The organism is Agromyces neolithicus, from assembly GCF_039529735.1.
Classification (GTDB): domain Bacteria; phylum Actinomycetota; class Actinomycetes; order Actinomycetales; family Microbacteriaceae; genus Agromyces; species Agromyces neolithicus.
Genome location: NZ_BAAANJ010000021.1, coordinates 1 through 55,823 on the forward strand (window position 1 = coordinate 1; position 55,823 = coordinate 55,823).

56 protein-coding genes and 1 tRNA gene (1 of these 57 running past the window's edge) are annotated in these 55,823 nt (G+C 69.1%); 22 read left to right on the top strand and 35 right to left on the bottom strand.

The annotated features are described in order from the left end of the window. Positions 1-145: 145 nt before the first annotated feature. From ABD164_RS16915 to ABD164_RS16935, 5 genes are all read right to left on the bottom strand, one after another. Positions 146-568, bottom strand: coding sequence for a type II toxin-antitoxin system VapC family toxin (locus ABD164_RS16915; RefSeq protein WP_344297687.1), 423 nt, complete (start codon positions 566-568; stop codon positions 146-148). Next, on the bottom strand, positions 565-789 hold the full coding sequence (locus ABD164_RS16920) for a FitA-like ribbon-helix-helix domain-containing protein (RefSeq protein ID WP_344297688.1): 225 nt from the start codon (positions 787-789) through the stop codon (positions 565-567). Before ABD164_RS16920 ends, ABD164_RS16915 begins: the two co-directional genes overlap by 4 nt. Before the next feature lie 134 nt (positions 790-923). Beyond that, entirely contained in the window at positions 924-1,997 is a 1,074-nt protein-coding gene (ychF, locus tag ABD164_RS16925) for a redox-regulated ATPase YchF (RefSeq protein ID WP_344297689.1), read from the bottom strand. Positions 1,998-2,029: 32 nt separating this feature from the next. Next, positions 2,030-2,479 carry a nitroreductase family deazaflavin-dependent oxidoreductase gene (locus ABD164_RS16930; RefSeq protein ID WP_344297691.1) on the bottom strand — a complete coding sequence of 150 codons (450 nt, stop codon included), beginning with the start codon at positions 2,477-2,479 and terminating at the stop codon, positions 2,030-2,032. Between the two features lie 64 nt (positions 2,480-2,543). Then, complete coding sequence (locus tag ABD164_RS16935; protein ID WP_344297693.1) at positions 2,544-3,335, bottom strand: class I SAM-dependent methyltransferase; 792 nt, start codon at positions 3,333-3,335, stop codon at positions 2,544-2,546. Positions 3,336-3,488: 153 nt separating this feature from the next. On the opposite strand from ABD164_RS16935, the gene ABD164_RS16940 reads away from it, so the two are divergent. Together ABD164_RS16940 and ABD164_RS16945 are read left to right on the top strand one after the other, a co-directional pair. Further along, positions 3,489-4,106, top strand: coding sequence for a 3'-5' exonuclease (locus ABD164_RS16940; protein ID WP_344297695.1), 618 nt, complete (start codon positions 3,489-3,491; stop codon positions 4,104-4,106). Positions 4,107-4,172: 66 nt separating this feature from the next. Further along, positions 4,173-5,588 (top strand): DNA recombination protein RmuC, encoded by a 1,416-nt coding sequence (locus ABD164_RS16945; RefSeq protein WP_344297697.1) that lies wholly within the window; start codon positions 4,173-4,175, stop codon positions 5,586-5,588. A 57-nt stretch (positions 5,589-5,645) separates the two neighbouring features. Here ABD164_RS16945 and ABD164_RS16950 read toward each other — a convergent pair whose 3' ends face one another. The 3 genes from ABD164_RS16950 to glpX form a co-directional block, all read right to left on the bottom strand. Next, entirely contained in the window at positions 5,646-6,041 is a 396-nt protein-coding gene (locus tag ABD164_RS16950; protein WP_344297698.1) for a VOC family protein, read from the bottom strand. Positions 6,042-6,129: 88 nt separating this feature from the next. Beyond that, a complete protein-coding gene (locus ABD164_RS16955) occupies positions 6,130-7,515 on the bottom strand; it encodes an MFS transporter (RefSeq protein ID WP_344297700.1) in 1,386 nt (461 codons plus the stop codon). 46 nt (positions 7,516-7,561) lie between these two features. Then, complete coding sequence (gene glpX, locus ABD164_RS16960) at positions 7,562-8,563, bottom strand: class II fructose-bisphosphatase (RefSeq protein ID WP_344297702.1); 1,002 nt, start codon at positions 8,561-8,563, stop codon at positions 7,562-7,564. Positions 8,564-8,805: 242 nt separating this feature from the next. On the opposite strand from glpX, the gene fbaA reads away from it, so the two are divergent. Further along, positions 8,806-9,948, top strand: a complete 1,143-nt coding sequence (gene fbaA / locus ABD164_RS16965; RefSeq protein WP_344297704.1) for a class II fructose-bisphosphate aldolase — start codon at positions 8,806-8,808, stop codon at positions 9,946-9,948. Between the two features lie 8 nt (positions 9,949-9,956). Further along, positions 9,957-10,559 carry a DUF6264 family protein gene (locus ABD164_RS16970; protein WP_344297706.1) on the top strand — a complete coding sequence of 201 codons (603 nt, stop codon included), beginning with the start codon at positions 9,957-9,959 and terminating at the stop codon, positions 10,557-10,559. On the opposite strand, the gene ABD164_RS16975 is transcribed toward ABD164_RS16970, so the two are convergent. From ABD164_RS16975 to ABD164_RS16990, 4 genes are all read right to left on the bottom strand, one after another. Beyond that, on the bottom strand, positions 10,546-12,669 hold the full coding sequence (locus tag ABD164_RS16975; RefSeq protein WP_344297708.1) for an ABC transporter ATP-binding protein: 2,124 nt from the start codon (positions 12,667-12,669) through the stop codon (positions 10,546-10,548). The two genes, ABD164_RS16970 and ABD164_RS16975, sit on opposite strands and share 14 nt — an antisense overlap. Continuing rightward, entirely contained in the window at positions 12,666-14,399 is a 1,734-nt protein-coding gene (locus ABD164_RS16980) for an ABC transporter ATP-binding protein (RefSeq protein ID WP_344297710.1), read from the bottom strand. Before ABD164_RS16980 ends, ABD164_RS16975 begins: the two co-directional genes overlap by 4 nt. Continuing rightward, positions 14,393-15,010 (bottom strand): TetR/AcrR family transcriptional regulator, encoded by a 618-nt coding sequence (locus ABD164_RS16985; protein WP_344297711.1) that lies wholly within the window; start codon positions 15,008-15,010, stop codon positions 14,393-14,395. Before ABD164_RS16985 ends, ABD164_RS16980 begins: the two co-directional genes overlap by 7 nt. A gap of 71 nt (positions 15,011-15,081) precedes the next feature. Further along, the gene (locus ABD164_RS16990; protein WP_344297905.1) at positions 15,082-16,122 is read right to left on the bottom strand and encodes a 4-hydroxy-3-methylbut-2-enyl diphosphate reductase; all 1,041 of its coding nucleotides are present in this window, start codon (positions 16,120-16,122) and stop codon (positions 15,082-15,084) included. Positions 16,123-16,185: 63 nt separating this feature from the next. Between ABD164_RS16990 and xseA the strand changes: the two genes are divergently transcribed. From xseA to ABD164_RS17015, 5 genes are all read left to right on the top strand, one after another. Further along, complete coding sequence (gene xseA / locus ABD164_RS16995) at positions 16,186-17,445, top strand: exodeoxyribonuclease VII large subunit (protein WP_425545963.1); 1,260 nt, start codon at positions 16,186-16,188, stop codon at positions 17,443-17,445. A gap of 10 nt (positions 17,446-17,455) precedes the next feature. Beyond that, a complete protein-coding gene (locus ABD164_RS17000) occupies positions 17,456-17,695 on the top strand; it encodes an exodeoxyribonuclease VII small subunit (protein ID WP_344297715.1) in 240 nt (79 codons plus the stop codon). Continuing rightward, positions 17,695-18,336 (top strand): DUF4245 domain-containing protein, encoded by a 642-nt coding sequence (locus tag ABD164_RS17005; RefSeq protein ID WP_344297717.1) that lies wholly within the window; start codon positions 17,695-17,697, stop codon positions 18,334-18,336. Before ABD164_RS17000 ends, ABD164_RS17005 begins: the two co-directional genes overlap by 1 nt. Before the next feature lie 17 nt (positions 18,337-18,353). Then, on the top strand, positions 18,354-19,004 hold the full coding sequence (locus ABD164_RS17010; RefSeq protein WP_344297907.1) for a carbonic anhydrase: 651 nt from the start codon (positions 18,354-18,356) through the stop codon (positions 19,002-19,004). Between the two features lie 72 nt (positions 19,005-19,076). Then, positions 19,077-20,486: a class II fumarate hydratase gene (locus ABD164_RS17015; RefSeq protein ID WP_344297909.1), complete on the top strand. Its 1,410-nt coding sequence runs from the start codon at positions 19,077-19,079 to the stop codon at positions 20,484-20,486. 151 nt (positions 20,487-20,637) lie between these two features. Here ABD164_RS17015 and ABD164_RS17020 read toward each other — a convergent pair whose 3' ends face one another. Continuing rightward, positions 20,638-21,264: a MerR family transcriptional regulator gene (locus tag ABD164_RS17020; protein ID WP_344297719.1), complete on the bottom strand. Its 627-nt coding sequence runs from the start codon at positions 21,262-21,264 to the stop codon at positions 20,638-20,640. An 83-nt stretch (positions 21,265-21,347) separates the two neighbouring features. Between ABD164_RS17020 and ABD164_RS17025 the strand changes: the two genes are divergently transcribed. Beyond that, positions 21,348-22,724: a hypothetical protein gene (locus tag ABD164_RS17025; RefSeq protein WP_344297721.1), complete on the top strand. Its 1,377-nt coding sequence runs from the start codon at positions 21,348-21,350 to the stop codon at positions 22,722-22,724. Between the two features lie 109 nt (positions 22,725-22,833). On the opposite strand, the gene phoH2 is transcribed toward ABD164_RS17025, so the two are convergent. The 3 genes from phoH2 to ABD164_RS17040 all read right to left on the bottom strand — a co-directional run bounded on the left by phoH2 (position 22,834) and on the right by ABD164_RS17040 (position 26,413). Next, positions 22,834-24,237, bottom strand: coding sequence for an RNA 5'-3' helicase PhoH2 (gene phoH2, locus ABD164_RS17030; protein WP_344297723.1), 1,404 nt, complete (start codon positions 24,235-24,237; stop codon positions 22,834-22,836). 219 nt (positions 24,238-24,456) lie between these two features. Then, positions 24,457-25,578 carry an aminotransferase class V-fold PLP-dependent enzyme gene (locus ABD164_RS17035; RefSeq protein ID WP_344297725.1) on the bottom strand — a complete coding sequence of 374 codons (1,122 nt, stop codon included), beginning with the start codon at positions 25,576-25,578 and terminating at the stop codon, positions 24,457-24,459. A gap of 49 nt (positions 25,579-25,627) precedes the next feature. Continuing rightward, positions 25,628-26,413, bottom strand: coding sequence for an isoprenyl transferase (locus tag ABD164_RS17040; RefSeq protein ID WP_344297727.1), 786 nt, complete (start codon positions 26,411-26,413; stop codon positions 25,628-25,630). 73 nt (positions 26,414-26,486) lie between these two features. On the opposite strand from ABD164_RS17040, the gene trhA reads away from it, so the two are divergent. Next, positions 26,487-27,290 carry a PAQR family membrane homeostasis protein TrhA gene (gene trhA, locus ABD164_RS17045; protein WP_425545964.1) on the top strand — a complete coding sequence of 268 codons (804 nt, stop codon included), beginning with the start codon at positions 26,487-26,489 and terminating at the stop codon, positions 27,288-27,290. 46 nt (positions 27,291-27,336) lie between these two features. On the opposite strand, the gene ABD164_RS17050 is transcribed toward trhA, so the two are convergent. After that, positions 27,337-27,669: a hypothetical protein gene (locus ABD164_RS17050; RefSeq protein WP_344297729.1), complete on the bottom strand. Its 333-nt coding sequence runs from the start codon at positions 27,667-27,669 to the stop codon at positions 27,337-27,339. 86 nt (positions 27,670-27,755) lie between these two features. Between ABD164_RS17050 and ABD164_RS17055 the strand changes: the two genes are divergently transcribed. Together ABD164_RS17055 and greA are read left to right on the top strand one after the other, a co-directional pair. Continuing rightward, on the top strand, positions 27,756-28,166 hold the full coding sequence (locus ABD164_RS17055) for a DUF4307 domain-containing protein (protein ID WP_344297731.1): 411 nt from the start codon (positions 27,756-27,758) through the stop codon (positions 28,164-28,166). Between the two features lie 116 nt (positions 28,167-28,282). Further along, the gene (gene greA, locus ABD164_RS17060; RefSeq protein ID WP_344297733.1) at positions 28,283-28,774 is read left to right on the top strand and encodes a transcription elongation factor GreA; all 492 of its coding nucleotides are present in this window, start codon (positions 28,283-28,285) and stop codon (positions 28,772-28,774) included. A gap of 81 nt (positions 28,775-28,855) precedes the next feature. Here greA and ilvA read toward each other — a convergent pair whose 3' ends face one another. Both ilvA and ABD164_RS17070 read right to left on the bottom strand, forming a co-directional pair. Continuing rightward, complete coding sequence (gene ilvA / locus ABD164_RS17065) at positions 28,856-30,103, bottom strand: threonine ammonia-lyase (RefSeq protein ID WP_344297735.1); 1,248 nt, start codon at positions 30,101-30,103, stop codon at positions 28,856-28,858. After that, positions 30,100-31,341, bottom strand: coding sequence for an AI-2E family transporter (locus ABD164_RS17070; protein WP_344297737.1), 1,242 nt, complete (start codon positions 31,339-31,341; stop codon positions 30,100-30,102). The genes ilvA and ABD164_RS17070 overlap by 4 nt, the downstream gene beginning before the upstream one ends. Before the next feature lie 69 nt (positions 31,342-31,410). Here ABD164_RS17070 and ABD164_RS17075 point away from each other — a divergent pair, with 69 nt between their 5' ends. After that, positions 31,411-32,616, top strand: a complete 1,206-nt coding sequence (locus ABD164_RS17075) for a winged helix-turn-helix domain-containing protein (protein ID WP_344297739.1) — start codon at positions 31,411-31,413, stop codon at positions 32,614-32,616. Positions 32,617-32,629: 13 nt separating this feature from the next. On the opposite strand, the gene ABD164_RS17080 is transcribed toward ABD164_RS17075, so the two are convergent. Beyond that, positions 32,630-33,505 (bottom strand): M48 family metalloprotease, encoded by an 876-nt coding sequence (locus ABD164_RS17080; RefSeq protein ID WP_344297741.1) that lies wholly within the window; start codon positions 33,503-33,505, stop codon positions 32,630-32,632. A 79-nt stretch (positions 33,506-33,584) separates the two neighbouring features. Beyond that, entirely contained in the window at positions 33,585-34,151 is a 567-nt protein-coding gene (locus ABD164_RS17085; protein WP_232499863.1) for a LemA family protein, read from the bottom strand. A 144-nt stretch (positions 34,152-34,295) separates the two neighbouring features. On the opposite strand from ABD164_RS17085, the gene ABD164_RS17090 reads away from it, so the two are divergent. The 3 genes from ABD164_RS17090 to ABD164_RS17100 are packed head-to-tail and all read left to right on the top strand — an operon-like array spanning position 34,296 to position 36,527. Then, positions 34,296-34,970, top strand: coding sequence for a TetR/AcrR family transcriptional regulator (locus ABD164_RS17090; RefSeq protein WP_344297743.1), 675 nt, complete (start codon positions 34,296-34,298; stop codon positions 34,968-34,970). After that, on the top strand, positions 34,960-35,796 hold the full coding sequence (locus tag ABD164_RS17095; protein WP_344297745.1) for an ABC transporter ATP-binding protein: 837 nt from the start codon (positions 34,960-34,962) through the stop codon (positions 35,794-35,796). Before ABD164_RS17090 ends, ABD164_RS17095 begins: the two co-directional genes overlap by 11 nt. After that, the gene (locus tag ABD164_RS17100) at positions 35,793-36,527 is read left to right on the top strand and encodes an ABC transporter permease (protein WP_344297746.1); all 735 of its coding nucleotides are present in this window, start codon (positions 35,793-35,795) and stop codon (positions 36,525-36,527) included. Before ABD164_RS17095 ends, ABD164_RS17100 begins: the two co-directional genes overlap by 4 nt. A gap of 106 nt (positions 36,528-36,633) precedes the next feature. On the opposite strand, the gene ABD164_RS17105 is transcribed toward ABD164_RS17100, so the two are convergent. From ABD164_RS17105 to ABD164_RS17120, 4 genes are read right to left on the bottom strand one after another with little or no spacing between them, the layout of a single operon-like run. Then, positions 36,634-37,998, bottom strand: coding sequence for a D-arabinono-1,4-lactone oxidase (locus ABD164_RS17105; RefSeq protein ID WP_344297748.1), 1,365 nt, complete (start codon positions 37,996-37,998; stop codon positions 36,634-36,636). Then, positions 37,995-39,242 (bottom strand): alanine racemase, encoded by a 1,248-nt coding sequence (locus tag ABD164_RS17110; RefSeq protein WP_344297750.1) that lies wholly within the window; start codon positions 39,240-39,242, stop codon positions 37,995-37,997. The genes ABD164_RS17105 and ABD164_RS17110 overlap by 4 nt, the downstream gene beginning before the upstream one ends. Beyond that, positions 39,242-40,516 carry an MFS transporter gene (locus ABD164_RS17115; protein ID WP_344297752.1) on the bottom strand — a complete coding sequence of 425 codons (1,275 nt, stop codon included), beginning with the start codon at positions 40,514-40,516 and terminating at the stop codon, positions 39,242-39,244. The genes ABD164_RS17110 and ABD164_RS17115 overlap by 1 nt, the downstream gene beginning before the upstream one ends. Beyond that, the gene (locus tag ABD164_RS17120) at positions 40,513-41,109 is read right to left on the bottom strand and encodes a TetR/AcrR family transcriptional regulator (RefSeq protein WP_344297754.1); all 597 of its coding nucleotides are present in this window, start codon (positions 41,107-41,109) and stop codon (positions 40,513-40,515) included. The genes ABD164_RS17115 and ABD164_RS17120 overlap by 4 nt, the downstream gene beginning before the upstream one ends. Before the next feature lie 86 nt (positions 41,110-41,195). Here ABD164_RS17120 and ABD164_RS17125 point away from each other — a divergent pair, with 86 nt between their 5' ends. Beyond that, complete coding sequence (locus tag ABD164_RS17125; RefSeq protein WP_344297756.1) at positions 41,196-42,122, top strand: Ppx/GppA phosphatase family protein; 927 nt, start codon at positions 41,196-41,198, stop codon at positions 42,120-42,122. Between the two features lie 22 nt (positions 42,123-42,144). Here ABD164_RS17125 and ABD164_RS17130 read toward each other — a convergent pair. The 5 genes from ABD164_RS17130 to ABD164_RS17150 all read right to left on the bottom strand — a co-directional run bounded on the left by ABD164_RS17130 (position 42,145) and on the right by ABD164_RS17150 (position 45,996). After that, positions 42,145-42,218 (bottom strand) — tRNA-Leu (locus tag ABD164_RS17130). 34 nt (positions 42,219-42,252) lie between these two features. Beyond that, complete coding sequence (locus ABD164_RS17135; RefSeq protein WP_344297758.1) at positions 42,253-43,743, bottom strand: NAD(P)/FAD-dependent oxidoreductase; 1,491 nt, start codon at positions 43,741-43,743, stop codon at positions 42,253-42,255. 35 nt (positions 43,744-43,778) lie between these two features. Next, a complete protein-coding gene (locus tag ABD164_RS17140) occupies positions 43,779-45,059 on the bottom strand; it encodes a S8 family serine peptidase (protein WP_344297760.1) in 1,281 nt (426 codons plus the stop codon). Next, the gene (locus tag ABD164_RS17145; protein ID WP_344297762.1) at positions 45,056-45,619 is read right to left on the bottom strand and encodes a DUF501 domain-containing protein; all 564 of its coding nucleotides are present in this window, start codon (positions 45,617-45,619) and stop codon (positions 45,056-45,058) included. Before ABD164_RS17145 ends, ABD164_RS17140 begins: the two co-directional genes overlap by 4 nt. Beyond that, the gene (locus ABD164_RS17150; RefSeq protein WP_344297764.1) at positions 45,619-45,996 is read right to left on the bottom strand and encodes an FtsB family cell division protein; all 378 of its coding nucleotides are present in this window, start codon (positions 45,994-45,996) and stop codon (positions 45,619-45,621) included. Before ABD164_RS17150 ends, ABD164_RS17145 begins: the two co-directional genes overlap by 1 nt. On the opposite strand from ABD164_RS17150, the gene ABD164_RS17155 reads away from it, so the two are divergent. Next, on the top strand, positions 45,995-46,219 hold the full coding sequence (locus ABD164_RS17155) for a hypothetical protein (protein WP_344297765.1): 225 nt from the start codon (positions 45,995-45,997) through the stop codon (positions 46,217-46,219). The two genes, ABD164_RS17150 and ABD164_RS17155, sit on opposite strands and share 2 nt — an antisense overlap. 157 nt (positions 46,220-46,376) lie before the next feature. Here the strand turns inward: ABD164_RS17155 and eno are convergent, their stop codons facing one another. Both eno and hisS read right to left on the bottom strand, forming a co-directional pair. Beyond that, positions 46,377-47,657: a phosphopyruvate hydratase gene (gene eno, locus ABD164_RS17160; protein ID WP_344297767.1), complete on the bottom strand. Its 1,281-nt coding sequence runs from the start codon at positions 47,655-47,657 to the stop codon at positions 46,377-46,379. A 238-nt stretch (positions 47,658-47,895) separates the two neighbouring features. After that, entirely contained in the window at positions 47,896-49,164 is a 1,269-nt protein-coding gene (gene hisS / locus ABD164_RS17165) for a histidine--tRNA ligase (protein ID WP_344297769.1), read from the bottom strand. A 124-nt stretch (positions 49,165-49,288) separates the two neighbouring features. On the opposite strand from hisS, the gene ABD164_RS17170 reads away from it, so the two are divergent. Further along, positions 49,289-50,209: an ABC transporter ATP-binding protein gene (locus ABD164_RS17170; RefSeq protein ID WP_344297771.1), complete on the top strand. Its 921-nt coding sequence runs from the start codon at positions 49,289-49,291 to the stop codon at positions 50,207-50,209. Beyond that, positions 50,206-51,288, top strand: a complete 1,083-nt coding sequence (locus ABD164_RS17175; RefSeq protein ID WP_344297773.1) for an ABC transporter permease — start codon at positions 50,206-50,208, stop codon at positions 51,286-51,288. Before ABD164_RS17170 ends, ABD164_RS17175 begins: the two co-directional genes overlap by 4 nt. Before the next feature lie 31 nt (positions 51,289-51,319). On the opposite strand, the gene ABD164_RS17180 is transcribed toward ABD164_RS17175, so the two are convergent. Both ABD164_RS17180 and ABD164_RS17185 read right to left on the bottom strand, forming a co-directional pair. Beyond that, positions 51,320-51,853: a ferritin gene (locus ABD164_RS17180; RefSeq protein WP_344297775.1), complete on the bottom strand. Its 534-nt coding sequence runs from the start codon at positions 51,851-51,853 to the stop codon at positions 51,320-51,322. Then, positions 51,850-52,569 carry a nucleoside triphosphate pyrophosphohydrolase gene (locus tag ABD164_RS17185; RefSeq protein ID WP_344297777.1) on the bottom strand — a complete coding sequence of 240 codons (720 nt, stop codon included), beginning with the start codon at positions 52,567-52,569 and terminating at the stop codon, positions 51,850-51,852. Before ABD164_RS17185 ends, ABD164_RS17180 begins: the two co-directional genes overlap by 4 nt. 149 nt (positions 52,570-52,718) lie before the next feature. Between ABD164_RS17185 and ABD164_RS17190 the strand changes: the two genes are divergently transcribed. Continuing rightward, entirely contained in the window at positions 52,719-53,918 is a 1,200-nt protein-coding gene (locus tag ABD164_RS17190) for a Na+/H+ antiporter NhaA (protein WP_344297779.1), read from the top strand. A 47-nt stretch (positions 53,919-53,965) separates the two neighbouring features. Here ABD164_RS17190 and mfd read toward each other — a convergent pair whose 3' ends face one another. Further along, positions 53,966-55,823, bottom strand: partial view of a transcription-repair coupling factor gene (mfd, locus tag ABD164_RS17195; protein WP_344297781.1) — the end only. The gene runs 1,880 nt beyond the window's last position; the window shows 1,858 of its 3,738 coding nt (coding positions 1,881-3,738); the start codon falls outside the window, past its right edge; the stop codon is at positions 53,966-53,968.

Sequence of the window (55,823 nt, forward strand, 5' to 3'; positions counted from 1 at the left end):
GCACTATCCACGCCGCGAGATTAACAGGATCCGACGCAGATTAATAGACCTAACCAAGTACTACTAGACGTTGAACTGGAACGCCCCCACGTCGCCACGTTGGAGCCGGCGGCCCTGCCGGACCAGCAGGGTCATCGCCGCCACGCTACGTCTGATCAGCTGAGAATGGATTGACCAGTTCGATACCGAGCCCCTCGAAATCGGTGATGTTCCGCGTCGCGAGTCGTGCGCCGGCGACGTCGCAGATGGCCGCGATCATGCCGTCCTCGACGCTCAGCGGACGCCCTGCTGTGCGTCGCGCCTCCTGGAAACGGGCATGCGCGCGGGCTGCACGATCGTCGTAGGGCAGCACGATCCCCCTGTGGGATTCGATGACCCGTTCGATCGCGGTCACGAGCCCGTCCCGCCGACGACCAGGGGCGAGTCGGGCCGCACCGTCGAGGAGTTCACCGAGGCTGATCGCGGTGATTGCAGAGGGTTCATCGAGGCGTTGCAGCCACTTCATCACGTTGGCGTCGGGCGATACTCGCATCGGCTCAGACAGCACATTCGTGTCGAGTACGATCACAGGTCGAACGGCCGCGGCGCACTACGGGTCGGCTCGGGGAGCTCGATTCCTCGATATTCCACCGCTATGTCCAGCCAATCGCGCACGAAGTCGGCGCGGCCCACCACAGTGGTAAGAATGGCGCGCGCTTCCGCCTCCATCGACTGCCCATGGGCCGCCGCGCGCTCGCGAAGTCGCTGCTGCACCGTGTCATCGAGATTTCGAACGGTCAGTGTGCCCATCGAAGCTCCTCCTGTTGCTAGCAATGCTAGCATTCCAGCCCCGGCGATCGCACTACGGCTCGCCCGGCCTTGACCCGGGGCCCGACCAGCCGAGTCCTTGTCTTCTCCTGAGGGCGACTCCTCGACGGTTTGGCCTAGACGTTGAAGCGGAACTCGACCACGTCGCCGTCCTGCATGACGTAGTCCTTGCCCTCCATGCGGGCCTTGCCCTTGGCGCGCGCTTCGGCGACCGACCCGGTCGCGACGAGGTCGTCGAATGAGATGACCTCTGCCTTGATGAAGCCACGCTCGAAGTCGGTGTGGATCACGCCGGCGGCCTGCGGGGCCTTCCAGCCCTTGTGGATCGTCCAGGCGCGCGACTCCTTGGGGCCGGCGGTGAGGTACGTCTGCAGGCCGAGCGTGTCGAAGCCGACGCGGGCGAGCTGGTCGAGGCCAGACTCGTCTTGACCGGTCGACGCGAGCAGCTCTGCGGCATCGGCGGGGTCGAGGTCGATGAGTTCCGACTCGATCTTCGCGTCGAGGAACACGGCCTCGGCAGGCGCGACGAGCGCCGCAAGATCGGCCTTGCGAGCGGCATCCGTCAGCACCGCCTCATCGACGTTGAACACGTAGATGAACGGTTTCGCGGTCAGCAGTCCCAGTTCCCTGATCGGTTCGAGATCGACGGATGCCGCAGACAGGGGTGTTCCCTTCTGCAGGGCCTCCTGCGCCTCAGTGGCGGCCGCGAGCACCGTTGGGTCGAGCTTCTTGCCCTTGACCTCTTTCTCGAACCGCGGGACGGCGCGTTCGAGGGTCTCGAGGTCGGCGAGGATCAGCTCGGTGTTGATGGTCTCCATGTCGGCCTTGGGGTCGATGGTGCCCTCGACATGCACCACGTCGGAGTCGTCGAAGCCACGCACGACCTGCGCGATGGCGTCGGCCTCGCGGATGTTCGCGAGGAACTTGTTGCCGAGCCCCTCGCCCTCGGAGGCGCCCTTCACGATGCCGGCGATGTCGACGAACGAGACGGCTGCGGGCAGGATGCGCTCGGAGCCGAAGATGCCCGCGAGCGTCTCGAGGCGCGGATCGGGCAGGTTCACCACGCCGATGTTCGGTTCGATCGTCGCGAACGGGTAGTTCGCCGCGAGCACCTGGTTCTTGGTGAGTGCGTTGAACAGGGTGGACTTGCCGACGTTGGGCAGGCCGACGATGCCGATAGTGAGAGCCACGAGGGTCTATCGTACCGGCACGCCGATGTGGTTCAGGCGGGCTCGAGCCGCAGTCGCACCATCGGGATGTAGGGGTCGGCCTCGCCGGTGGCATCCCTGATCGCTTGATCCAGCATCTTCCACGCGGCGGGATGTCTCGCCGCGTACCGCCCGAGCAACCGACGGCTCTCGTCTTCGCCGAGCAGCTCTGCACGCGCACGCCGCCGCTGGATCGCGCCGACGCTGACGATGCAGCGCGGATCGGCTTCGAGGTTGCGGTACCACTGGGCGTGCCGCCCGAACCCCGACGCGATCACCACGGTGTCTCGATCCTCGCGGTCGGCGACCTCGAGGACGACCTGCCGCCACTTCTTCGAGGATCGACCGAGGTGCTCGAGCATGAGCAGGCGCCCGCCGAAGACGAACCCGAATCCCGCCCGGTAGATCCCGATGGGCAACCGCACGATCCATCGCGTCTTGAGCATGCGGGCTGCGAGATCCATGCGCTCACAGTACCGCCCGGCGTGAGGGCGGTGTCAGATCACCGAAACACGACGGCGATGCCGGTTATCCGATCAGCCGGGTGCGGTAGCAGTGCGTGAGGTAGGGCACTTCGAGCTCGTCGGCGCCGGCGAGGTCGGGATGGGTCTCGAGCAGGGTCTCGAGGGCCGCGAGCATGGCATGCTGCTCGGCCTCGGTCGCGGTGATGAAATACGAGCGCGAGCGCACGAGATCGAGGAACCGCTGTCGCGACATCCGCTCGACCCATTCGACCGTGTGCTCTTCGATGGCGCCGAACGGCGGCCCGACCGTCACGTACGTCTCGAACGTCGCGCTCGCGTCGTGACGCTCGTGCATGATCTCGCCTGCCTGGCGTAGCCAGTCGGCACGGATGTCGCGGCTGTTCCACACGAGCCCGAGCACGCCACCCGGTCGCAGCACGCGGGCGATCTCGGGGATCGCGCGCGCGGGGATGAACCAGTGCCAGGCCTGGCCGGCGACCACGGCATCGACCGAGCGGTCTTCGATCGGGATGTCCTCGGCAGTGCCGAGGATGCGCGGCACGCCGGGCACCGCGATCTCGAGTTCCTCGAGCATCTCGTCGACGGGGTCGACGGCGATGACATCGCGGTCGAGTTCGACGAGTGCCTCGGTGAGCTTGCCGGTGCCTGCGCCCAGGTCGAGCACGCGCACCGCATCGCCGATGACCCACTCGATCGCCGCAGTCGGGTAGCCGGGGCGCGAGCGGTGGTACACCGATGCCGCCGCGCCGAAGGATCGCGCTGACCTGACCGTCGCCGGGTCGCCCGGGTCGGCCACGAGTCCGCCGCGTGTCGCCTCGGATCGCTCATCGCCCATGAGGTGCCCTCCCGTCGCCGCCGGTGCCATTCCACGCCCTGCGTGCGGCATCCGTCAACCTTCTTCGCCTGATCGTCGGTCGAGGAGCGACGCGTCTTGAGACCCGCCGCTGCGCAAGCGAGCCGTGTCCGCCCGCCGTGCGACGATACGTGCGTGCCAGTGGACTTCACCGCGATCGACTTCGAAACCGCCAACTCCTCTGGCGCCTCCGCCTGCTCGGTGGGGCTCGTCAAGGTGCGCGACGGCCGGGTCGTCGACCGCGTGCACTGGTACATCCGGCCGCCGTTCCCGCACGACGAGTTCTCGCAGTGGAACGTGCGCATCCACGGCATCACGCCGGCGATGGTGGCCGATGCCCCGGGCTGGGGCACTCGCGTCGCAGGGCTGCGCGAGTTCGCGGGCGACGACGTGCTGGTCGCGCACAACGCCGGGTTCGACATGGGCGTCATCGTGAAGTCGTCCGAGGCGCTGGGCCTCGCCGTGCCCGACTACCGCTCGCTGTGCAGCCTGCAGGTCGCCCGGCGCACCTACCACCTCGACTCGTACCGGCTGCCCGTTGCGGCGATGGCCGCCGGCTTCGAGGGCTTCTCGCACCACGACGCGCTCGCCGACGCCGAGGCCTGCGCGGCGATCATCGTGCACGCGGCCGCGCGCCACGAGGTCGGCGACATCGAGCAACTTGCGCACATCACGCGAGTGCGACTCGGCGCGATCGGTTCGGTCGCCGTGCGCGATGACCGCGCCACGCACGGCCCGATGGCCCTGCAGTAGCCGCCGAGACCCGCCTCGCCGACGCCTCGGCACGGCGATGTCGGCGGGCGCTGCGACACTCGATGCATGGAAGTTCTGCTGCTCGTCATCGGCCTCGTCGCCGGCATCGCCCTCGGCGCGCTCGGCGCGTGGTTCCTCGGCCAGCGTCGTGCAGTATCGAGTGCCGACCTGGCGACCGAAGACCCCGCGCTCGTCGAGGCACGGCACCAGGCCGAGCTCGCAGGAGTGCATGCGGCCAGCGCCGCCGAGCAGGCTCGCATCCGCGCCGAAGAGCAGCAGGTGCAGGCACGGCTGCGCGCCGAACTTGCCGCGTTCGAGGCGACCGCCGATGGGCTCCGCGAGCAGATCGAGGCCGCCCGGGCACAATATCGAGAGATCATCGAACGCCAGCGTGTCGAGCAACATGAGCGCGAGGCCCGCGAAGCCGCCGACAGCAAGGTGCTGCAGGCCCTCGCACCCGTGAAGCAGTCGCTCACCGACATGCAGGCCAAGGTCACGGCGCTCGAGACGCAACGTCACCAGCAGCACGGCGAGCTCAGCCAGCAGCTCAAGATCGCCGCCGAGAACGAGGAGCGGCTGCGCTCGACGGCGGAGTCCCTGGCGTCGGCACTGCGCTCCAACAGCACACGCGGCGTGTGGGGCGAGACCCAGCTTCGCAGCGTCGTCGAGGCTGCGGGCCTCCTCGAACGCGTCGACTTCGATACCCAGCACTCCGTCACGACCGACGCCGGCGCCGGCCGACCCGACATGGTCATCCACCTTCCCGGCGGCAAGCACATCGCCGTCGACGCCAAGGTGCCGTTCAACGCGTACCTCGAGGCGAGCCAGATCCCGGCGACCGCATCCGGCACAGACGGCGCGCAGCGCGAGCGCCTCATGAAGGGCCACGTGAAGGCGGTCCGCGACCACATCATCGCGCTCGGCGGCAAGACCTATTGGGAGGGCCTCGGAGCCTCTCCCGAGATGGTCATCGCATTCATTCCGAGCGAGTCGCTCATCTCGAGCGCGCTCGAAGCCGACCCGTCGCTGCTCGAGTTCGCCTTCGCGAAGCGCGTCGCGCTCGCTTCGCCCGTCACGCTGTGGTCGGTGCTGAAGACCGTCGCGTTCAGCTGGCAGCAAGACGTGCTCACCAAAGAGGCGAAGACCCTGTTCGACCTCAGCCGTGAGCTCTACGCGCGCCTCTCGACCACGGCAGGCCAGATCGAGAAGCTCGGTCGCACGATCGAACGCACCGTGAAGGACTACAACACCTTCGTCGGCTCCCTCGAGTCGCGCGTGCTGCCGACCGCCCGCAAGCTCAAGGCGCTCGACGAGACCAAGGTGCTCGCGACCCTCGAGGGCATCGAAGAAAGTCCCCGCGAACTCACTGCATACGAGTTCACGACCGCGACCGCAGAAAATCCGCCGGTCGAGATCGAGGCACTCATCGAGCACGACGACCTCATCGCAGACATCGATCCCGAGATCCGCTCATCGCTCTGAGCACGGCACCGCCGCCTGCGGGCTCGCGACATCTGCGCCCCGCAGGCGGCGCAGCCGTCACATGCCGATGACGCTCAGCACGTTTCCGGCAGGATCGCGGAACCACGCGATATCGGGTCCCTGACCGCTCTGGCCACCGCGAGCGACGCCCCGTTCATCGGTGCCATAGTCGTCGGGTGCCTCGTAGATCTTCGTCACGATGCCTGCTTCGTTGAGCTCGTCAACCGCATGGTCGATGTTCTCGACGACGAGGTTCAGCATCGTGTACGCGGCAGGCACGTGGTCGGGCTTCGGATAGATGAACACCGCCTGCCCCGACGGCAACGACAGCTGCAGGGCGCCGGCCATCGGTTCGTCGCTCACCGCAAGCCCGAGCTTCGTGCCGTAGAACTCCCGAGCAGCCGTGATGTCGTCGACACTGAACCCCGAGAATGCGTCTCGAATGGTGACCATGTGGATCCTCCTTCATCCCGCCAAGACTCCCACTCGCGTCGGTTCGCGTCGAGAGTTCGACTGCACACCGGTCGAGGCGGGCACGCATTCAACCCGGTTCTGGCTCGGCGCGACCCGACCGCTCGGCACGCGGGTGAGGTTCGTCGACCGGCAGCTCGAATCCCGCCGCAGCCTCGGCGCCGGTCACGATCGTCGCGTCGGCGTGCGCGTCGTCGAGCGGATGCGCGAGCTCGTCTTCGCCGAGGCGTGCCAGCGCGAGCGTCGCGATCGCGAGCAACGGCGGCACGAGGCCCGCGATGAGGAACGCCGGCACGAGCCCGATGGCTTCGCCGATCGGCCCTGCGACCGCCATCGAGATGGGCATGAGCGCGAGTGACACGAAGAAGTCGAGGCTCGAGACCCGCCCGAGCATCGATGGCGGCACGCGGCGCTGCAACAGCGTGCCCCAGACCACCTGCGCGCCGTCGAAGAGCACGCCGACGATGAAGAGTGCGATGACCATGACCCACAGCCACGACGTGAGCCCGATGATCGCGAGCGGCACGCAGCCGAAGCCCCAGGCGAGGATCATGAGCGTGAGGTATCGCCGCGGGATGCGCACCGACGCGACCGTGAGCGAACCGACCGCGCCGCCCACACCGAATGCGGCGAGCGCGAGCGCGAACGCGCCGGCTCCGCCACCGGTCTGGTCTTTCACGGCGAACGGCAGCAGCACCTCGATGGGCCCCATGATGAGGAACACCAAGATGATCGAGAACACGAGTGTGGCGAACAGCCAGCGCGTGCGCAGCAGGTAGGCGAACCCGTCGCGCATGTCGATGAACGACTGCCGCAGCGGATGCACCACGACCTCGTCGGCATCACGCCGAACCGCGGTCGTGCGCATGACCAGCAGCACCGCGGCGGCCCCTGCCTGTAGCACGGCGACGACCGCGAACGCGAGCCACGGCCCCTGCACCGCGATGAGCGCGCTGGCGAGCGCCGGACCGGCAGCTTGCATGACCGCGGGCCGCAGTACCCCCTCGACGCCGTTGGCCGCGAGCAGCTGTTCGGCGGGGAGGATCGCGGGCAGCCACGCCGAGTACGCAGGGTAGAAGAACCCGTCGGCGACACCGAGCACGAACGAGAGCACCGCAAGGTGCCAGACTTCGATGACCCCTGAGGCGGCGAGCACGGCGGCGGTGGCGAACGTGACTCCGCGCACGAGCTCGACCGTGATCAGAATGTAGCGCTGGGGAATGCGGTCGGCCGCGACCCCGCCGAAGAGCACGGCGAGCACGAGCCCCAGGCTCGCTCCCACCGCGACGTACGAGAGATCGACTGGTGAGCCGCCCAGTTCGACGACCTGCCACACGGCGGCGACGAGCCAGGCGCCCGCCGAGAGCAACGACGCCGAGAGTGCCGCCACCAGCAGGCGGTACTGGCCCGACGAGAACGGGCGAAGCGCGCGCGGAAGACGACTGGCGTCGGTCATCGGTTCATTGTGCCCCGTGCCGCCGACATCCGCCCACGAGATCAGGTCATCGGTCGGCTGCGTCGAGCCATTTCTCGACGAGGTGGTCGGCGCGCACGCGCCGGATCGTGCCCGAACGGCCGCGCAGCACGATCGACTCAGTGCGGATGATCGGACCCTTCTTGCGTACACCGTCGACGAGTTCGCCGTCGGTCACGCCGGTCGCGACGAAGAAGGTGTTGTCGCCGCGCACGAGCTCGTCGAGTTCGTACACCTTGTCGCAGTCGAGTCCGGCGGCTTCGCCGCGTGCGCGCTCGGCGTCGTCGCCCGGCGCGAGTCGGCCCTGCATGAACCCACCCAGGGCCTTGATCGCGCACGCCGTGGTGATGCCCTCGGGGCTGCCGCCGATGCCGACGCACATGTCGATGCGCGACTCGTAGCGGGCCGCGTTGATGCCACCGGCGACGTCGCCGTCGCTGATGAGGCGCGTGCCCGCACCGGCCGCACGGATGTCGGCGATGAGCTGCTCATGTCGGGGACGATTCAGTACGGCAACTCGGAGCTCGCCGACGTCTTTGCCCTTCGCCGCGGCGAGCGCCCGAAGGTTCTCCCCGATCGGCTTGCGGATGTCGACGACGCCGATGCCCGCGGCATCCGTCACGATCTTGTCCATGTAGAAGACGCTCGACGCATCGAGCATCGTGCCGCGATCGGCGACCGCGATCACCGACAGCGCATTCTGGCGGCCCGCGGCCGTCAGCGATGTGCCGTCGATTGGGTCGACCGCGATGTCGCACGCCGGGCCGCGCCCGTTGCCGACCCGCTCGCCATTGAACAGCATCGGCGCCTCGTCTTTCTCGCCCTCGCCGATGACGACGACGCCGTCGAAGTTCACGGTGCCGAGGAACGCGCGCATGGCGTCGACCGCAGCGCCGTCGGCTCCGAGCTTGTCGCCGCGGCCGATCCAGGGGTACGAGCGGATCGCCGCCGCCTCGGTCGCCCGCACCAGCTCGAGCGCGATGTTGCGATCGGGGTGCGAGTAGAGGGTTTCGGTGTCGGTGCTCACCATCGAGGGTTCCTCCGGGAGGCGTCATCGACCTCGTCGAGGTCGGGCTGAGGGGGCGATCGCCCGGTTCCAGCCTAGGCAGGCGGCAGACGGTCGGCACGGATTTTCATGGCCAGGACGATGAAAGATCGTCGAATCTTAAGGCTTCGATCGAGGCCGTCCGCTCCGGCCCGCACCCGTCCCGAAAACAGGAAGACACGCCGCCCCGGCACCGAGAGCAGGAACTTCTGCGGCCTGTCGAGCGCATGTGCCTGTTTCGGGACGGGGCAGCAACGGCCCGCAGCGACCCCGCACACGTGAGCCTCGCTCGGCAACTCAGTAGACTCGTGGCGAACCCAACAGTCTTCCGAAGGAGCAGCATGCCCATCGCCACCCCCGAGCAGTACGCCGAGATGCTTGACGCCGCGAAGGCGAAGGGCTTCGCGTTCCCGGCCTTCAACGTCTCCTCGTCGCAGACCCTCAACGCGGTGCTGCAGGGCCTGAGCGAGGCGGGCTCCGACGGCATCATCCAGGTGACCACCGGCGGGGCCGACTACTTCGCCGGCCACACCGTGAAGGCCCGCGCCGCCGGTGCCCTCGCCTTCGCGCGCTTCGCGCACGAGGTCGCCAAGAGCTACCCGATCACGGTCGCCCTGCACACCGACCACTGCCCGAAGCCCGCCCTTGCCGACTTCGTGTTCCCCCTCATCGAGGCGTCAGAGGCCGAGGTCAAGGCGGGCCGCAACCCGATCTTCCAGTCGCACATGTGGGACGGCTCGGCCGTGCCGCTCGACGAGAACCTCGAGATCGCGCGCGAGATCCTCCCCCGCATGAAGGCGATCAACGCCATCCTCGAGGTCGAGATCGGCGTCGTCGGCGGCGAAGAAGACGGGGTCAGCCACGACATCAACGAGCACCTCTACACGACGCTCGACGACGCGATCGCAACGGTCGAGGCGCTCGGCTTCGGCGAGCAGGGCCGCTACATGGCCGCCCTCACGTTCGGCAACGTGCACGGCGTCTACGCGCCCGGCAACGTCAAGCTGAAGCCCGAGCTGCTGAAAGAGATCCAAGACGGCCTCGCCGCCAAGTACGGCACCGCACCCAAGCCGCTCGACCTCGTGTTCCACGGCGGGTCGGGATCGACCGACGACGAGATCGCCACCGCGGTCGCCAACGGCGTCGTGAAGATGAACATCGACACCGACACGCAGTACGCGTTCACGCGTTCGATCGCGGGCTACATGTTCGACAACTACGACGGTGTGCTCAAGGTCGACGGCAGCGTCGGCAACAAGAAGCAGTACGACCCCCGTGCGTGGGGCAAGGTCGCCGAGTCGGCGATGGCCGTTCGCGTCGGCGAGTCGACCCGCCAGCTGGGTTCGGCCGGCCAGTCGATCACGGCGTAAGGCTGCGGATGACCCAGGACGAGGCCGCTCGCAGCATCGGCGATGCCCGGGGCGGTGACGAGCGGCCCCGTCCCCGCTACGGCGAGTACGCACCAGAGGGGTGGACGTGGCAGCCTCCTGCCGACCCACACGCATCCTCCGAGCCGGCGCTCGAGGCCCCGGCCGCCGCCGCGCCTGCCGGGCCGCCCGCACCCGGCGCTGCGACATCCGCCGCCGCACGTCGCGACCGGCCGATCGACCGCCTCGCGACCATCGTGCTGCTCGTCATCGGCGTGCTCGGCATGTGGGGCGCGATCGGCACGTTGCAGTCGCTGCCCGACCAGTTGCCGACCGCGATCCGCCAGGCGTCCGAGATGCTCGGCACCGATGTCGCCGGCTTCGAGTACGTGCCGGGCCCCGAGGTGCCCGGCATCCTGCTCGCGGGCTCGATCGCCCAGATCGTGCTGTGGGTGCTCGCGGCGTGGTGGTCGATCGCGCGCCTGCGCGCCCGCAGGCTCGCGTTCTGGGTGCCGCTCTCGGCGGGGGTCGTCTCGTTCGTACTGCTCTACGCGACGATGTTCGTCATCGTGCTGAACGACCCGGCGCTCGTCGCGGCGATCACGCCACGCTGACCTCGTCGTCGGTGGCGGCCGCGATCGCCGCGGTGGCGCCTGCGCGCATCGCCCCGGCGGCCTGCGCGCCGTCGTCGATCGGCTCGGCCGGTGCCGCGAACTGCGCCTCGTAGAGACGCGCATACGCGCCCCCCTCGGCGAGCAGTTCGGCGTGCGTGCCCTGCTCGACGATCGAACCCGATTCCATGACGAGGATGAGGTCGGCGTCACGGATCGTCGAGAGCCGGTGCGCGATGACGAAACTCGTGCGGTCCTTGCGCAGCGCGTTCATGGCGTGCTGCAGCAGCAGCTCGGTGCGGGTGTCGACCGAGCTCGTCGCCTCGTCGAGGATGAGCACCTCGGGCCGGGCCAGGAACGCACGCGCGATCGTCACGAGCTGCTTCTCGCCGGCCGACAGGCTCGATGCCTCGTCGTCGAGCATCGTGTCGTAGCCATCGGGCAGGGTGCGCACGAACCGGTCGACGTAGGTGGCGCGTGCCGCCGCGAGGATCTCGTTCTCCGTGGCATCCGGCCGGCCGTATGCGATGTTCTCGCGAATCGTGCCGGTGAACAGCCACGTGTCCTGCAGCACCATGCCCATGCGTGAGCGCAGCTGGTTGCGGGTCATGCGGGTGATGTCGACGCCGTCGAGGGTGATGTGGCCGCCGTCGAGCTCGTAGAAGCGCATGATGAGGTTCACGAGCGTGGTCTTGCCGGCGCCCGTGGGCCCGACGATCGCGATCGACTGGCCGGGCTCGGCCGTGAGCGAGAGGTGCTCGATGAGCGGGTTCTCGGGGTCGTAGCTGAACGAGACATCGTCGAAGATGAGGCGACCCGACGTGTCGACGGGTGTGGTCGAGTCGACCGAGTCGGCGACTGGGTCGGCGACCGAGTCGGCGACCGGGTCGGCGACCGATTCGGGCACCGGGTCGGGCACCTGCTCGTCGGCATCGAGCAGCTCGAACACGCGCTCGGCGCTCGCGACGCCCGACTGCAGCAGGTTCGCCATCGACCCGAGCTGGCTGAGCGGCTGCGTGAACTGGCGCGAGTACTGGATGAACGCCTGCACGTCGCCGAGGCTGATCGAGCCGGCCGCGACCATCAGCCCGCCCACGACGGCGATGGCGACGTAGACGAGATTGCCGACGAACATCATCGCGGGCATGATGATGCCGCTCACGAACTGGGCGCCGAAGCTCGCGTCGTAGAGCTCGCCGTTCTTGTCGGTGAAGCCCCGCTCGACCTCGCGGCGCCGACCGAACACCCGTACGAGCGCGTGACCCGAGTACGCCTCCTCGATCTGGGCGTTCAGGGTGCCGGTGTGGGTCCACTGGGCGACGAACAGCTTCTGCGAGCGCTTGGCGATGACCGTGGTGATCACGAGCGTGAGCGGAATGGTCACGAGCGCGATGACGGCGAGCAGCGGCGAGATGACGAACATCATCACGAGCACGCCGACGACGGTGAGCAGCGACGTCAGCAACTGGCTCATCGTCTGCTGCAACGACTGCGAGATGTTGTCGATGTCGTTCGTCACCCGCGAGAGCAGTTCGCCGCGCTGCATGCGATCGAAATACGCGAGCGGCAGCCGATGCAGCTTCTGCTCGACCTCTTCGCGCAGCCGGTAGACGGTGCGCTGGGTGACGCCGTTCAGCACGTAGCCCTGCGCCCACCCGAACAGCGAGGCCAGCACGTAGAGTGCGAGCACCCACCCGAGCACGGTCGCGACCGCGGCGAAGTCGATTCCGGCGCCCGGGGTGAGGTTCATCGACTGCACCATGTCGGCCTGCTGGGTGTTGCCGGCCGCGCGCAGCCCGTCGACGACCTGCTGCTTCGTCGCGCCCTCTGGCATCTGCAGCGAGAAGAACCCCTCGAAGATGAGGTTCGTCGCCTGGCCGAGCAGCTTCGGACCGAGCACCGAGAACACGACGCTCACGACCCCCAGCAGCACGACCGCGACGACGAGCGTGCGCTCGGGCCGCAGCCGGCCGAGCAGCCTCCTGGCCGACGGACCGAAGTTCATCGACTTCTCGGCGGGCATGCCCATGCCGCCCATCGGGCCGCCGCCGAAGGGGCCGCGACGCTGCGGCATGCGCACCGGCGCGGCGGGCTTCTCGTTCGGCTCGGTCATGCTGCGTCCTCCAGGCTCAGCTGGCTCTCGACGATCTCGGCGTAGGCCGCGCTCGTCTCGAGGAGTTCGTGGTGGGTGCCCTGCGCCGTGATGCGCCCGTCTTCGACGACGAGGATGCGGTCGGCGTTCACGATCGTCGCGACCCGCTGGGCGACGATGATCATCGTCGCGTCGCCGACGGTGTTCGCGAGCGCCTGACGCAGGCGGGCGTCGGTGGCGGTGTCGAGTGCCGAGAACGAGTCGTCGAAGAGATAGACCGACGGATGCTTCGCCAGGGCCCGCGCGATCGACAAACGTTGTCGCTGCCCGCCTGACACGTTGGTGCCGCCCTGCGCGATCGGCGCGTCGAGCTGGCCGGGCATCGCCGCCACGAAGTCACGGGCCTGCGCCGTCTCGAGCACGTCCCAAAGTTCGGCATCGGTGGCGTCGGGGTCGCCGTAGCGCAGCGTCGAGCCGACGGTGCCGGCGAAGAGGTAGGGCTTCTGGGGCACGAGGGCGAGTTGCGCGTTCAGCACATCGGGGTCGAGTTCGCGCACGTCGACGCCCCCGACCCGCACGGTGCCGTCGGTAGCGTCGAACAGGCGGGCGATGAGGTTCACGATCGTGGTCTTGCCGGCGCCGGTGGCGCCGATGATGGCGGTCGTCTCACCGGGCCGGGCGACGAAGCTCAGGTCGTGCAGCACCGGCTGTTCGGCACCCGGGTACGAGAACTCGACGTCGGCGAACTCGACGGTGCCCGGGCTGGTGAGCGCGGTGACCGGGCGTTCGGGGTCGGCGACGGTGGGGCTTGTCTCGAGCACCTCGCCGATGCGCCGGGCAGAGACCGCGGCACGCGGCAGCAGGAACGCGATCATCGTCGACATCATGACGGCCATGAGGATCTGCACGAGGTAGCTGAGGAATGCGACGAGCGCGCCGACTTGCATCGACCCGTCTTCGATGCGGAATGCGCCGAACCAGAGCACGGCCACGCTCGAGACGTTGAGCACGAGCAGCACGACGGGGAACACGAGTGCGAACAGGCGCCCCGCGCGCAGGGCGGTGTCGGTGAGCGCGTCGTTGGCCTCATCGAATCGCTCGCTCTCGACGCCCTCGCGCACGAATGCGCGGATCACGCGGATGCCGGTGAGCTGCTCGCGCAGCACGCGGTTGACGGCGTCGACGCGCTGCTGCATCGACTGGAAGAGCGGCACCATGCGCCAGATGATGAGCCCGACCGCGACGAGCAGCACGGGGACCGCGACGACCATGATCCACGAGAGCACGAGGTCTTCGCGGAGCGCCATGATGACCCCGCCGATCGCGAGGATCGGCGCCGACACGAGCATGGTGCACGACATGAGCACGAGCATCTGCACCTGCTGCACGTCGTTCGTCGTGCGGGTGATCAGGCTCGGCGCGGTGAACCGCGACACCTCCTGCTCAGAGAAGTCGGCGACGCGGCGGAACACCGCGGCGCGCACGTCGCGGCCGAAGGCCATCGCGGCCCGCGCGCCGAAGTACACGGCGGCGATGGCGCAGGCGATCTGCACGCCGGTGATGGCGAGCATGAGGCCGCCCGTCGAGATGATGAACCCGGTGTCACCGGTGGCGACACCGTCGTCGATGATGTCGGCGTTCAGGGTCGGCAGGTAGAGCGAGGCGATCGATTGCGCGAGCTGGAACACGACGACCGCGAGCAGCAGCGCCAGGTACGGGCGCAGGTACCGCGTGAGCAGTTTCATCAGCATGGGTCGGTTCCGTTCTCACTGGGGCGTGCTCCGGATGTCTCGGTGACGATGCCATACGCGATGAGCCGGGCGAGCTCGTGCGGCTCGAGGCCGACCGTCGGCCCGAACTGCGGCATCGCCGAGGCGAAGGCGACCATGCGCACGTACTGGAAGACCTGCTCTGGCGACACCCGCAACCGGTGGGCGTCGGCACGGAACAGGTCTTCGAAGATGCCGACGATCACCTCGCGCGCGGCGTCGCGCGGCGGCTGGGGCCGGGTGCCGAGCGCCTGGAACACCCCGAAGATGCCCTGGAACCGGTCGTGGAACCGGTCGATCACGAGCTGCAGCTTGAACTCGAACGGCAGCGTGGGATCGATGTGCCGTAACGCCTCACGGAACGGTGCGGGGTCGAGGAACCGCGCGACGGCAGCGTCGATGATCGCGTCTTTGTCTGCGAAGGCACGAAACAGGGTGCCTTCGGCCACGCCCGCGGCTTCGGCGATCTGCCGGGTCGTCACGTCGCGGCCGTACTGCGAGAGCAGTGGGATCGTCGCCTGCGCGATCGCCGCCTGCCGCTCTTCGACCGGCATGGGCCGGGCGCGCTTGACACGCTCGCTCGTCTGTTCCATGAGCGAGATTCTAAGCGGAGTGAGCGCTCACTCCAACGCTGTTGTGTACGCCGTGAGCGAAGCGCGCCGTGCTACTGCACCGGCCGGTTACGACCGCCGAGCGCGCGCTCGTCGCGATTGCCGGCGAGGTCTTTGCGCAGCTCTTTCGGCAGCGAGAACATCAGGTCTTCTTCGGCGGTCTTCACCTCGGCGACGTCGCCGTACCCGGCGTCGCTGAGCGCGAGCAGCAGCTCTTGCACGAGCTCTTCGGGTACTGATGCACCGCTCGTGACGCCGACGGTCTCGACGCCGTCGAGCCACTCCTGCTTGACCTCGCTCGCGTAGTCGACCCGGTAGGCGGCCTTCGCGCCGTACTCGAGGGCGACCTCGACGAGGCGCACGCTGTTGGAGCTGTTGGCCGAGCCGACGACGATCACGAGGTCGGCGTCTTGGGCGACCTTCTTGATCGCGACCTGGCGGTTCTGCGTGGCGTAGCAGATGTCGTCACTGGGCGGGTCGGCGAGGTTCGGGAACTTCTCGCGCAGACGCCGCACCGTCTCCATGGTCTCGTCGACGCTCAGGGTGGTCTGCGACAGCCACACGACCTTGTCGGGATCGCGCACCTCGATGTTCGCCACCTCGTCGGGGCTGCCGACGAGGGTGACGTGGTCGGGTGCCTCGCCCGCGGTGCCCTCGACCTCTTCGTGGCCCTCGTGACCGATGAGCAGGATCTCGTAGTCGTCGCGCGCGAAGCGCACGGCCTCGCGGTGCACCTTGGTGACGAGGGGGCAGGTCGCGTCGATGGCGTGCAGACCCCGATCGGATGCCGCGTTCACGACCGCCGGCGAGACGCCGTGCGCGCTGAACACGATGTGGGCGCCCTCGGGCACCTCGTCGACCTCGTCGACGAAGATCGCGCCCATCGCCTCGAGCTCGGTGACCACGTGGATGTTGTGCACGATCTGCTTGCGCACATACACCGGCGCGCCATAGTGCTCGAGCGCCTTCTCGACGGCGATCACGGCACGGTCGACCCCGGCGCAGTAGCCGCGCGGCGCGGCGAGCAGCACGCGCTTGTGTCCGGGGACGGGGATATCCTTGAGCCGGCCGCGCACGCCCGGAACTCTGGGCATGCCAAGGCCGATTCGCGGGGTATCCGTCATGCTCGTCACGGTGTCCATCCTACGCGGCTGGGCTTGGCGGGCGGCTGGGAGGCCAGGGTGACCGATGCACCGGCGACACGTGACGCGCCGTGGCCCGTCGCACTGCTCTCGGGCAAGATCAAGCAGTACCTCGACCGACTCGGCACCGTGTGGGTCGAGGGCGAGATCACCCAGTGGGGTGTCTCGGGCGGCAACGTCTACGGCAAGCTCAAAGACCTCGACGTCGACGCGACGGTGTCGTTCCAGGTGTGGTCGTCGGTGCGTGCGCGCTTCACCGAGCAGTTCAAGCAGGGCGACCGGGTCGTCGCACTCGTGAAGGTCAACTGGTGGGTCAAGGGCGGCTCGCTCTCGATGCAGGTCTACGAGCTCAAGCACGTCGGCATCGGCGACCTGCTCGAGCGCCTCGAGCGGCTGCGCACCCAGCTCGCCGCCGAGGGGCTGTTCGACCCGGCACGCAAACAGAAGCTGCCGTTCCTGCCCGGCGTCGTCGGCCTCATCACCGGCAAAGACAGCGACGCCGAGCACGACGTGCTGCGCAACGCACGCTTGCGCTGGCCGTCGGTCGAGTTCCGCGTCGCGCACGCAGCCGTGCAGGGCGACCGAACGGTGCCCGAGGTGGTCGCCGCGCTCGCCCGGCTCGACGCCGACCCCGAGGTCGAGGTCATCATCATCGCCCGCGGCGGCGGCGACTTCCAGAACCTGCTCGGCTTCAGCGACGAGCGACTCGTGCGCGCGGTCGCCGCGGCGTCGACACCCGTCGTCTCGGCGATCGGCCACGAGGCCGACCGGCCGCTACTCGACGAGGTCGCCGACCTGCGCGCCTCGACCCCTACCGATGCGGCCAAGCGGGTCGTGCCCGACGTGGGCGAAGAGCTCGTGCGCGTCGGCCAGGCGCGCGCCCGGCTCACGATGCGGCTGCAGCACCAGCTCGCCCACGAGATCGACCGAATCGGCCACCTGCGCTCACGGCCGGCCCTCGCCGACAGCTCGTGGATCGTCGACCGTCGAGCCGAAGAGCTCACCCGCTGGGTCGCCCGCGGCGCCGAACTCGTCGAGCGTTCGCTCGAACGCGCCGACTCCCGCGTCGCCGAGTTGCGCGGGCACCTGCGCGCGCTGTCGCCTCAGGCGACGCTCGACCGGGGCTACGCGATCGCCCAACTGCCCGACGGGCACGTGCTGCGTGCGGCCGGCCAGGCGCCCGAGGGCACCCGCTTCACGCTCGCGCTCGCCGACGGCGCGATCGCGGCCGAGTCCGCAGGTGCCGCGCACGACGCTGTCGGCAGCGCCGAATAGAATGGCACTCATGCCCCCCACCAGCGATATCGCCGAGCTGAGCTACGAGCAGGCACGAGACGAGCTCGTGCGCGTGGTCGGCGAGCTCGAGCAGGGGTCGGCCACCCTCGAGCAGTCGCTCGCGCTGTGGGAGCGCGGTGAGGCCCTCGCCGCCCGCTGCGAAGAGTGGCTCATCGGCGCGAAGGCGCGGCTCGATGCCGCACGCGCGGGCGCGGCATCCCGTCAGGCGACCGACGGCGGCGGGCGCTGATGGCGCAGCGCCCCCCTCGAGTCGTCGCCGAGCTCGGTCGCCCCGAAACTCCCGAAGAGGCAGCGGCCCGCAAGGCCGAGAACTCGCGCAACCACCGGCAGCGCCAGACCACGAAGAACCTCGTGCTCGCGCTCGGTGCGAGCCTGCTCGTGGTGCTCGTCATCGTGCTGATCGTGCCGCGCAGCGATGCCCCCATCGAACGCGACATCGACGTGGCAGCCGTCGCGCAGCAGGCGCAGATCGCCATCGACGACCCGCTCGCGGTCCCCGAGCTGCCCGAGGATTGGCGCGCGAACGCCGCCGAGATCCGTACGAGCGAGACCGACGGCGTCACTGCGTGGTACGTCGGCTACCTCACGCCCAGCGACGAGTACATCGGCGTCTACCAGGGTGTCGAGGCGAACCCCACGTGGGTCGCCGGGCTGCTCTCACGCACGCTCGCGACCGGCACCACCACGATCGACGGCATCGAGTACACGGTGTACGACAACCGCGAGTCGAGCGACGACGTCGGCAATGCGCGCTACGCTCTCACGACCGAGGCGGGCGGCACCACCTTCGTTCTGCTCGGCACCGCCACCCAAGATGAATTCACGACGCTCGCGTCGGCGCTCACGCCGACCATCGAGGCGCAGAACTGAAAGCAGAACACGTGACCGTGCAGCCGATCGAACGCCCAGAGACCCCGGCTGCGACGTGGCGTGAGTTGCGCCGCGGCAACGACCGTTTCGTCGCGGGCAAGCCCCTGCACCCCCGTCAAGACGTCGAGCGTCGCACCTCGCTCGCCCACACGCAGCGCCCGCTCGTGACGATCTTCGGGTGCAGCGACTCGCGCCTCGCCGCCGAGATCATCTTCGACGTCGGCCTCGGCGACGCCTTCGTCGTGCGCAACGCCGGGCAGGTCGTGACCCCCTCTGCGCTCGGCTCGCTCGAGTACGCCGTCGGGCTGTTGCACGTGCCGCTCATCATCGTGCTCGCCCACGACGGGTGCGGTGCGGTGCGCGCCGCCGTCGACTCGCAGCTCGCCGACGCCACGCCGTTGCCGGTGCACATCGCGGGCCTCGTCGAGAAGATCGTGCCCGCGGTGCGCAAGGTCGCGGGCGGCGCGGCCGACGGCCCCATCGAACCCGATCACGTCGACGTCGGCTTCGTCGGGCGCGAGCACCTGCGCAACACCGTCACCGAGATCGTCGAGTCGTCAGAGATGATCAGCGACGCGATCGCAGCGGGTACGCTGGCTATCGTCGGCGCGAACTACCGACTCTTCGAGGGTCGTGTCGAGACCGACATCGTCGTCGGCAACGTCTGACCGACGATCGCCGCGCGAGCGGGCCTCGGCCGGAGCATCCGGCCACGCACATCGAAAGGGAATCACACCGTGGTGGACAACGCCGACGACTATCGCATCGAACACGACACGATGGGCGAGGTGCGGGTCCCCGCATCGGCGCTCTACCGGGCGCAGACGCAGCGCGCGGTCGAGAACTTCCCGATCTCGGGCTCGGGGCTCGAGCCCCAGCAGATCCAAGCACTCGCCCGCATCAAGAAGGCCGCCGCGCAGGCCAACGCCCAGCTCGGTGTGCTCGACGCCGACATCGCCCGCGCCATCGAAGCGGCCGCCGACGAGGTCATCGCGGGTCAGCACGACTTCACCGAGCACTTCCCCGTCGACGTCTACCAGACCGGTTCGGGCACGTCGTCGAACATGAACATGAACGAGGTGCTGGCGACCATCGCCACCACCAAGCTCGGCAGCGCCGTGCACCCCAACGACCACGTCAACGCCTCGCAGTCGTCGAACGACGTGTTCCCGACCTCGGTGCACATCGCCGTCACGGCCGCGCTCATCGACGAGCTCATCCCAGCGCTCGACCACCTCGCCGTCGCCCTCGAGGCCAAGGCCGAACTGTGGGCCGACGTCGTCAAGGCCGGACGCACCCACCTCATGGACGCGACCCCCGTCACACTCGGTCAAGAGTTCGGCGGCTACGCCCGCCAGGTGCGCCTCGGCATCGAGCGGGTGCGCTCGGCGCTCCCCCGCGTCGCCGAAGTTCCACTCGGCGGCACCGCCGTCGGAACCGGCATCAACACCCCGGCGGGCTTCCCCCAACTCGTCATCGAACTGCTGCAGCGCGACACCGAACTGCCCATCACCGAAGCGGTCGACCACTTCGAGGCGCAGGCCAACCGCGACGGCCTCGTCGATGCGTCGAGCGCGCTGCGCACCATCGCGGTGAGCCTCACCAAGATCGCGAACGACATCCGCTGGATGGGCTCGGGCCCCAACACCGGGCTCGGAGAACTGCAGATCCCCGACCTGCAGCCCGGGTCGTCGATCATGCCCGGCAAGGTCAACCCGGTCGTGCCCGAAGCCGTGCTCATGGTCTGCGCACGCGTCATCGGCAACGACGCGACGATCGCATGGGGCGGGGCATCCGGTGCCTTCGAACTCAATGTGCAGATTCCCGTCATGGGCACCGCGCTGCTCGAGTCGATCCGCCTGCTCTCGAACGCCGTGCGCGTGCTCGCCGACAAGACCGTCGACGGCCTCGAGGCCAACGTCGAGCGCACGACGGCGCTCGCCGGCATGTCGCCGTCGATCGTGACCCCGCTGAACAAGCTCATCGGCTACGAGGCTGCCGCCAAGATCGCGAAGCACTCGGTCGCCGAGGGCATCACCGTGCGCGAGGCCGTCGTCGCTCTCGGCTTCGTCGAGCGCGGCGAGCTCACCGAGGCGCAACTCGACAGCGCCCTCGACCTGCTCTCGATGACGCGGCCGCCGAAGGCGTAGCCCGCGCACCCAATGCCGCACCCTCGACACCTGCGGGGTTCGTAGGACATCGAGCGGTTCGTAGGACGGTTGGCGACTCAGTCGTCCTACGAACCCGCGATCGTCCTCCCGACGAGCAGCGCCGTCCGGAATGTGCGCCCCTGGAGGCGTCTCATTCCGTTTCGAATCGCACTGCTGAGTGGTGCTCCTCTGCCAGGCGGCGAAGCGAGGCGAGCATTTCCCCGAACACCACCTGGCCGACGACCAGTTGTGCGAGCAATGCGTCGCGTGGGGCAGCGGCGTCGAGATCGGCGACCTCGAAGCGCGCAACGGCGTCGGCGACCCGCGCGTACTCGTCGATGATCGACAGACGGTCTTCATGAGTGCCGAACCCGACGATCACCTCGATCGCCGCGGCGAGATTCTCGCGATCCGGAGCGTCGTCTGAGACCCTCGCCCACCCTGCGGCTTCGATGACGGCGGTCGCGATCTCGCGAGCGCGCTGTCGATCGGGGCCGGCGCGCGGCGGTACTGGCGAAAGCGCGTACGCCGCTGCGCGCATCGCATCAATATTCTCCGTCGTCACCCCGTCGACCGCGGCCACGAGTTCGCGCAGGCGAGCCACCGGCACTCCACCGACCTCGCGCAGCACCCGCAGCAGCCGCACGCGCGCCACGTGGCTGTCGTCGTACTGGGCCTGGTTCGGCGCCTGCCGGTGCCCGGCATGCAAGAGCCCCTCGCGGAGGTAGTACTTCAGCGTCGGAACCGGCACGCCGGTGACGGTCGAGAGTTCAGACATGCGCACGCTGCATTCTCCCTTGACAAAGATAGATAGTGCGAGTATCTGTAATAGATAGTAGCACTATCTGCAAGGAGATGATCATGATCTCGACAGTGGGCGACCTGCGCGACGGTGCCCTGTTCGACGCCCTCCGCAACCGCCGATCTCGACGATTCGCGCGCGGCCTCGCCTTGACCGGTGGTCCGCTCGCGTATTCCGGCAGCAATCCACCCTCGCCCCTCAGCGAAGAGGAGACCGCTCGTCTCGCGTTCGCCGCGGCAGGGCTGACCGGTGGCATCCTCGCAGACTGGGATTGGCGAGAAGAATCCGGCGGCAACATGCTCGCCAACATCGCCGGACGCACGATCCCGAGCGCCGACGCCGCGCACATGGCGACGCTCTTCGTGATCGACGACTCCGGGGTCAGCATGATGCCGCGGCCCGGTGACCTCGACTCGGCGACGGCCCGGCACGCGGTCGCTCTCGCGAACGACGGTGACTACCTCCAAGCGTGGCGGGCGACGCGGATCCGAGTAAGCGAGGGTCGGTCGAACCCTTCCACCGAGTTTCCGCACGGAATTCCGCCGAACCGCTGGTCGGTGTCTGCGCCCGGCACGACGACGTTCCTCCCGGTCGTCGAGAGCGGGTTCCTGCTCATCAACGTGTTGCTCGAGCTCATGAGCGAGCGTTCGCGAGCCGTCGTGCTCGACGATCGCCACGGGTTCCTCCCGGCGGGGCTCGGGCCGCTGCTCAGCCGCCGCCGCGGTCATCTCGACGCCGACCCGCGGCGCGGGCGCACGATGTCGCTCTCAGCCGGGGAGCGGGTCATCGCAGAGATGGGCGCCGTCGAGATCGGCGCGATGGTGCAGAACCTCTCGCTCGCGGCCGAGGTGATGGGGCTCGGCGCCTTCTCTCACTACGCGCTTGCTGACTTCGCCGGTCCTGGGCGCACCTGGTTCGACGAGCTCGGCTTCACGATGCAGAAGGTTCCGCTCACCAAGCTCTTCGGCGTCCCTGCCCCCGCACGCTGGGCCCTCAAGGCACAACGGCGAGACATCACGATGCGCATGCCGATCGGGCTCGAGGTCGGCGGACGCACTGTGCTCCGCGCCCACCGTCCCCCGTACTTCCCGTCGATGGCTGCAGCCGTCGACGCGGTCGCGGAGCACAAGCTGGGTGACCGAGGTTCGTTCCGCGCCGGCGCGGTCGACGGCCGGTGGAGTGACGCCGCGGGGTTCGCCGAGGGCGTTCCAGCCGTGAGCGCCGCTGGACGCGAGGCGACGATCGCCTTCGCCGAATATGTGTGGCGTCGCTACGGTCGCTTCCCGGTCGGCATCGGATCCTTCCACTCGCTCGTCGCCGTGCAGGTCGCCCATCTCGACGAGGATTTCTACGATCGCCATTACCGAACCGACAGCCTGACCGACGCCCACCGACGGCACGAGTCGGTCTGGCACACCGACTCCGAGACCGTATGACAGGTGCTGCCGACTCCAGGCGGTGCCGCGCCGCGCTACGACCTTTTTCCGGGTGACGTGCTCCTGCGAATGGCCGTCACCCGGAAAAAGGTCGTGAGCGCACTCGAAATCAGGTCAGCTCGGCCCCGTCGAGCATCTCGCTGACGAGCGCGGCGATCGCCGAGCGCTCGCTGCGCGTGAGCGTGATGTGCGCGAAGAGCGGATGCCCCTTGAGTGTCTCGATGACCGACGCGATGCCGTCGTGGCGGCCGACGCGCAGGTTGTCGCGCTGCGCGACGTCGTGGGTGAGCACGACACGCGAGTTCTGACCGATGCGGCTGAGCACGGTGAGCAGCACGTTGCGCTCGAGCGACTGCGCCTCGTCGACGATCACGAACGCGTCGTGCAGCGAGCGGCCGCGGATGTGGGTGAGCGGCAGCACCTCGAGGATGCCGCGGTCGACGACCTCGTCGAGCACGTTGTCGCTCACGACCGACCCGAGCGTGTCGAACACCGCCTGGCCCCACGGGTTCATCTTCTCGCCCTGGTCGCCGGGCAGGTAGCCGAGCTCTTGGCCGCCGACCGCGTACAGAGGCCGGAACACCATGATCTTCTTGTGCTGTTGGCGTTCGAGCACCATCTCGAGGCCCGCGCACAACGCGAGGGCCGACTTGCCGGTGCCCGCACGGCCGCCGAGCGACAGGATGCCGACCTCGGGGTCGAGCAGCAGATCGATCGCGAGCCGCTGCTCGGCCGAGCGCCCGTGCACGCCGAACACGTCGCGGTCGCCGCGCACGAGCTTGACCTCGCGCTCACCCACGACGCGGCCGAGCGCCGAGCCGCGATCGGAGTGGATGACCAGCCCGGTGTTCACGGGCATGCCCTCCACCTCGGGCGTCGTCATCGCCTCGTGCTCGTAGAGCTTGGCCATGTCGTTCGATCCGAGCGACAGCTCGGCCATGCCGCTCCATCCCGAGTCGAGGGCGAGTTCGGCGCGGTACTCCTGCGCGTCGAGGCCGATCGAGGCGGCCTTCACGCGAAGCGGAAGGTCTTTCGAGACGACGGTGACGGCGACGCCGTCGTTGGCGAGGTTCGCGGCGCACGCGAGGATGCGCGAGTCGTTGTCGCCGAGCTGCAGCCCGCTCGGCAGCACCGACGGGCTCGAGTGATTGAGCTCGACCCGCAGCGATCCGCCGTCGCCCACCGGGATCGGGAAGTCGAGTCGCTCGTGCTCGACGCGCATCTCGTCGAGGATGCGCAGGGACTGCCGTGCGAAGTACCCGATCTCGGGATCGTTGCGCTTCGACTCGAGCTCGGTGATGACCACCACGGGCAGCACCACCGCGTGCTCGGCGAATCGGAACAGCGCCCGCGGATCGGACAGGAGCACCGAGGTGTCGAGCACGTACGTGCGCTCGGCCTGTGCGTTGCGCACGGGCGTCGAGGTGTCGGGCTGTGCCTTGCGGCGCCCCGCGCCTCTACCGTCGGATTTGGAGGTCTCGAGTGACGCCACGACCGCTCCCGCCCCGAGCATCTGCTCGGCTCTCGCGCCGGCCGGCGAATCCTCCTACGAGCGGTTCACGAGCCGACTCGTTCAGGCACCTTGCCTGATGTCTCAGACGCTACGACGCGCCTACGACATCTGCGTCAGCGACACGCGAAACGTCACCTGTCGTTCACGTCTGAGCAGGGATTGCGCGATTCGCCTGCCCGCGACGCAACGAATCGCGAGCGAGCGCATGCCGCGCCCGGCTCAGTACGAGGCGGCCGTGCTGTACGAAACGAATGCGGCACGCAGCATCTCGAACGTCTCGTCGGAGGTGGCGGCGTGGATCGAGAGTCGCACCTGCCCCAGGCGCGTGCTCGCGGTCACCCCGTGGTTGTGCAGCGAAGCCGTGAGCAGCGTGACCTGCTCGGCGGGTGGCTCGAGCACGACGATGCCGGCGCGCTCCTGCTCATCGCGAGATGAGACGACCGCGACCGCGTACTCGTCGGCGAGTTCGATCGCACGGCTCACGCGCCCCGCGACCGCGGCGTTGATCGCGGGCACGCCGACGCCTGCGATCTCTTCGAGGCTCGCCGCGAGACGCGCCTGGGCGATCGGGTCGGGATTCGACACCCGATACGCCCGAGCGTCGGGAGCGGGCGGCGGCACATGGCCCCACGGTTCGACTTCTTCGGTTGCGCTGAAGCCCGAGAACACCGGCGTGAGTTGCTCGAGCGCCCGCTCGGACAACGCCATGATGCCGGTGCCCCACCCGGCACGACACCACTTCTGCCCCCCGCTCAGCACCACGTCGGCGGCCTCCCAGGGTGCGTCGACGACACCGAAGCCCTGGATCGCGTCGACGATGAGCAGCCGGTCGCCGATGACCTGCCGGATGCCCTCGATGTCGCAGAGGTAGCCGGTGCGCGAGTCGACGAGGCTCACCGCGACGGCGGCGACGTTCTGCTCGAGCTGCTCGCGGATCTGCCCGGGCGTGACTTTGCCGTGGTCGGTCTCGAGCCAGACCGGTTGCACGGTGTGCAGTGCCTCTCGGGCACGCACGGCCGAGATCGGCAGGCTCGGGAACTCTTCGGCCGAGAGCAGCACGCCTCCCGTGAGCCCGAACATGGTGTGCATGAGTCCTTGCGTCGTGTTCGGCTGGAACACGATGCGGTCGGCCGGGAACCCGGTGACCTCGGATGCCGCTGCGCGGACCCGCGCGTCCTGCTCGGCGAACACGTCGAGACTGCCGTGCCTGGCGCGCTGCAGCACCTGCGTGAACGCGAGCGACTCTTCGGCGGCGGCCGTCGAGAGCGGCCCGAAGCGGCCGTAGTCGAGGTAGCCCGGCTCTTCTGAGAACGCGGTGATGTACTCGTCGATGGTGGTCACGTGTCAGTGCCCCCTTCCGTCGAACATCTTGGCAGAACGTTGCGCTCCATTACCCGCCGAAGCGACGATGGCGCTTGGCGTAGTCGCGCAACGCCCGAAGGAAATCGACCTGGCGCAGGTCGGGACCGAGCGCCTCGACGAAGTAGAACTCGCTGTGCGCGGCCTGCCACAGCATGAAATCGCTGAGCCGCTGTTCGCCCGACGTGCGGATGACGAGGTCGGGGTCGGGCTGGCCGCCCGTGTAGAGGTGCTCGCCGATGAGGTCGGGCGTGAGACGCTCGGCGAGGTCTTCGAGGCTGCGGCCCTCGGCGTGGTGGGCGGCCACGATCGAGCGCATGGCATCGGTGATCTCTTTTCGCCCGCCGTAGCCGACCGCGAGGTTCACGTGCAGGCCGCGCTTGCCGACGGTGCGATGCTCGGCCGCGTCGAGGGCGGCCACGAGCGGCTCGGGCAGCCCCGCGTCGGACCCGACGTGCTGCACTCGCCAGTCGCGATAGTGCGAGAGCTCTTCGGCCAGTTCGGCGATGATCTCGATGAGATCGGCGAGCTCGTCGCTCGGTCGGTTGCCGAGGTTGTCGCTCGAGAGCAGGTAGAGCGTCACGACCTTGATGCCGAGGTCGTCGCACCACTCGAGGAACTCGCGCATCTTGGCGGCGCCGGCGCGGTGGCCGTGCGCCGCGGTGTCGTAGCCGAGCTGCTTCGCCCACCTGCGATTGCCGTCGATGATCATCGCGACATGGCGCGGCAACGATGCCGGATCGAGCCCGCGACGGAGTCGGTTCTGGTAGAGGCGGTAGAGGATGCCACGACCGAGTGGCTCATCGCTCTTCTGCACGGCACTACGCTACCCCCAACGTCGTCCGTCGACTCACAGCAGACCATGACCGGCGAGGCTCTACGCTGTGAAGATGAACCGTGAGCGCCGCCGTGAGCCCGTCGACGTCGGCTCCGGGCTGTCACAGCCCGTCGCACCCGACGATCTCGCCGACAGGTCGGTCGCACGCTCCGATCACGGCCACGACCTGCCGAACATCCCCCTGCTCGACGACTCGCTGAGTCACGCCGACGACGTCAAGCCCACCTGGCGCGGGTGGATCCACGCGGGCACGTTCCCGGTGACGATCGCCGCAGGCGTGGTGCTCATCGTGCTCGCCGACGGCCCGTGGGCCAAGTGGGCGAGCGCGGTCTTCACGCTCACCTCGATGCTGCTGTTCGGCAACTCGGCGCTCTACCACCGCTTCAACTGGAAGCCGAAGACCAAGGTCGTGCTCAAGCGCATCGATCACGCCAACATCTTCCTGCTGATCGCGGGCACCTATACGCCGCTCGCGATCCTCGCGCTGCCGCCCGACAAGGGGTGGCTGCTGCTCGCGATCGTGTGGGGCGGCGCGCTCATCGGCATCGGCTTCCGCGTGTTCTGGATCACCGCGCCCCGCTGGCTCTACGTGCCCATCTACCTGCTGCTCGGCTGGGCTGCGGTCATGTACATCGGCGACCTGCTCGCGGCGAGCGTCGCCATGATGGTGCTCGTCATCGTCGGCGGCCTGCTCTACACGGCCGGCGCGATCGTCTACGGCATCAAGAAGCCGAACCCGTGGCCGGGGGTGTTCGGGTTCCACGAGATCTTCCACACCTGCACGGTGCTCGCGTTCATGTGCCACTGGACCGCGACGCTCATCATCGCCATGGCGCCCGCCTACCACGCGGGCTGAGTGGCGGCGAAGTGAGCGGCAGAGCTGTTCAGTGAGCGGATGCCCCTCAGGGGCGCTGCTCGTCGTCGTCGGGCGCCTCGCCAGCGGCATCGGTGGGCTCTGATCCATCGGTCGGCGGCGCTTCGGTGCCGGCATCGATCGCCTGGCCATCGGCCTCGGCGAGCTCGGCGTCACGGGCTGCAGCCTCGGCCTCGGCGGCGAGCTGCGCCTGCACCTGGGCGCGCATGTTGACCCGGCGCATGCGCCGCGTCATGTCGAGGATGAGCAGCACCACGACCACCATCACGAGGAACGTGAGCACGAAACCCCAGATGCCCGGGGTGACCGTGTTCGGGTCGAATTCCTCGTCGGTGGCGGCCACTGCGGACACGAGGAGCATCGGACTCTCTTTCACAGCGGATTCGGGCCTTCTCGGGCGGTTAGGCTGGATTCAAGCCTAGACGATTCGACATGAAGGAGGCTGCGGTGACCGTGCCCGAGAGCGACGTGATCGCCGCCCGTTACGGGCGCACACGCGCCCACCGCACCCGCGATCGCCTGCTACTCATCGCCGGCGGCGTGTTCGCCGCGATCGTGCTCGTCGCGTGGGTCGTCTGGGCCGGCCTCGACGGCCAGAAGCCGCAGGTCGAGGTCACCGACACGGGGCATCGCCTCATCAACGACGAGCGCGCCGTCGAGGTCAGCTGGAACCTCTCGGTGCCCCCCGGCAACGACACCGCCTGCATCGTGCAGGCCCTCAATGAAGACTTCACGGTCGTCGGGTGGAAGGTCATCGAGGTCCCCGCGTCGACGCTGCACATCCGCAGCCTCACCGAGACCGTGCGAGTCGCGCAGGAGGCGAACACCGGCTTGATTTACCGCTGCTGGCTCACCTAGTATTAATGATTCGCTCCGGCACACGCCGGGGCGACACGTCTATACCAGTCTTTCAAGACACGTGTCTCTCCAGCGTCTCCACGAGACGTCGAGATTCATCCACGGGAGTGTGCATCATGGCGCAGGACGCCACCGTCACCTGGCTCACCCAGGAGGCCCACGACCGCCTCGCGGCGGAACTCGAGCACCTCTCCACCCACGGCCGCGAAGAGATCGCGAAGCGAATCGAGGCCGCGCGTGAAGAGGGCGACCTCAAAGAGAACGGCGGCTATCACGCCGCCAAAGACGAGCAGGGCAAGCAGGAGGCCCGCATCCGTCAGCTGAAAGAGCTGCTGCGCACGGCCGAGGTGGGCGACGCCCCCGAGTCGTCGGGCGTCGTCGAGTCGGGCACCGTCATCACGGCCGTCATCGCCGGTGACGAAGAGACCTTCCTCATCGGCAGCCGCGAGATCGCAGGCGACTCCGAACTCGACGTGTGGAGCGAGCGCAGCCCGCTCGGAGCCGCCATCATGGGGCTGAAGGTCGGCGACAAGACCAGCTACACCGCGCCCAACGGCCGTGAGATCGCCGTCGAGGTCATCGGGGTCGAGACCTGGGGCGGCCAGTAGGCCGGCTGCCGAACAGGCGCAGCCCGGTTCGCAGAACCGATCGAAACGAAGAGCGGATGCCCCGGGGCATCCGCTCTTCGTTCATTCCTCGTGGATGACGGGGTCGTACCCTGCCCGGCGCAGCACCTCGATGACCTCATCGCGGTGTTCGGGCCCGCGGATCTCGACCGAGAGCTTGAGCTCGACCTCGCTGATCTGCAGCTTCGAGCCGTGCCGCGTGTGCAGCACCTCGATGACATTGGCGTTGGCCTCGGCCAGCAGCTCGGCGATGCGTGCGAGCTGTCCGGGCTTGTCGGGCAGGCCGATGCTGAGCGACAGGTAGCGGTCTGAGGCGGCGAGGCCGTGCGCGATCACCCGCTGCATCAGCAGTGGGTCGATGTTGCCGCCCGAGAGCACGGCGACGACCGGGCCGTCGCACTGCACCGCCCCGGTCATGAGCGCCGCCACCGCGACGGCGCCGGCCGGCTCGACGACGAGCTTGGCGCGTTCGAGCAGCACGAGCAGCGCGCGGGCGATGTCGTCTTCACTCACGGTGACGACCTCGTCGACCGCATCGCGGATGACGGCGAAGTTGAGCTCGCCCGGCCGGTACACCGCGATGCCGTCGGCGATCGTCGGCACGACCGGCACCTGCACCGGTGCCCCGGCGGCCAGCGAGGCGACGTAGGGGGCGGCGTTCTCGGCCTGCACCCCGACGACCCGAACGGCGCGACCGAGCTCGGAGGCGCGCTGTTTGACCGCGCTCGCGATTCCGGCCGCGAGCCCGCCGCCGCCGATGGGCACGACGATCGTCGTCGCGTCGGGTGCCTGCTCGAGGATCTCGAGTCCGAGCGTGCCCTGGCCGGCGATGATGTCGTGGTGGTCGAACGGTGGGATGAGCACTGCGCCGGTATCGGCGGCGAATGCGGCGGCCGCCTGCAGGGTCTCGCCGACCGAGTCGCCGTGCAGCACGACCTCTGCGCCGTACGCACGGGTGGCCTCGAGCTTGGGCAGCGCCACGCCGACGGGCATGAAGATCGTGGCCCTGATGCCGAGCTCGCGCGCAGCGTAGGCGACGCCCTGGGCGTGATTGCCGGCCGAGGCCGCCACGACCCCGCGTGCGCGCTCGTCGTCGTTCAGGGCCGAGAGCCGGTTGTAGGCGCCGCGCAGCTTGTAGGAGCCGGTGCGCTGCAGGTTCTCGCACTTGAGGTACACCGGAACCCCGACGGTGCGGCCGAGGAAGCGCGACGACTCCATGGGGGTCTGCCGGGCGACCCGGCCCACGACGGTGCGGGCCGCGACGAACTCGGCGAGGCTCGGCCCCGCGATGGTGGTGCTCACGTCGTTCATTCTCCTCGTTGGAATCCGGGCTTCTGCGGCACCGTGCTCCAGAGCGGCGACCTGGCGCGGGTCGCCGGTGGCGGCGCTTCGTCCTTCCACGACCCGCGCGACACGTAGACGATCATCACGTTGACCACCGCCGCGACGGGCACGGCGAACAGCGCACCGGGGATTCCCGCGAGCAGCGAGCCGGTCGCGACGGCGACGACGACGCCGAGCGGATGCACCTTCACGGCCGTTCCCATGATGAGCGGTTGCAGCACGTGGCCCTCGACCTGCTGCACGAGCAGCACGATGCCGAGCATGATCAGCGCGATCACCCAGCCGTTGTAGACGAGCGCGACGAACACGGCGAGCGCGCCCGTCACGACGGCACCGACGATGGGAATGAACGATCCGAGGAACACCAGGATCGCGATGGGCACGGCGAGCGGCACCCCGAGCAGGAATGCGCCGAGGCCGATGCCGATCGCGTCGATCGTCGCGACGAGGATCTGCACCTTCACGAAGTTCTGCAGCGTCGCCCAGCCGGCGGTGCCGGCGCCGTCGACGGCGGCGCGTGCGCGGCGCGGGAAGATGCCGACGATCCAGTTCCAGATGCCGCGGCCGTCGATGAGGATGAACAGGGTCGCGAACAGCGCGAGCAGCATGCCCGCGAGGAAGTGCCCGAGCGAGGAGCCGAGCGAGAGCGCGCCGCTGACGAGGATGCCGCTGTCTTGTTGCACCGAGGTGATGATCTGGTCGACGAAGTCGTTGAGCTGCTGTTCCGTGATGTGCAGGGGGCCTTCGAGCAGCCACACCCGGAACTCGTCCCACGCCACGAGCGACTGCGCGGCCAGTTCGTCGGCGCCGCGCACGATCTGCGTGATGCCGAGCGTGAGCAGCCCGCCCACAACCGCCAGCGCCGAGAGCATCGCCGCCGTGACGCTCAGCCACTTGGGCCAGCCGTGACGCTGCAGGAACGCCGAGAACGGCACCAGCAGCGCACCGAGCAGCACCGCGACGAGGACCGGGATGACGATGAGGCGCAGCTGGATGATCAGGAAGATGACCACCGCGACGACACCGCCGATGAGCAGCAGCCGCCACGACCACGCCGAGGCGAGGCGCACGCCGTAGGGGATGCTGTCGGTCACGTCGCGCCGCGCCGGCGGCTCGGGCGGTGCTGCTGACTGCTGGTTCACCCGGCGTGCTCGGCGTCGGGCGATCCGCCCGGCCCGTCGATCCCCATGCGTCGAGTCCGCCATTCGTCCAGTCTAGGCGCGGCGTATGCGCGCGGCGGTATGTCGGTGGATCGGGCTAACGTCGTTCACACCATGGTCGACTCCGTCTCTCCCGCCCTCGCCCGCCGCATCGCGCTCGCCGCGCAAGGGTTCGCCCGCCCACTGCCCGAGGCGGCGGGCACCCGCGCGCTCAACGGCGTGGTCGACCGGCTCGGGCTGCTGCAGATCGACTCGGTCAACGTGTTCGAGCGCAGCCACTACCTTCCGGCATTCAGCCGCGTGGGGCAGTACGACCGGGCGTTGCTCGATCGGCTCACGAGTGGGCGTCGCGGCCGCACAGTCGAGTACTGGGCGCACGAGGCTGCGTTCATCCCCCGCGAGCTCTGGCCCCTCTTCGAGTTCCGCCGGCGCGAGTTCGCGCGCATGGGCAGCAGTTGGGGCGGTTGGGTCGCCGAGAATCGCGACCTCGCGGCATGGCTGCGCTCCGAACTCGCCGCCAACGGCCCGATGCGTGCGAGCGAGATCGAACACGACGCCAACGTGCGGCAGGGCCCCTGGTGGGGTTGGTCCGACGTCAAGCGCACCCTTGAGTGGATGTTCCGCACCGGCGAGGTCGTGTGCATCGAACGCCGCCGGTTCGAGCGCGTCTACGCCCTGCCCGAGCAGGGCCTGCCCGCCGAGCTTCTGGGCGAGCCGCCGGCCGAGGCCGACGCCGTGCGCGCACTCGTGTCGCTGGCGGCTGCCGCGCAGGGCATCGCGACCGAGGCCGACCTCGCCGACTACTGGCGGCTCAAGCGCACGCGCGTGAAGCGGGCCATCGCCGAACTCGTCGATGAGGGCGTGCTGCTGGCCGTCGAGGTTCCGGGGTGGACGACCGGCAAGCGGCCCACCGCCACATGGCTGCATCGCGACGCGCGCCGACCCCGGCGCATCGAGGCCGCCGCCGTGTTGAGCCCGTTCGACCCGGTCGTCTGGTTCCGCCCGCGCGCCGAGCGCCTGTTCGACTTCCACTACCGCATCGAGATCTACACGCCCGAAGCCGACCGCAAGTTCGGCTACTACTCGCTGCCGGTGCTCATCGACGACCGGGTCGTCGGGCGGGTCGATCTCAAGAGCGACCGCAAGGCCGGGGTGCTGCGGGTGCAGTCGGCGTGGACCGAACCCGCCGCGCCTTCAGACACCGCCGCCCGATTGGCACCGGTGCTGCGGCGTGCCGCCGCCTGGCAGGGGCTCGACGACATCACGGTCGTCGGCCGAGGCGACCTCTCCCCCGCGCTCGCGGCCGAACTGGCAGCCTGACTTCACGCGAGTACTAGAACGCGCCGCCCATCTGCTCGAGGCGCTTGACGCGCTCGGCGATCGGCGGGTGCGTCGCGAACAGCCGGTCGATCACGCCGGGCTTCAGCGGGTCGGCGATCCACAGGTGCGCCATCGACGAGTTCTGCCGTTTCATGGGCCTGCCGTAGGTCTCGAGCTTCTCGAGCGCCCGGGCGAGCGCGTCGGGATGACGGGTGGTCATCGCACCCGTGGCATCGGCGAGATATTCGCGCTGCCGCGAGACGGCGAGTTGCACGAGGCTCGCGACGAGCGGCGCGATGAGCATCGCGACGAGGCCGAAGATCATGACGATCGGGTTGCCGTTGTTGTTGCCGCGGCCGAAGAACGCCATGCGCACGAGCATGTCCGAGATGAACCCGACGGCCACGACGAGCCCGAACACGATCATCGACAGCCGGATGTCGTAGTTGCGCACGTGACCGAGCTCGTGCGCCATGACGCCCTCGAGCTCGGCGTCGTCCATGATCTCGAGCAGCCCTGTGGTCGCCGCGACCACGGCGTGCTCGGGGTCACGCCCGGTGGCGAACGCGTTGGGAGCGGGGTCGGAGATCACGAAGACCCGCGGCATCGGCGTGCCGGTCGTGATCGACAGGTTCTCGACGGTGCGCCAGAGGCGGGGGTGGTCGGCCTTGGAGTGCAGCTCGACGGCACCCGACATCGACAGCGCTTGCCGGTCGGCGGTGAAGTACTGGAACAGCGCGTAGGCGATCGCGATCACGACGGTGACGATGACGATGGTCAGGTCTTGGTAGACCCACGCCGCGAGCCACCCGAGCCCGCCGATGATGGCGAGGAAGAACAGGATGATGAAGACGGTGTTGCGTTTGTTCTTGGCGATCGCGCGGTACATCAAATGCCCCTGGGGGTCTCGATACGCGTCGCGCTTCGCGCGGCGCTACTCGACCTTGATGGGTGCCTGACGGCGCCCATCAAAACTGCACGCGCGGCGGCTCGGCGATGGCCGCCGGCTCGGTGACCTCGAAGAAGTCGCGCTCGTGGAACCCGAGGCCACGCACGAACAGCGTGTTCGGGAACACCTTGATCTTGGTGTTGAGCTCGCGCACGCCGCCATTGTAGAACCGGCGCGACGCCTGGATCTTGTCTTCGGTGTCGACGAGCTCGGCCTGCAGTTGCAGGAAGTTCTGGCTCGCCTGCAGCTGCGGGTAGGCCTCTGCGACGGCGAAGATCGACTTCAGTGCCTGCTGCATGTGGTTCTCGGCGGCACCGGCCTCTGCAGGCCCCTGAGCCGACAGCGTCTCGGCACGGGCCTTCGTGACGTTCTCGAAGACCGCCTTCTCGTGTGCCGCGTAGCCCTTGACCGCCTCGATGAGGTTCGGAATCAGGTCGGCACGGCGCTTGAGCTGCACCGTGATGTCGCTCCACGCCTCGTCGACGCGCACGTTCAGCGTGACCAGCGAGTTATAGGTGGCCCACAGGTAGATGCCGATGATCAGCACGAGTGCGACGACGATGATGACGGGGATGAGCCATTCCATGGCACGGACTCCTAGCGCAGTGGGCGGCTGAATGCGAGCGTGATCAGCGGTGCGGCCAGTCTACCGAGGCCCTCCCTGCGCCGACCGTCGTTCCCATGAGACTCAAAGGAACCCCGTGGGGGCCTCCGGGCGTAGGCTCAGCCTGTGACCGAGCGGCCCCACCAGCCACGGCGCCCTGGCCGGCCTCGCGGAGCGAAGCCCGGCGACACCCGGGCGCGCATCCTCGTCGCCGCGACCGACGAGTTCGGTGAGCGCGGCTACGAGGCCGCTTCGATGCGCGCGATCGCCCGGCGGGCGGGCGTCGACCCTGCACTCGTGCATCACTACTTCGCAGACAAGCAGAGCCTGGTCGCCGAGGTCGTCGAGGTTCCACTGCGTCCCGACCGGGTACTCCAGGCCGCGCTCGACGGTCCGCTCGAGCACCTCGGCGAGCGGCTCGTGCGCGCTGTGCTGAACGCGTGGGACTCGGCGGCCGTGAGGCCCGCCGCCATCGCCGCTCTGCGTTCGGCGATGGGCCAGGGCCCGGTCTCACGCATGCTGCGCGAGTTCCTGCGCCGCGAGATCATGCATCGCATCGCGACCCGGCTCGAGGGCGACGACGCCGAGCTGCGTGCCGAGCTCGCCGCGTCGCAGCTCGTCGGCGTGATCATGATCCGATACGTACTCGAGTTCGACCCCGTCGCATCGCTGCCGGTCGACGAACTCGTCGCCCGGGTCGGACCATCGGTGCAATGGCACCTCGCCGGGCAATTGCCGGGCACCGCCGTCGACCTTGACAGCATCGGGCCCGAGGCGAAGAATTCAGCACATGATGAATAATGCGGATGCCGCGACCGGCGCCGCGGGCACCGGGGCCGCGATCATCGTCGAAGACCTGCATGTGCGCCGCGCGAAGATCCCCGTTCTCGAGGGCCTCAACCTCGCCGTGCCGAAGGGCCGCATCGTGGGACTGCTCGGCCCGAGCGGCAGCGGAAAGACGACCCTCATGCGCTCGATCGTCGGCGTGCAGGTCGTGCAGTCGGGGCGCATCGAGGTGCTCGGACTTCCGGCCGGCTCACCCGAGCTGCGCCGCCGGGTGGCGTACGTCACCCAGCAGGCGAGCGTGTACGACGATCTCACCGTGCGCCAGAACCTCGGCTACTTCCGCCGTGTGCTCGGCGCCGGGGCATCCGATATCGATCGCGTCATCGAACGCACCGACCTGGGATCCGTCGCGAACCGGCTCGCCGGCTCGCTCTCGGGGGGCCAGCGCGGTCGGGTCTCGCTCGCCGCAGCCCTGCTCGGCACCCCCGAGGTGCTCGTGCTCGATGAACCGACCGTCGGCCTCGACCCAGTGCTGCGCGTCGAGCTCTGGGGACTCTTCAGAACCCTCGCCGACGAAGGTGCCACCCTGCTCGTCTCGAGCCACGTCATGGACGAGGCCAAACGCTGCGACCGGCTGCTACTCATGCGCGACGGCGAGCTGCTCGCCGACGACAGTGTGCGCGGCGTGCTCGAGATCACCGGCACCGACGACGTCGAGACGGCCTTCCTGCGGCTCATCGATCGCGGCACCCCCGACCTGCGGCCGCCCGACGAAACCGCCCGGCTCGCACAGACGGCGGAATCGATCGATCCCGACTCCGAGGGTGAGGCGGCGCGATGACCCTCGTGCGCACCTTCGCGACCGCAGGCCGCGTGCTCACCCAGATCCGGCACGATCCGCGCACGGTCGGGCTGCTGCTCATCGTGCCGAGCCTGCTCATCGGCCTCGTCGCGTGGATCTTCACCGACACCGACGTCTTCGCGACGATCGGCCCGGCAATGATCGCGCTGTTCCCGTTCATCGTGATGTTCCTCGTCACGAGCATCGCGACCCTGCGCGAGCGCCGCAGCGGCACCCTCGAGCGCCTCTTCTCGATGCCGATGGGCAAGGGCGACTTCATCCTCGGCTACGCACTGGCGTTCGGGCTGCTCGCCGTCTTCCAGACCGCGATCGCGGTCTCGTTCGCGGTCTGGGTCTGCGGCCTCGAGATCGAGGGCTCGATCTGGCTGCTCTTCGCGGTGGCGGTGGCCGACGCCCTCCTCGGCACAGCGCTCGGACTGCTCGCGAGCGCGTTCGCCCGAACCGAGTTCCAGGTCGTGCAGTTCATGCCGGTGCTCGTGTTCCCGCAGATCCTGCTCGGCGGCATCTTCCTGCCGACCGACCAGTTGCCCGAAGGGCTCGAGGCGATCAGCGAGTGGCTGCCGCTCACCTTCGCGATCGACGCGCTCACCGCCGTGGCCGACGGGTCGGAGGACGCCGAGTGGATCCTGTCGAAGATCCTCGTGATCGCCGCCTGGATCGTGGGATCGATCGTGGTCGGCTCGATCACCCTGCGGCGGCGGACTCCATAGCCCCCCACCCCCGCCGGCGTGCCACCACCGAACGTTCCCGGGGTGCTTTCGCGCAAGATCGACGCGATTCACGAGCGAATGTGGCGGAAAAGCACCCCCGGAATGCTCAGGCGTCGACCGTGTCCGAGAACGCTCCGGGCCGCCCCTGCTGGTCGCCGACCTCTCCGAGCACCTGCTCGAGATAGGGGTTCGCGAACCGGCGCTCGGGGTCGAGCTCGTCGCGCACGCGCAGGAAGTCGTCGAAGCGGGGATACACTTCGCGCAGCGACTCGGCGGTCTGGGTGTGCAGCTTTCCCCAGTGCGGGCGGCCGCCGAAGCTGCGCATGATCGCCTCGACGCCCGCGAAGTACTCGCGGTGGTCTTCACGGAAGTAGCGGTGCACGGCGATGTACCCGCTATCGCGCCCGAACGCCGTCGAGAGCCAGTTGTCGTCGGATGCCGCGGCGCGGACCTCGATCGGAAAGCTGATGTTCCACCCCTTGCGCTCGATGAGCGCCCGCACCTCACGGAACGCCTCAGGCACGGCCTCGAGCGGTACCGCATACTCCATCTCGCGGAATCGCACCGCGCGTTTCGTCACGAACACCGACGGTGAGAAATCGGTGAACTCGCGGCTGCCCTGCACCTTCTCGACGCTTCGCGCAAAGGCCGGTGTCGCCGCGGGTGCGATTCGACCGACCTCGCAGAGGGCGAACAGCCCGCCGTTCGCGATGAGAGCGTCATCGACCCAGCGGGCGACTCGGCCGAGCGGTTCGCGCGGCGCATCGCCGGGCAGCCTCGTGTTCGTCTTCGTCATCGCCACGTCGGTGTGCGGGTGCCAGTAGAACTCGAAATGGTCGGCGCCGCGCACGCGCTCTTCCCAATCGCGCAGCACCTCGGCGAGCGGCTCGGGCCGCTCGACGGCGTGCAGCACGAACCGCGGCACGAGCTGCAGGGTCACCTCGACGAGCACACCAAGGGCGCCGAGGCCGAGCCGCACCGCGGGCAGCAGCTCGGGCCGCTCGGTCTCGCTCACCGTCAACAGCTCGCCGGTGCCTGTCACGAGCTTCGCGGCCACGATCTGCGTCGCGAGCCCGCCGAAGCCGAGGCCCGTGCCGTGCGTGCCGGTCGAGGTCGCGCCGGCGATCGTCTGCCGGTCGATGTCGCCCATGTTCGGCATCGCGAGGCCGTAGGGCGCGAGCAGCCCGGGGAGCTGGTGCAGCCGGGTGCCGGCGGCGAGCGTGACCCGGCCGGTCGCAACATCTGCGTCGATCACTCCAGAGAGGTCGGTGAGGTCGAGTTGAACGCCGGGCGCCACAGCGATGCCAGTGAAGCTGTGTCCCGACCCGACCGCCTTGATGCGAAGGCCGGATGCCGCGGCGGCGGCCACGGCCCGCTGCACCGCGTCGGCGGTCGGCGGACGTTCGACCCGCACCGGCCGCACCCGCTCGGTGCGAGCCCAGTTGCGCCACATCGCTCCAGTCGCGGTCACAGGAACGCCTTCCCTTCTCCCCGATACGTCGGGACCGTGTCGATGACCTCGTTGCGGTCGACGACCGCGAACTCGTTCAGGTGTTCGGCGAGCTCACCGGATTTCGTGTGCCGGAACCACACCCGATCGCCCGGAGCGAGCCGCCGCGCCGCGCTGCCCGACACCGGAGTCTGCACCTCGCCCGCCATCTCGCGCGGCTCCATGCGCAGGCCCTCGGGCCACACGATGCGGGGCAGCCGGTCGGCCGCGGGCGGGCCCGAGGCGATCCATCCGCCGCCGAGCACCGTCGCGTGCACCGGACCCGGGCGCCGCACGACGTCGAGCGCGAACGCCGCCGCGGGGGCGGGCGTGAACTGCTCGTAGCCGTCGAACAGGTGACCGCCGAAGATGCCGGATCCCGCCGCGATCTCGGTGATCGAGGGGTCTGCCGAGGTGCGTTCGAGCGAGCCCGTGCCGCCGCCGTTGACGAACTCGAGCTCGGCGTGCTCGCGCACCGCGGCGACCGCGCGGGCGCGGCGTTCGACGAGCTCGGGCATCGAGCGCGACTGCATCCAGCGGTTCACCGCGCCGTCGACCGGGCGCCCCTCGGGCCGGTTCACGACGCCGGCGATCTGCGCTTCGTACGACATCAGGCCCACGAGCTCGAAGCCGGGTCGCGCGACCACGTAGGCCGCGAGCGCGCCCGCGTCGGCGGGGTCGTGCACGGGCGAGCGGCGCACGCCGAGGTGGCCGAGCAGCGGGGCGTCCCACGATGCGTCGAGCTCGATGCAGACGCGGATGGGCTCGCGGTTGCGGGGTGCGAGCACGCCGTCGATGAGGTCGAGTTGCGCGGGCGAGTCGACCATGAGCGTGATGCGGCGCGCGAGAGCGGCGTCGGTCGCGAGCCGGCGGATGCTCGCCAGCTCGGCCGTGGGATACCCCACGACGATGTCGTCGACGGTGTCGGCGAGCCACAGCGCCTCGGCCAGCGTGTAGGCGAGCACACCACGGTAACCGGGCATGCGCAGCAGGGCCTCGATGACCTCGCGCACGCGCAGCGATTTCGACGCGACGCGGATGGGCATGCCGTTCGCCCGGCGCAGCATGTCGAGCGCGTTGTGGCGCAGCGCGCCGAGATGCAGCGCGCCGATGGGCGCGTCGAGGTGCCGGGTCGCGTCGGTGAGGGCCGGCCAGTACGTCTCGGGTGAGGTCCAGGTCGCGGCATCCGCTGCCGGAATGCCGCGCATGCGCAGGTCGAGTGCCATCAGCGCACGCTCCTGACCCGGGCGACGGCGAAGGCGCCGGCAAACGAGAACGCGGCCCCGAGCAGGAACACGAGCACGAACGAGCCCGAGGCCACGACCGCCGCGGCGCCGATCATCGGGGCGACGGCCTGTGGCACGGCCGAGGCGATGTTCATGATGCCGAGGTCCTTGCCGCGCGAGGCGGCGTCGGGCAGCACCTGGGTCGCGAGCGCCTGGTCGACCGAGAGGAAGCATCCGTAGCCGAGGCCGAGCAGCCCCGCGGCGACCATGGCGACCGTGAGGTCGGGGAAGAGTGCGAGCATCAGCGCGGCGACGCCCTGCAGGGCCGAGGCGACGAACACGAACACCTTGCGACGGCCGAGGCGGTCGGAGAGCCTTCCGAGCAGCAGCGACGCGAGGATCACGAACACCATGTAGATGAGCGTCAGCACGATGAGGTCGTCGGCGGCGTTCACGTCGTTCAGCTGGAACATCAGGAAGTACAGCAGCAGGCTCGTGCCGAGCGCATTGCCGACCGAGACGAGCACGCGGCTGAGCAGGGTCCATCCGAAGTCGGGGTGCTTGCGCGGGCTGATCCAGAAGCCGGCGATGATGCTCCTGGCCGTGACCCGCTCGCGCTCGCTGGGCGCGAGCGGCTGGTCGGCGCGGAAGAGGAACGGAACGGCGAGCACGATCAGTATCACCGCGAGCATCACGTACCCGAGCGAGGCATCGCTGACGAGCTCGGTCACGAGCACGAGCCCGACGATGATGCCCACGGCCTGCGGCGCCGACATCCAGCCCGACACGAATCCGCGCTGGTTCACGGGGACCTGGTCGGAGATCGTCGCGGTGAGGGCGGCCGTCATGATGCAGAAACCGACGGATGCCGCGACCCAGGCCGCCCCGATGGCCCAGATCTCGGTCTGGAGGCCGAGCATGATGAGCGACAGGCCGAAGACGGCCGCGCCGATCGCGATCCACGGGCGGCGGCGTCCGAACCGCGACGTAGTGCGGTCGGAGAGGGCACCGGTGAGCGGGTAGGCGATGATGGTGGCGATCGCAGCGATGCCGGAGATCGCGCCGAATGCCACGACACTGTCGACCCAGTTCTCTGGGTGCAGCTGCGCGTCGATCTGCGCCGGCAGCAGCAGCTGCACAGGGGTCAGCTGCGCCATCCAGATGCCGAGCCACACCGTCGTGAACGAGGCGATCCAGCCGGCGCCGACTCGGCGCGTCGGTTCGGCGAGCGCGCTCGTCGCGGCATCCGTCAGGGGTGGAGCGGCACGCGTCATCGGGTGTCGGCCATTCTCGTGAGGGCGTCGGCGGCCGCGGTTGCGACCGCTCGGGCGGCATCGTCGTCTCGATCGACGAGCCAGGTGAGCGTGAGCCCATCGGTGAACGCGACGAGCACGCGGGCGACCCGGTCGACCGGGGATCGCCACCGCGCGCCCGTGTGCTTCGCTGCGAGTTCGAGCGCGTGTGCCGCGAGCGCCGTGTAGCGCGCGTACTGGGCCGCGGCGAGCGGATGCCGGTCGGGCGACCGCAGCGCGTACTGCGTGAGCTCGAGCATCGCCTGCTCGTGCTCGGGGTCGGCGCGCAGGTGCTCGAAGTAGCGCAGCAGTCCGGCCTCGAGGATCTCGTGCAGCGTCTGCCCCGGGATCAGGTCGGGCAGTACCGCCTGTTGTTCGCGACTGACCACGGTCGTGATGAGTTCGTCGATGAGCTCGTCGCGCGAGTCGAAGGCGTAGTGGAAACTCGCGAGCGACATGCCCGCCTCGGCGACGATCGCCCGGGTCGTGGCCTGTGCGAGCCCGTTCCGCGAGACGACACGCAACGCTGCGTCGATCAGCGCCGCGCGGCGCTCGGCTGCGGGAATTCGGGTCACGGTGCTCCTCTCGACGCCTTCGTCGGCTGAAGTGGGTCAATTGTCCCAGTCGGAACAGTATGCACGATTACGGCTACGCTCGCAGTATGCGCCTCGGTGTTCTCGACGTCGGTTCCAACACCGTGCACCTCCTCGTGGTCGATGCCCATCGCGGCGCGCGGCCGATCCCGATGTCGTCGCACAAGTCGGTGCTGCGCCTCATGCGCTACCTCGAGCCCGACGGGGCGATCAGTGAAGCGGGCGTCGCGGCGATCATCTCAGCAGTCGGCGACGCGGCGGCGATCGCCCGCGAGTCCGGTCTCGACGAGTTCCTGCCCTTCGCGACCTCGGCCATCCGCGAGGCCGCCAACGGTGAAGCCGTGCTCGAGCGGGTCGCGCGCGAGACCGACGTCGAGCTGCAGGTGCTTCCCGGCGAAGACGAGGCCAACCTGACCTTCCTCGCCGTTCGGCGCTGGTACGGCTGGTCGGCCGAGAACATCCTGCTCTTCGACATCGGCGGCGGGTCGCTCGAGCTCACCCAGGGCGTCGACGAGGTGCCCGACGTGGCGCGCTCGGTGCCGCTCGGCGCGGGTCGCTCGACCGTCGAGTTCCTGCCCGACGATCCGCCCACCGAAGACCAGGTCGCCCGCCTGCGGGCGCACGCACGCCAACTGCTCGCCGGCGAGGTCGGGGCGTTTCGCGACCTTCCCTCACCCGACCACGTCGTCGGATCGTCGAAGACGATCCGCTCGCTCGCCCGCCTCGCCGGCCACGTCGCCGACGGCGTCGGTTCGAGCGACCGCTACGTGCTCACCCGCCGCGGGCTCGACGATTGGACTCCGCGGCTCGCGAAGATCCCAGCAGACTCACGACCCGCACTTCCCGGCATCACCGCCGATCGCACGTTCCAGATCGTCGCCGGCGCCGTGGTGCTCTCCGAGGCCATGCGGGCATTCGGCGTGCGCGAGCTCGAGGTGTCACCGTGGGCGCTGCGCGAGGGACTCATTCTTCGGCGCCTCGACGTCATGCAGTGACATGCGAGGCACCCCTCGTCGGTGCTCCCGCTGGGATTCGAACCCAGACTGAGGCGATTTTAAGTCGCCTGCCTCTGCCGATTGGGCTACGGGAGCGCGGCGCCGCACGATGGCGGCGCCGCGTTCCACACTACTTCGCGGCGACCGGCTCGGCGGCGACGACCTTCGCGGCGGCCGAGCCGCCAGCCTTGGTCTCGGTCGTCGCGGACTTCGACTCGAGGGCCGCCGACGCCTTGGGATCGGCCTTCTTGGCGGCTGATGCCGTGGGCGCGGCCTTCGCCTGCGGTGCGGCGTCGGTGACGACCTTGGGCCGAGCGGCGAACGCCTCGAACTGGGCGCGCGGCTGCTGCACCGCTGAGAGCGACACGATGTCGCGGCCGAGCCAGAAGTTGTTCCACCAGCCCCAGAACACCCGGAACTTGCGCTCCCAGCTGGGCATGGCCAGACCGTGGTAGCCGCGGTGCGCGAACCAGGCGATGAGCCCCTTCAGCGCGATGTTGCCCGACTGGAACACGCCCGAGCCGACACCGAGGCCCGCGACCGCGCCGAGGTTCTTGTGGAAGTACTCCTTGGGCTCCTCGCCGCGCAGCACCGCCACGATGTTCTTCGCGAGCAACTTGCCCTGACGCACCGCATGCTGTGCGTTCGGCACGCAGTAGCCGCCCACGCCGCCGCCCGTGAGGTCGGGAACCGCGGCGATGTCGCCGGCAGCCCACGCGTCGGCCACCCAGTCGTCTTCATCGCCGACACGCAGGTCGGCACGCGTCTGGATGCGGCCCCGCTCTTCGACCGGGAGGTCGCTCGAGCGCACGATGGCCGGGTTGGCCATGACGCCTGCAGTCCAGACGATGAGGTCGGAGGCGAAGCTCTCGCCCGTCGACAGCTCGATGTTGCCGTCGACCGCGCTCGTGAGCTGCGTGTCGAGGTGGATCTCGGCGCCGCGCTGGGCGAGGTGCTTGATGACCCAGTGGCTCGTCGGCAGCGAAACCTCGGGCATGATGCGGCCCATGGCCTCGATGAGGTGGAAGCTCGTGTCGTCGAAACTGAGCTGGGGGTAGAACTCGAGCAGCGAGCTCGCGAACGAGCGCAGCTCGGCGAACACCTCGATGCCCGCGAAGCCGCCGCCGACGACGACGAACGTGAGCAGTCGATCGCGCTCGGGGCCGGCAGGAAGGTTCGCCGCCTTGTCGAAGTTGGTGAGCACGCGGTCGCGGATGGCGACGGCCTCTTCGATCGACTTCAGCCCGATGGCATTGTCGGCGATGCCCGGGATCGGGAACGTACGCGACACGGCGCCGCCGGTGACCACGACCACGTCGTAGTCGAACTCCCACGGCTCACCGAGTTCAGGCGTGATCGTCGCGACCTTCGAGGCGTGGTCGATGCGCGTGACCTTCGCGGTGATGACGGTGGTCTTCTTGAGGTGACGACGCTGCGAGACGACCGAGTGACGCGGCTCGATCGACCCTGCAGCCACCTCGGGGAGGAACGGCTGGTAGGTCATGTACGGGAGCGGGTCGACGATCGTGACCTCGGCCTCGCCCGCGCGCAGCCACTTCTCGAGCTTCCACGCAGTGTAGAACCCGGCATAGCCGCCACCGACAATGAGAATCTTGGGCACGGTGAAATGGACTCCTCGTTTGCTTGAACGTGCGATCACTGTTCGCGATTGCGGACAGTCCGCCTGAGATGCCGAGTGGCGCCGATGCCCAACAGCGCTCCTATCGTACCAAATCCGGCGACCAGCGAGAGCGGGACCGTGATATAGGCGAGCGTCCAGGGAGTCGGCAGCAGCGTGTTCGTCGCGTCCCCTTCGGGCAGCGGCGGGTCGGCGATCGGTACGATCTCGGGTTCCTCGGCCGACGGGGCGGGTGTTTCACTCGTCGCACGCCGGTGCAGGGTGATCCACTCGGCCAGGCTGCCGAGCGGATTCTCGTCGACGCTCTCGACGTCGGCCTCGAGCGCCTCGACGGGGTCGATGAGCCCGAATCCGTACAGCGCGCTCGGCTCCTTCGGGTCGGCCGTCTTGATGACCCGTTCGATGACGTTCGCCGCGTCGAGTTCGGGATACTCCGAGCGCACAAGCGCGACGAGCCCCGACACGAGCGGCGCCGCACCGCTCGTGCCGCTCCAGATCGCGACCCGCCCATCGGGCTGCACGCCCACCAGGTCTTCGCTCGGCGCCGCGACGGCGATCGTGATGCCCTGCGAGCTCGCGTCGAAACTCGCGTTCTTCTCCTTGTCGACGCCCGCGACCGTGAGCACGCCGGGAATCGTCGCGGGGGCGCCGACCTCGCTCGTGCCGCTCCCGCGGTTGCCGGCGGCCGCAACCACGACGACGTCGTTCTCGAACGCGTAGGTGAACGCGTCGTCCCAGCTCTCGGGCCAGTCACGGGTGTTGCGGGTCAGCGACATGTTGATGACGTCTGCGCCGTTGTCGACCGCCCAGCGCACGCCCTCGGCGATCTGCTCGTCGTTGGTCTTCTCGGCCCCGGTGTCCTGGCCGAACGCTACAGAGACCGCCAGGATCTCGGCCTCGGGCGCAACGCCGATGACGCCACTGCCCTCGCCGGTTCCACGCCCGGCGAGCAGCGAGGCCACCATGGTGCCGTGTGCGCTGTCGGCCGGGTCGCCGACAGGGGTCTGCCCGTCGGGAGTGCCGAGGCCCGAGACATCCGTGCCGCCGGTGACGACGCCGCGCAGTTCGGCGACATTGCCGTTCACGCCCGTGTCGATGACGGCGACGGTGACGCCCTCGCCCTTCGTCGTGTTCCAGGCCGTCGTGAAGCCGTAGTCGCCGAGCCAGTACTGGTAGTCGCGCACGGTGTCGGCGTGTGCCGGCGCGGCACCGGCGAACACGACGGCGCCCACCGCGGCGACCGCTGCGGCGACGCGCACGGTGCGGGCGAGTGCGCGGGCACCCTGGCGCCGGGTCATCCGCTCAGCTCTTCGGATGTCGCGTCGAGCGCCGATTCGGAAGGCTCGTCGACCCCGTAATCGGGGCACTGGCAGACGGTGGGCGACCACGACGAACGCTCGAGCGCGAGGTCGCCGATGGGGTTCGCGCCCGGGCCCGCGGCGAGGGAGTGCGCCGCGAGCGCGTGCAGGCACTTGACCCGGGTGGGCATGCCACCTGCCGAGATTCCGGCGATCTCGGTGACGTCGCCGTAGAGGCTGCGATCGGTGAGGAAGTCGCCGTGGGCCCGCCGGTAGGCCATGCGCAGGTCGGCGTCACCGGCGAGCAGCTCGGTGCATTCGACCATCAGCTGCGCCGCCTCGAGGAACGACATCGCGGCCGTCGCCACCGGGTGCGAGAGGTAGTAGAACGTGGGGAACGGGGTGCCGTCGGCCAGTCGCGGGGCCGTCGCGACGACCGTGGGCGCGCCGCACACGCAGCGCGCGGGAATACCGACGACGTCGCGCGGGCGTCGGCCGAGCTGTGCGGTGACGATGCGCAGGTCGCGCTCGGAGACCGGTGCGAAGGGCGGGCGCGTCATCACTCGCCCGATTCTTTCGCGGCAGGCGCGAGCCCCGCGGTCATCACGGAGTCCAGCAGCGTGCGCATCCAGTCGCCCTTCGTTTCGGTCACTTCAGCCGAGACCTCGGCTGCGGCGTCTGCCGCGGTCCCAACCGGCCGGTCGTCGATGACGAGGTAACTCACCTCGCCCGGCATCACGTAGTAGAGCCGTTCACGTGCCTGCGTCACGATGAACGTCTCGTCGTTCCAACGCTCACGCTCGTCGCGAAGCCGCGCAACCTCCTCCTCTTGTGCGGAGACGGCGGCGCGAAGCTCCGCGATCTGCTGCCGTTGTTGTGCGAACGCCGCGATAGACGGCGCGAGCACCACGACGGCGAGCACCAGTATGCCCATCATGATGAGCGAGAAACCTGAGAATCGGATGCCCCTCAGCCAACCCGCGCGCGCGGAATCGCTCGAGGCCTTGCGGGTGGAATCGCTCGGGGACTTGCGGGGAGTGCCGGTGCGCGACGCGGGCTTCTTCGGGGGCTCGGGCTTCTTCGGCTGCCCGGGCTTCTGTGACGCGGGCTTCTTCGGATCGGGCTTCTTCGCCGGCTCGGGCTTTTTCGGTTCGGACTGAGCCGGCGTGCGACCTCGCGGCGTCTTCGCGCCTGCCGGATTCGCGGGGCGGCGGGGTGTGCGGGCGGAATCGCCGTTCATCACCCTCCTCATCGCCTGCCTCGAAGACCACGGCGGGGGTGGCCACGCGGCCACCCCCGTCGCTGTCAGCTACGCGATCACGCCGTGTAGCGAGGGAACGCCGTGCGGCCGGCGTACACCGCGGCCTCACCGAGCTCTTCTTCGATCCTCAGAAGCTGATTGTACTTGGCGACCCGCTCGCTGCGGGCGGGCGCGCCCGTCTTGATCTGACCCGCGTCGGTCGCGACCGCGAGGTCGGCGATCGTCGTGTCTTCGGTCTCGCCCGAGCGGTGCGACATGACCGCCGAGTAGCCCGAGCGGTGCGCGAGCGATACCGCGTCGAGGGTCTCGGTGAGCGTGCCGATCTGGTTGACCTTCACGAGGATCGAGTTTCCGGCGTGCTTTGCGATGCCGTCGGCGAGGCGCTTCGGGTTGGTGACGAACAGGTCGTCGCCGACGAGCTGCAGCTTTGAGCCGAGCTCGGTGGTGAGCTGGGCCCAGCCCTCCCAGTCGTCTTCGGCCAGCGGGTCCTCGATCGAGATGAGGGGGTAGGCCGCGGCGAGCTCGGCGTAGTACGCGCCCATCTCGGCGGACGTGCGGTCCTCGCCCTCGAAGCGGTAGACGCCGTTCTCGAAGAACTCGGTCGCCGCGACGTCGAGGCCGAGGGCGATGTCGGTGCCGAGCGTGAAGCCCGCCTTGCCGATCGCCTCGGAGATGAAGTCGAGCGCCGCACGGTTGTGCTCGAAGTCGGGGGCGAAGCCGCCCTCGTCGCCGAGGCCCGTCGAGAGTCCCTTCGACTTCAGCAGGCTCTTCAGCGCGTGGTAGGTCTCGACGCCCCAGCGCAGGCCCTCGGCGAAGCTCGGTGCGCCGATCGGCAGCACCATGAACTCCTGGATGTCGACGCCGGTGTCGGCGTGCGCGCCGCCGTTGATGATGTTCATCATGGGAACGGGCAGCACGTGGGCGTTCGGGCCGCCGAGGTAGCGGAACAACGGCAGATCGGCTGAGTCGGCCGCGGCCTTCGCGACCGCGAGGCTGACGCCGAGAATCGCGTTGGCGCCGAGGCGGCCCTTGTTGTCGGTGCCGTCGGCCTCGATCAGGGCAGCGTCGACGAGGCGCTGGTCGCTCGCGTCGAGGTCTTCGATCGCAGGGCCGAGGTCGTCGAGCACGGCGTCGACGGCCTTCTGCACGCCCTTGCCGAGATAGCGGTCGGCGTCGCCGTCGCGCAGCTCGTATGCCTCGAAGGCGCCGGTCGACGCACCCGAGGGCACTGCCGCACGTGCCAGGGTGCCGTCGTCGAGCAGCACCTCGACCTCGACGGTCGGGTTGCCGCGAGAATCGAGAATCTCGCGCGCGCCTACAGCTTCGATGAATGCCACAGTGAACTCCTCTGTGATGGGGGTGACTGGTGGACGACTCCGTCGTGATCCGCACACGAGTCTAGAGGTCGAGGATGTCTCGTGCTCGCGCGTGACGCCCGACGGCCGCGGCACGCCGCCACTACTTCGGAGATCTGCACCGATTCGGGCACACGCTCGCAGATTCGCCCGAGAACGTGGCGATCTCCGAAGTAGTGGCGGCGTGCCGCGGGTGAGCGCAGCGGGCGAGCGGGCAATGTCAGGCGGTGAGCTCGCGGAACACGAGCGAGGCCGAATCGGTGGTTTCGGGGCCGACCTGCGCGAACGCGTCGAAGCCGTCGGCGGTGACCCGGTCGAGCAGGGCGCGCAGGTTCTTCACGCGACGCTCGAGGCGCACGCGGGATCCGGATGCCACGAGCTCGGCCTTGAGCGCGAGCAGCTGCGGCAGCGGCACGCCGGCGTCGTGCACGAGCACGACCGCGCGCGGGCGCGCCTCGTCGCCTACCGCGACCAGGTCGACGATGCGCTCGAAGCCGATCGAGAAGCCGCAGGCCGGCACCTCTTGACCGAGGAAGCGCCCGATCATGTGGTCGTACCGCCCGCCGCCGCCGAGCGAGTAGCCGTGATCGGCGTGCGCGACCTCGAAGATCGTGCCGGTGTAGTAGCCCATGCCGCGCACCAGGGTGGGATCGAACTCGATCGCCGCGTCGGGCAGCGCGGCGCGCAGGGCGAGCAGGTCGCCGTACGCCTCTTGGTCGAGCCACGCCGGCGGTGGCGCGACGCCATCGCCGAGGTGCCAGTCGGCCGCGGTCAGCGCCTCGAGCTCGGCGGCGACATCGGTGCCCGCCGTGACGACGCCGAGCTCGGCGAGCTCTCTCGCCACTCCCCCGGTGCCGATCTTGTCGAGCTTGTCGATCGTGATGAGCGCGCGCTCGCGCAGCTCGTCGGGCACACCCCATGAGCCGAGGATGCCGGCGAGGATGCGCCGGTCGTTGATGCGGATCGTGCAGTCGCCGAGGCCCAATGCGTCGAGGGTCGCGACCGTCGCCGTGAGCAGTTCGAGCTCGGCGAGTTGCCCGGCCTCGCCGATGATGTCGATGTCGCACTGCACGAACTGGCGGTAACGGCCCTTCTGCGGGCGCTCGGCACGCCACACCGGTGCGATCTGGATGGCGCGGAACACCGGCGGCAGCGCCGCGCGGTGCGTCGCATAGAAGCGGGCGAGCGGCACCGTGAGGTCGTAGCGCAGGCCGAGGTCGGCGAGCGAGAGGGCGTCGCCGGATGCCGCTGCCGCGGCCAGGTCGTCGGCGCTGAGTCCGCGCTTCATCACGGCGAACGCGAGCTTCTCGTTGTCGCCGCCGAGGCCGGCGTGCAGCCGTGACGAGTCCTCCATGACGGGCGTCTCGATCTCGTCGAAGCCGTGCGCCGCGTACACCCCCCGGATGACACCGAGGGCGTGCTCGCGCCGGGCCTTCTCAGCGGGGAGGAAGTCGCGCATGCCGCGCGGAGGGGTGACGGATGCAGCCATGCCGACCATTCTTTCAGCAGGCGCTACCATGCTCGCACCGCGACCCGACCGACTCCGGGCCTGCCCTCTGCCGCTGTGCCGTTCGACGCCCCTAGACTGCGACGAGCGAACAACGGGAGGCAGTGTGGCGGGGATCAGGGTCGAGGGCGTCGCCCGGTCGTTCGGCGAGGTGCACGCGGTGCGCAACGCGGCGTTCGAGGTCGAACCCGGAACGGTCGCGGGCCTCATCGGCCCGAACGGCGCGGGCAAGACGACGCTGCTGCTCATGCTGGCGTCGCTGCTCGCCCCCGACTCGGGTTCGATCCGCATCGCCGGCTACGACCCGGTCACCGAGCCGCACCAGGTGCGGCGGCGCATGGGCTGGATGCCCGACACGCTCGGGTCGTGGCCGACGCTGACGGTGCGGGCGGCGCTGGCCACGAGCGGCCGCATGTACGGAATGAGCTCCGACGCGGCATCCGATCGCGCCGCCGACCTCATCGGCCTCGTCTCGCTCGACCCGCTCGCCGACCAGCCCACCCGCGTGCTCTCACGCGGGCAGAAGCAGCGGCTCAGCCTCGCGCGAGCGCTCGTGCACGATCCAGAGGTGCTGTTGCTCGACGAACCGGCGTCGGGCCTCGACCCAGCAGCGCGCGCCGCGCTGCGCGAACTCGTGCGCAAGCTCGCCGGCGACGGCAAGACCGTGCTCGTCTCGAGCCACGTGCTCGCCGAGCTCGAAGAGATGGCCGACACGGCCGTATACCTCGCCGACGGCGAGACCGCGGCGCCAGACGACGTGGCACGGGCGGGCCAGGCGGCGAGGGGGTGGCGCATCCGATCGCTCGACGCTGATCGGCTCAGCGCTGCGCTCGAGGCTGCGGGGTTCGGGGCGGTCGCCGTCGTCGACCGCTTCGGCGCGGTCGTGCCGTTCGCGAGCGAGGCCGATGCCGCGCAGATGCTCGCCCACCTCGTGGGCGTCGGCGTGCCGATCTCGTCGTTCGCGCCCGCCGTGGGCGACCTCGAGCACGTGTTCCACGACCTGAACCGCCAGGGAGGCGAGGCATGAGCGGGTTCTTGCGCGGCATGTGGCTCATCGTCACGCTCGACCTCAAGCAGCGCGTTCGCGGTGTCGCGTGGTATGTGCTGCTCGGTGTGTTCGTGCTGCTCGTGACGATCGTCACGGTACTGACGGTCGTCGCGTCCAACGCGTGGGACACCGGCGGTGGGGCAGTCTTCTCGGTCGTCGTGTTCTTCGTGCTGCTGCTGGGCACGCTCGTGTCGCCGGCGCTCTCGGGCAATGCCATCAACGGCGAGCGCGACACGGGCACGCTCGCCACGACGCAGGTGACGCTCATCACGACCGCGCAGCTGGTGGTCGGCAAGTGGCTCGCGGCCTGGCTGACTGCGCTCGCGTTCCTCGCGGCATCGGTGCCGTTCCTCGTGTTCGGCATCGTGCTCGGGCAGATCACGGCGGCGACGATCCTGATCTCGGTGCTCGTGCTCGCGGTGGAGCTCGCCGTCATCGCCGCCATCGGCGTCGGGCTCTCGGGGGTGCTCACCCGCCCGCTGTTCTCGGTCGTCGTGACGTACCTGGTCGTCGCCGCGCTGTCGGTCGGCACGCTCATCGCCTTCGGGCTCGGGGGCGCGTCCATCCAGTCGGACGTGCGCCAGACGACCATCGCGGTCGACTACGAGGCGCTCGACGAGAACGGACTACCGCCGAACGGCAGCGAGGTGCCCTGCCTCGGGCCGCAGAGCTACGAATACCAGACGCCCCGATTCGACGCGGTCTGGGGCTTCCTCGCCGCCAACCCCTACGTGGTCGTCGCCGACGCCTCGCCGATCACGTTCGACGAGCACGGGTCGCCGCGTGACCTGTTCGGTTGGATCGCCGTCGGGGTTCGGCAGGCCCAGCACGCGCCCGACCTCGAGCCCGTGTACGACGAGTGCGCCGACTGGAAGGGCTATAACGGCTACGTCGGGAGCGACTACGAGACGCCGAGGGAGATCTACGACCGGTCGGTGCCGTCGTGGTTCGTGGGGCTCGCGATCCACCTGCTGCTCGGCGCGGGAGCGCTCGCGTGGGCGTGGCGGCGCTCGGAAGTGCCGGTGCGCCGTCTGCCCGCGGGCAGCCGTATCGCCTGAGATCGCCTCGGCGCCACGCGGTACGACCGGCCTACAGCGCGCCGCCCGCGGCCTCGGGGGCGTTCGCATCGACGCCGCCGTCGCCGATGCGCTCGCGCGCGACGAAGTTCTCGATGTCGAAGAGATTGTCTTTCGCGCGCCTGGCGATCGTGAGCAGCGTGTCCATCGATGCGACCTCTTCGACCTGCTCCTTGAGGAACCAGAGCATCGCCTGCTCACCGAGTGCGTCGCCCTCGGACCGGGCGGCCTTGAACAGCGCCTCGATCTGCCCGGTGACCTGCTTCTCCTGCTCGAGGGCGAGCTCGATGGGCTCGACCACGTTCGCGAAGTCGTTGCGCACGTCGGGGATGCCGGGGATGGTGACACCGAGCTGGCGGTCCATGCGGTATTGCACGAGCATCATCGCGTGGTTGCGCTCTTCGACCGACTGCCGGTAGAAATGCGCCGCGAGCTGCGGCAGGTCGTGCTCGTCGAACCACGCCGCGATCGCGATGTACTGCTGCGATGCCGCGAACTCGTGGCCGATCTGGGTGGACAGGAGGTCGTTGAAGGAATCGCCGCTCATGCCTCGACGGTACTCGCCCGCTCGGCCCGGCGCACCTCGTCTTCGAGGTCGCGCACGGCCCCGCGCAGGGCTCGCTCGGCATCGATCCCCTGCGCACGCGCCGACTCGACGAGCTCGAGCAGCATGCGCCCGAGCTCCGCCTCGGTTGCGGGTGACACGGCGGTCTCGCGATCGACCGGCGCCGGGACATCCGCCACCGTCACGCTCACCCGCTCGGCCTTGCCGAGCAGTTTCTGCGCCAGCGCGAGCGCGGGCATGCCCCTCGGCACCCCGTCGAGCACGCTCGTGCGGTGCGGTTTCTCGTCTTTCTTCAAGTCGTCCCAGAATGCGACGACGTCGGCTGCGGTGTGCGCCTCACGATCGCCGAAGACATGCGGATGCCGCGACACCATCTTCGCCGTCATGTGACGGGCCACGTCGTCGATGTCGTAGCGCTCGCCGTCGGTGTGCGCCGCGATGTCGGCGTGGAACAGCACCTGGTAGAGCACGTCGCCGAGCTCCTCGATCATCTCGGCGCGATCGCCTGCCTCGATGGCGTCGATGAGCTCCCAGCATTCTTCGACGAGGTACTGCACGAGGCTCTCGTGCGTCTGGTCGGCGTCCCACGGACACCCGCCGGGTGCACGCAGCAGCGCGACGGTGTCGATCAACTCGTGAAGGCCCTCGTGCCGGCGCGCCTCGTGACTCACCTCGTGCCCCGCCTCGATCTCGCTCACCCCGTCAGCCTAACCACGGGCGTCAGTAGGATGGCCGGAGGAGTGCCGGGAAGTCTGGTCGGCCGACGAGTGATCGTCGTCGCCGTTTCCCGACGTCTCGATGCGGTCCGCGGACCGCATCGTGCGCGCGACCTCCGACAGGAGTCCCCATGAACTTCCTCCGCTCCGAGCGCTGGGCCGCCGCCCTGCTGTTGATCGCGGCCGTGCTCGGCCTGCTGGTCGCGAACCTGCAGTTCGGCGCCGACGTCGTGGCCATGAAGAACGACCACATCGACCTCCCCTGGCTGGGGCTCGACCTCTCGATCGGGCACTGGATCAGCGACGGACTGCTCGCGATCTTCTTCTTCATCGTCGCGGTCGAGTTGAAACGCGAGCTCGTGATCGGCGAGCTCAACAGCCTGTCGAAGGCACTGCTGCCCGCGATCGCCGCCATCGGCGGGGTCGTCGTGCCGGCGCTCATCTTCGTCGCGTTCACGGCCGGCACCGACACGGTCGACGGCTGGCCGATCCCCACTGCCACCGACATCGCCTTCGCTCTCGGCGTGCTCGCGATGTTCGGCACCTGGCTGCCCACCCGCGTGCGCGTGTTCCTGCTCGCCCTCGCGGTGCTCGACGACCTCATCGCGATCCTCATCATCGCGTTCTTCTTCACGAGTGGTGCCGACCTCGCCTCGCTCGGTTTCGCGGGCATCGCGGTGGCCCTGTTCGGCGCCGTGAGCCGGCTCATGAAGCCACGATCGAACTGGATCCTCTCGCGCCGCCCGCAATGGCCCATCAACGTCGTGCTCATCATGCTCGGCGCCATCGCCTGGTACTTCGTGTACCAGTCGGGCGTGCACGCGACCATAGCCGGAGTCGCACTCGGCCTGGTGATGGCCCGGCGTCCCGGCGGGCGGGCGGTGCACACGCTCGAACCCTGGACGAACGGCGTCATCCTCCCGTTGTTCGCCTTCTCGGCTGCGATGGTCGTCGTGCCCCAGGTGCGGCCGAGCGAGCTCGATCCGGCGTTCTGGGGAATCTTGATCGCACTGCCCGTCGGCAAGATCATCGGCATCACGCTCGCCGGGGGCCTCGGCGGCCTCGTCGCCCGCCGCCGCTCGGGCACGCCCCTCACGTTCGTCGATCTGCTCGTGGTCGGTGCGCTCGGCGGCATCGGGTTCACCGTGTCGCTGCTCATGAACGAGCTCGCATTCGCCGAGCTGCCCGAGGTGGCCGACGAGGGCACCCTCGCGGTGCTGCTCGGCTCGGGCATCGCGATGGTCGCCTCGGCGATCTTCGTGAGCCTGCGTTCGCGACACTACCGTCGCCACGGTGGTCACGCGGGCGTCGGCGGCGCGTTCTCGCGCTGAGCGAGGGCGTCGGGCTGATGTCGCGTGCCGCGAGCCGTTCGCGGCGATCAGTCGGCCGTGACGGCGGCGGGGACATCCGCCGCAGGTGCCTCGGGAAGCGGGAAGATCGCGGTGACGAGCCGCGACACCCACTCGATGAGGTCGGCGTCGCTCGGGAGCTCGCCGTTGATGACTGGGAACGGCACGAGGATGACGTCGTTCTGCGCGAAGTGCTTGGCGCCCGGGTACAGGCGTTCGAGCCGCACGCGCCGAGAGTCGGGGATGTTCGCCGGCGCGATGCGCAGCTTCGACCCGGTGGCGATGACATCGGAGAGGCCGGCGAGCTGCGCCTGTCGCCGCAGCCGGGAGATCGCGACGAGGTGCTTCACCTGCTCGGGCGGCGCTCCGTAGCGGTCGACGAGCTCGTCGAGCACGGCGTCGATCTGCCCGTCTTTCGCCGCCGGCCCGCTCGCGGCCGAGAGCTTCTGGTAGGCCTCGAGACGCAGGCGCTCGCTGTCGACGTACTCTTCGGGAATGTGCGCGTCGACGGGCAGCTCGAGTCGCAGCTCGGTCTGGCCCTCGGCGACGTCGCCGCGGAACGCCGACACCGCCTCGCCGATCATGCGCAGGTAGAGGTCGAAGCCGACGCCGGCGATGTGGCCCGCCTGCTCGGCACCGAGCAGGTTTCCGGCACCGCGGATCTCGAGGTCTTTCAGGGCGACTTGCATGCCCGACCCGAGCTCGTTGTTCGCCGCGATGGTCGACAGGCGGTCGTGCGCGGTCTCGGAGAGCGGTTTGGCCGGGTCGTAGAGGAAGTACGCGTACGCGCGCTCGCGGCCACGGCCGACACGGCCGCGCAGCTGGTGCAGCTGGCTGAGCCCGTACTTGTCGGCCCGGTCGATGATGATCGTGTTCGCGTTCGAGATGTCGAGCCCGGTCTCGATGATGGTCGTCGAGACGAGCACGTCGTACTTGCGCTCCCAGAAGTCGTTGACGATCTGCTCGAGCACGTGCTCGTTGAGTTGACCGTGCGCGACGGCGATGCGCGCCTCTGGCACGAGCTCGGCCAGCTGCGCAGCGATGCGATTGATCGACGAGACGCGGTTGTGCACGAAGAACACCTGGCCCTCGCGCAGCATCTCGCGGCGGATCGCCGCAGCGACCTGCTGCTCGGAGTACGGTCCCACGAAGGTGAGGATCGGGTGCCGGTCTTCGGGCGGGGTCGCGAGTGTCGACATCTCGCGGATGCCGGTGACGGCCATCTCGAGCGATCGCGGGATCGGCGTCGCGCTCATCGCGAGGATGTCGACGTTGGTCTTGAGCTTCTTGAGCGCGTCTTTGTGCTCGACGCCGAACCGCTGCTCTTCGTCGATGATGACGAGGCCGACGTCTTTGAATCGCACCTTCTCGGTGAGGATGCGGTGGGTGCCGATGACCATGTCGACGGTGCCGTCGGCGAGGCCCGCGACGGTGTCGCGCGCCTCTTTGTCGGTCTGGAACCGGCTGAGCGCTCGCACGTGCACGGGGAACCCGGCGAACCGCTCGTTGAACGTCTCGAGGTGCTGCTTGACCAGCAGCGTCGTCGGCACGAGCATGGCGACCTGCTTGCCGTCTTGGATGGCCTTGAACGCGGCGCGCACCGCGACCTCGGTCTTGCCGAAGCCGACGTCGCCGGCGAGCAACCGATCCATGGGAATGGGCCGCTCCATGTCGGCCTTCACCTCGTCGATGGTCTGCACCTGATCTGGCGTCTCGACGAACGGGAACGCCTCTTCGAGCTCGTGCTGCCACGGCGTGTCGGCGCCGAACGCGTACCCCTTGGCCGCCATGCGCGCCGAGTAGAGCTTGACGAGTTCGACGGCGATGTCGCGCACGGCCTTGCGAGCGCGCCCCTTGGCCTGCGCCCAGTCGCTGCCGCCCATCTTG

Coding starts and splice junctions, on each gene's coding strand:
- trhA (WP_425545964.1), top strand. CDS start 26,487: ATGAACCGTGAGCGCCGCCGTGAGCCCGTCGACGTCGGCTCCGGGCTG.
- ABD164_RS16980 (WP_344297710.1), bottom strand. CDS start 14,399: ATGCTGATGAAACTGCTCACGCGGTACCTGCGCCCGTACCTGGCGCTG.
- ABD164_RS17100 (WP_344297746.1), top strand. CDS start 35,793: ATGACCCTCGTGCGCACCTTCGCGACCGCAGGCCGCGTGCTCACCCAG.
- phoH2 (WP_344297723.1), bottom strand. CDS start 24,237: ATGCTCGGGGCGGGAGCGGTCGTGGCGTCACTCGAGACCTCCAAATCC.
- ABD164_RS17025 (WP_344297721.1), top strand. CDS start 21,348: ATGATCTCGACAGTGGGCGACCTGCGCGACGGTGCCCTGTTCGACGCC.
- fbaA (WP_344297704.1), top strand. CDS start 8,806: ATGTGCCTGTTTCGGGACGGGGCAGCAACGGCCCGCAGCGACCCCGCA.
- ABD164_RS16945 (WP_344297697.1), top strand. CDS start 4,173: ATGGAAGTTCTGCTGCTCGTCATCGGCCTCGTCGCCGGCATCGCCCTC.
- ABD164_RS17145 (WP_344297762.1), bottom strand. CDS start 45,619: ATGACGCGCCCGCCCTTCGCACCGGTCTCCGAGCGCGACCTGCGCATC.
- ilvA (WP_344297735.1), bottom strand. CDS start 30,103: ATGAACGACGTGAGCACCACCATCGCGGGGCCGAGCCTCGCCGAGTTC.
- ABD164_RS17125 (WP_344297756.1), top strand. CDS start 41,196: ATGCGCCTCGGTGTTCTCGACGTCGGTTCCAACACCGTGCACCTCCTC.
- ABD164_RS16930 (WP_344297691.1), bottom strand. CDS start 2,479: ATGGATCTCGCAGCCCGCATGCTCAAGACGCGATGGATCGTGCGGTTG.
- ABD164_RS17180 (WP_344297775.1), bottom strand. CDS start 51,853: ATGAGCGGCGATTCCTTCAACGACCTCCTGTCCACCCAGATCGGCCAC.
- ABD164_RS17080 (WP_344297741.1), bottom strand. CDS start 33,505: ATGTACCGCGCGATCGCCAAGAACAAACGCAACACCGTCTTCATCATC.
- ABD164_RS17020 (WP_344297719.1), bottom strand. CDS start 21,264: ATGTCTGAACTCTCGACCGTCACCGGCGTGCCGGTTCCGACGCTGAAG.
- ABD164_RS17175 (WP_344297773.1), top strand. CDS start 50,206: ATGAGCGGGTTCTTGCGCGGCATGTGGCTCATCGTCACGCTCGACCTC.
- ABD164_RS17075 (WP_344297739.1), top strand. CDS start 31,411: ATGGTCGACTCCGTCTCTCCCGCCCTCGCCCGCCGCATCGCGCTCGCC.
- ABD164_RS17070 (WP_344297737.1), bottom strand. CDS start 31,341: ATGGCGGACTCGACGCATGGGGATCGACGGGCCGGGCGGATCGCCCGA.
- ABD164_RS16970 (WP_344297706.1), top strand. CDS start 9,957: ATGACCCAGGACGAGGCCGCTCGCAGCATCGGCGATGCCCGGGGCGGT.
- ABD164_RS17050 (WP_344297729.1), bottom strand. CDS start 27,669: ATGCTCCTCGTGTCCGCAGTGGCCGCCACCGACGAGGAATTCGACCCG.
- ABD164_RS17005 (WP_344297717.1), top strand. CDS start 17,695: ATGGCGCAGCGCCCCCCTCGAGTCGTCGCCGAGCTCGGTCGCCCCGAA.
- ABD164_RS17190 (WP_344297779.1), top strand. CDS start 52,719: ATGAACTTCCTCCGCTCCGAGCGCTGGGCCGCCGCCCTGCTGTTGATC.
- glpX (WP_344297702.1), bottom strand. CDS start 8,563: ATGGTGAGCACCGACACCGAAACCCTCTACTCGCACCCCGATCGCAAC.
- ABD164_RS16920 (WP_344297688.1), bottom strand. CDS start 789: ATGGGCACACTGACCGTTCGAAATCTCGATGACACGGTGCAGCAGCGA.
- ABD164_RS17155 (WP_344297765.1), top strand. CDS start 45,995: ATGATGAGCGAGAAACCTGAGAATCGGATGCCCCTCAGCCAACCCGCG.
- ABD164_RS16935 (WP_344297693.1), bottom strand. CDS start 3,335: ATGGGCGATGAGCGATCCGAGGCGACACGCGGCGGACTCGTGGCCGAC.
- ABD164_RS17115 (WP_344297752.1), bottom strand. CDS start 40,516: ATGACGCGTGCCGCTCCACCCCTGACGGATGCCGCGACGAGCGCGCTC.
- greA (WP_344297733.1), top strand. CDS start 28,283: ATGGCGCAGGACGCCACCGTCACCTGGCTCACCCAGGAGGCCCACGAC.
- ABD164_RS17140 (WP_344297760.1), bottom strand. CDS start 45,059: ATGACCCGGCGCCAGGGTGCCCGCGCACTCGCCCGCACCGTGCGCGTC.
- ABD164_RS17095 (WP_344297745.1), top strand. CDS start 34,960: ATGATGAATAATGCGGATGCCGCGACCGGCGCCGCGGGCACCGGGGCC.
- ABD164_RS16950 (WP_344297698.1), bottom strand. CDS start 6,041: ATGGTCACCATTCGAGACGCATTCTCGGGGTTCAGTGTCGACGACATC.
- ABD164_RS17110 (WP_344297750.1), bottom strand. CDS start 39,242: ATGGCACTCGACCTGCGCATGCGCGGCATTCCGGCAGCGGATGCCGCG.
- ABD164_RS16975 (WP_344297708.1), bottom strand. CDS start 12,669: ATGACCGAGCCGAACGAGAAGCCCGCCGCGCCGGTGCGCATGCCGCAG.
- ABD164_RS17085 (WP_232499863.1), bottom strand. CDS start 34,151: ATGGAATGGCTCATCCCCGTCATCATCGTCGTCGCACTCGTGCTGATC.
- ABD164_RS17150 (WP_344297764.1), bottom strand. CDS start 45,996: ATGATGGGCATACTGGTGCTCGCCGTCGTGGTGCTCGCGCCGTCTATC.
- ABD164_RS16955 (WP_344297700.1), bottom strand. CDS start 7,515: ATGACCGACGCCAGTCGTCTTCCGCGCGCGCTTCGCCCGTTCTCGTCG.
- ABD164_RS16990 (WP_344297905.1), bottom strand. CDS start 16,122: ATGCCCAGAGTTCCGGGCGTGCGCGGCCGGCTCAAGGATATCCCCGTC.
- ABD164_RS17000 (WP_344297715.1), top strand. CDS start 17,456: ATGCCCCCCACCAGCGATATCGCCGAGCTGAGCTACGAGCAGGCACGA.
- ABD164_RS16985 (WP_344297711.1), bottom strand. CDS start 15,010: ATGGAACAGACGAGCGAGCGTGTCAAGCGCGCCCGGCCCATGCCGGTC.
- hisS (WP_344297769.1), bottom strand. CDS start 49,164: ATGGCTGCATCCGTCACCCCTCCGCGCGGCATGCGCGACTTCCTCCCC.